General features: G+C 72.8%; 56 protein-coding genes (2 of these 56 running past the window's edge). 33 read left to right on the top strand and 23 right to left on the bottom strand.

Annotation, left to right across the window (positions count from 1 at the left end; genetic code table 11):
- The 3 genes from C4J65_RS33025 to C4J65_RS33035 all read right to left on the bottom strand — a co-directional run.
- Positions 1 to 323 carry the 5' portion of a roadblock/LC7 domain-containing protein gene (locus C4J65_RS33025; RefSeq protein WP_003971722.1) on the bottom strand. 85 nt of this gene lie to the left of the window's left edge, so only the first 323 of its 408 coding nucleotides appear in the window; its start codon is at positions 321 to 323; its stop codon lies off the left edge, out of view.
- A complete protein-coding gene (locus C4J65_RS33030) occupies positions 320 to 1,969 on the bottom strand; it encodes an ATP-binding protein (RefSeq protein WP_115745733.1) in 1,650 nt (549 codons plus the stop codon). The genes C4J65_RS33025 and C4J65_RS33030 overlap by 4 nt, the downstream gene beginning before the upstream one ends.
- Positions 1,970 to 2,124: 155 nt before the next feature.
- Positions 2,125 to 2,817, bottom strand: a complete 693-nt coding sequence (locus C4J65_RS33035; RefSeq protein ID WP_115745734.1) for a GAF and ANTAR domain-containing protein — start codon at positions 2,815 to 2,817, stop codon at positions 2,125 to 2,127.
- Between the two features lie 113 nt (positions 2,818 to 2,930).
- Between C4J65_RS33035 and C4J65_RS33040 the strand changes: the two genes are divergently transcribed.
- Complete coding sequence (locus C4J65_RS33040; RefSeq protein ID WP_240330575.1) at positions 2,931 to 3,383, top strand: MarR family transcriptional regulator; 453 nt, start codon at positions 2,931 to 2,933, stop codon at positions 3,381 to 3,383.
- Positions 3,380 to 5,101, top strand: coding sequence for an MFS transporter (locus tag C4J65_RS33045; protein WP_115745736.1), 1,722 nt, complete (start codon positions 3,380 to 3,382; stop codon positions 5,099 to 5,101). Before C4J65_RS33040 ends, C4J65_RS33045 begins: the two co-directional genes overlap by 4 nt.
- Positions 5,102 to 5,114: 13 nt before the next feature.
- On the opposite strand, the gene C4J65_RS33050 is transcribed toward C4J65_RS33045, so the two are convergent.
- A complete protein-coding gene (locus C4J65_RS33050; RefSeq protein WP_115745737.1) occupies positions 5,115 to 6,014 on the bottom strand; it encodes an oxidoreductase in 900 nt (299 codons plus the stop codon).
- 115 nt (positions 6,015 to 6,129) lie between these two features.
- Here C4J65_RS33050 and C4J65_RS33055 point away from each other — a divergent pair, with 115 nt between their 5' ends.
- Positions 6,130 to 6,990 (top strand): helix-turn-helix transcriptional regulator, encoded by an 861-nt coding sequence (locus C4J65_RS33055; RefSeq protein ID WP_115745738.1) that lies wholly within the window; start codon positions 6,130 to 6,132, stop codon positions 6,988 to 6,990.
- Here C4J65_RS33055 and C4J65_RS33060 read toward each other — a convergent pair whose 3' ends face one another.
- Entirely contained in the window at positions 6,991 to 7,431 is a 441-nt protein-coding gene (locus C4J65_RS33060) for a hypothetical protein (protein WP_115745739.1), read from the bottom strand. It abuts the gene before it with no gap.
- A 150-nt stretch (positions 7,432 to 7,581) separates the two neighbouring features.
- On the opposite strand from C4J65_RS33060, the gene nsrR reads away from it, so the two are divergent.
- Together nsrR and C4J65_RS33070 are read left to right on the top strand one after the other, a co-directional pair.
- Positions 7,582 to 8,028 carry a nitric oxide-sensing transcriptional repressor NsrR gene (gene nsrR / locus C4J65_RS33065; RefSeq protein ID WP_115745740.1) on the top strand — a complete coding sequence of 149 codons (447 nt, stop codon included), beginning with the start codon at positions 7,582 to 7,584 and terminating at the stop codon, positions 8,026 to 8,028.
- A gap of 73 nt (positions 8,029 to 8,101) precedes the next feature.
- Complete coding sequence (locus tag C4J65_RS33070; protein WP_115745741.1) at positions 8,102 to 9,298, top strand: globin domain-containing protein; 1,197 nt, start codon at positions 8,102 to 8,104, stop codon at positions 9,296 to 9,298.
- A 41-nt stretch (positions 9,299 to 9,339) separates the two neighbouring features.
- Here the strand turns inward: C4J65_RS33070 and C4J65_RS33075 are convergent, their stop codons facing one another.
- Positions 9,340 to 9,690 (bottom strand): hypothetical protein, encoded by a 351-nt coding sequence (locus C4J65_RS33075; protein ID WP_115745742.1) that lies wholly within the window; start codon positions 9,688 to 9,690, stop codon positions 9,340 to 9,342.
- Positions 9,691 to 9,866: 176 nt separating this feature from the next.
- Here C4J65_RS33075 and C4J65_RS33080 point away from each other — a divergent pair, with 176 nt between their 5' ends.
- Positions 9,867 to 10,559 carry an adenosylcobinamide amidohydrolase gene (locus C4J65_RS33080; RefSeq protein WP_115745743.1) on the top strand — a complete coding sequence of 231 codons (693 nt, stop codon included), beginning with the start codon at positions 9,867 to 9,869 and terminating at the stop codon, positions 10,557 to 10,559.
- Positions 10,560 to 10,628: 69 nt separating this feature from the next.
- Here the strand turns inward: C4J65_RS33080 and snpA are convergent, their stop codons facing one another.
- Positions 10,629 to 11,312: a snapalysin gene (gene snpA / locus C4J65_RS33085; protein WP_115745744.1), complete on the bottom strand. Its 684-nt coding sequence runs from the start codon at positions 11,310 to 11,312 to the stop codon at positions 10,629 to 10,631.
- Between the two features lie 215 nt (positions 11,313 to 11,527).
- Between snpA and C4J65_RS33090 the strand changes: the two genes are divergently transcribed.
- Positions 11,528 to 12,514, top strand: coding sequence for a LysR family transcriptional regulator (locus C4J65_RS33090; protein WP_115745745.1), 987 nt, complete (start codon positions 11,528 to 11,530; stop codon positions 12,512 to 12,514).
- 66 nt (positions 12,515 to 12,580) lie between these two features.
- Entirely contained in the window at positions 12,581 to 13,342 is a 762-nt protein-coding gene (locus C4J65_RS33095; protein ID WP_115745746.1) for a PepSY domain-containing protein, read from the top strand.
- 76 nt (positions 13,343 to 13,418) lie between these two features.
- Here C4J65_RS33095 and C4J65_RS33100 read toward each other — a convergent pair whose 3' ends face one another.
- The 3 genes from C4J65_RS33100 to mdlC form a co-directional block, all read right to left on the bottom strand.
- Positions 13,419 to 14,690: an aromatic acid/H+ symport family MFS transporter gene (locus tag C4J65_RS33100; protein ID WP_115745747.1), complete on the bottom strand. Its 1,272-nt coding sequence runs from the start codon at positions 14,688 to 14,690 to the stop codon at positions 13,419 to 13,421.
- A gap of 91 nt (positions 14,691 to 14,781) precedes the next feature.
- Complete coding sequence (locus C4J65_RS33105; protein ID WP_115745748.1) at positions 14,782 to 16,236, bottom strand: benzaldehyde dehydrogenase; 1,455 nt, start codon at positions 16,234 to 16,236, stop codon at positions 14,782 to 14,784.
- A 95-nt stretch (positions 16,237 to 16,331) separates the two neighbouring features.
- Complete coding sequence (gene mdlC / locus C4J65_RS33110; RefSeq protein WP_115745749.1) at positions 16,332 to 17,924, bottom strand: benzoylformate decarboxylase; 1,593 nt, start codon at positions 17,922 to 17,924, stop codon at positions 16,332 to 16,334.
- Positions 17,925 to 18,018: 94 nt separating this feature from the next.
- Here mdlC and C4J65_RS33115 point away from each other — a divergent pair, with 94 nt between their 5' ends.
- Both C4J65_RS33115 and C4J65_RS33120 read left to right on the top strand, forming a co-directional pair.
- On the top strand, positions 18,019 to 18,954 hold the full coding sequence (locus tag C4J65_RS33115) for a LysR family transcriptional regulator (protein ID WP_115745750.1): 936 nt from the start codon (positions 18,019 to 18,021) through the stop codon (positions 18,952 to 18,954).
- A gap of 9 nt (positions 18,955 to 18,963) precedes the next feature.
- On the top strand, positions 18,964 to 19,704 hold the full coding sequence (locus C4J65_RS33120; protein WP_115745751.1) for a peptidase E: 741 nt from the start codon (positions 18,964 to 18,966) through the stop codon (positions 19,702 to 19,704).
- A gap of 94 nt (positions 19,705 to 19,798) precedes the next feature.
- Here C4J65_RS33120 and C4J65_RS33125 read toward each other — a convergent pair whose 3' ends face one another.
- On the bottom strand, positions 19,799 to 20,743 hold the full coding sequence (locus C4J65_RS33125; protein ID WP_115745752.1) for an alpha/beta hydrolase: 945 nt from the start codon (positions 20,741 to 20,743) through the stop codon (positions 19,799 to 19,801).
- 89 nt (positions 20,744 to 20,832) lie between these two features.
- On the opposite strand from C4J65_RS33125, the gene C4J65_RS33130 reads away from it, so the two are divergent.
- The 3 genes from C4J65_RS33130 to pgm all read left to right on the top strand — a co-directional run bounded on the left by C4J65_RS33130 (position 20,833) and on the right by pgm (position 23,959).
- Positions 20,833 to 21,423 (top strand): TetR/AcrR family transcriptional regulator, encoded by a 591-nt coding sequence (locus C4J65_RS33130; protein ID WP_205351107.1) that lies wholly within the window; start codon positions 20,833 to 20,835, stop codon positions 21,421 to 21,423.
- A gap of 444 nt (positions 21,424 to 21,867) precedes the next feature.
- The gene (locus C4J65_RS33135) at positions 21,868 to 22,230 is read left to right on the top strand and encodes a hypothetical protein (protein WP_205351108.1); all 363 of its coding nucleotides are present in this window, start codon (positions 21,868 to 21,870) and stop codon (positions 22,228 to 22,230) included.
- 88 nt (positions 22,231 to 22,318) lie between these two features.
- Positions 22,319 to 23,959: a phosphoglucomutase (alpha-D-glucose-1,6-bisphosphate-dependent) gene (gene pgm, locus C4J65_RS33140; protein ID WP_115745755.1), complete on the top strand. Its 1,641-nt coding sequence runs from the start codon at positions 22,319 to 22,321 to the stop codon at positions 23,957 to 23,959.
- Between the two features lie 39 nt (positions 23,960 to 23,998).
- Here the strand turns inward: pgm and C4J65_RS33145 are convergent, their stop codons facing one another.
- Positions 23,999 to 25,195, bottom strand: a complete 1,197-nt coding sequence (locus C4J65_RS33145) for a cytochrome P450 (RefSeq protein ID WP_115745756.1) — start codon at positions 25,193 to 25,195, stop codon at positions 23,999 to 24,001.
- Between the two features lie 243 nt (positions 25,196 to 25,438).
- On the opposite strand from C4J65_RS33145, the gene C4J65_RS33150 reads away from it, so the two are divergent.
- Together C4J65_RS33150 and C4J65_RS33155 are read left to right on the top strand one after the other, a co-directional pair.
- A complete protein-coding gene (locus tag C4J65_RS33150) occupies positions 25,439 to 26,176 on the top strand; it encodes a class I SAM-dependent methyltransferase (protein ID WP_115746760.1) in 738 nt (245 codons plus the stop codon).
- Positions 26,177 to 26,277: 101 nt separating this feature from the next.
- Positions 26,278 to 26,751: an ATP-binding protein gene (locus C4J65_RS33155; RefSeq protein ID WP_115745757.1), complete on the top strand. Its 474-nt coding sequence runs from the start codon at positions 26,278 to 26,280 to the stop codon at positions 26,749 to 26,751.
- 436 nt (positions 26,752 to 27,187) lie between these two features.
- Here the strand turns inward: C4J65_RS33155 and C4J65_RS33160 are convergent, their stop codons facing one another.
- Entirely contained in the window at positions 27,188 to 27,739 is a 552-nt protein-coding gene (locus tag C4J65_RS33160) for a GNAT family N-acetyltransferase (RefSeq protein ID WP_115746761.1), read from the bottom strand.
- A 147-nt stretch (positions 27,740 to 27,886) separates the two neighbouring features.
- On the opposite strand from C4J65_RS33160, the gene C4J65_RS33165 reads away from it, so the two are divergent.
- The 4 genes from C4J65_RS33165 (at position 27,887) to C4J65_RS33180 (ending at position 32,790) form a co-directional block, all read left to right on the top strand.
- Entirely contained in the window at positions 27,887 to 29,821 is a 1,935-nt protein-coding gene (locus C4J65_RS33165; protein WP_240330576.1) for a SpoIIE family protein phosphatase, read from the top strand.
- Between the two features lie 264 nt (positions 29,822 to 30,085).
- Positions 30,086 to 30,646, top strand: a complete 561-nt coding sequence (locus tag C4J65_RS33170; RefSeq protein ID WP_115745759.1) for a hypothetical protein — start codon at positions 30,086 to 30,088, stop codon at positions 30,644 to 30,646.
- A 211-nt stretch (positions 30,647 to 30,857) separates the two neighbouring features.
- On the top strand, positions 30,858 to 31,472 hold the full coding sequence (locus C4J65_RS33175; RefSeq protein WP_115746762.1) for a class F sortase: 615 nt from the start codon (positions 30,858 to 30,860) through the stop codon (positions 31,470 to 31,472).
- 151 nt (positions 31,473 to 31,623) lie between these two features.
- The gene (locus tag C4J65_RS33180; protein WP_115745760.1) at positions 31,624 to 32,790 is read left to right on the top strand and encodes a SchA/CurD-like domain-containing protein; all 1,167 of its coding nucleotides are present in this window, start codon (positions 31,624 to 31,626) and stop codon (positions 32,788 to 32,790) included.
- Positions 32,791 to 32,870: 80 nt separating this feature from the next.
- Here the strand turns inward: C4J65_RS33180 and C4J65_RS33185 are convergent, their stop codons facing one another.
- On the bottom strand, positions 32,871 to 33,899 hold the full coding sequence (locus C4J65_RS33185) for a methyltransferase (RefSeq protein ID WP_115745761.1): 1,029 nt from the start codon (positions 33,897 to 33,899) through the stop codon (positions 32,871 to 32,873).
- A 64-nt stretch (positions 33,900 to 33,963) separates the two neighbouring features.
- On the bottom strand, positions 33,964 to 35,034 hold the full coding sequence (locus C4J65_RS33190; protein ID WP_115745762.1) for a right-handed parallel beta-helix repeat-containing protein: 1,071 nt from the start codon (positions 35,032 to 35,034) through the stop codon (positions 33,964 to 33,966).
- Positions 35,035 to 35,139: 105 nt separating this feature from the next.
- On the opposite strand from C4J65_RS33190, the gene C4J65_RS33195 reads away from it, so the two are divergent.
- Positions 35,140 to 35,676 (top strand): isochorismatase family cysteine hydrolase, encoded by a 537-nt coding sequence (locus tag C4J65_RS33195; RefSeq protein ID WP_115745763.1) that lies wholly within the window; start codon positions 35,140 to 35,142, stop codon positions 35,674 to 35,676.
- Positions 35,677 to 35,715: 39 nt separating this feature from the next.
- On the opposite strand, the gene C4J65_RS33200 is transcribed toward C4J65_RS33195, so the two are convergent.
- Entirely contained in the window at positions 35,716 to 36,207 is a 492-nt protein-coding gene (locus C4J65_RS33200; RefSeq protein WP_115745764.1) for a DUF5949 family protein, read from the bottom strand.
- Between the two features lie 120 nt (positions 36,208 to 36,327).
- Positions 36,328 to 37,017: a FadR/GntR family transcriptional regulator gene (locus tag C4J65_RS33205; protein WP_115745765.1), complete on the bottom strand. Its 690-nt coding sequence runs from the start codon at positions 37,015 to 37,017 to the stop codon at positions 36,328 to 36,330.
- Positions 37,018 to 37,169: 152 nt separating this feature from the next.
- Between C4J65_RS33205 and C4J65_RS33210 the strand changes: the two genes are divergently transcribed.
- The 3 genes from C4J65_RS33210 to rpfE all read left to right on the top strand — a co-directional run bounded on the left by C4J65_RS33210 (position 37,170) and on the right by rpfE (position 40,168).
- Positions 37,170 to 38,099: a dihydrodipicolinate synthase family protein gene (locus tag C4J65_RS33210; protein ID WP_115745766.1), complete on the top strand. Its 930-nt coding sequence runs from the start codon at positions 37,170 to 37,172 to the stop codon at positions 38,097 to 38,099.
- Between the two features lie 134 nt (positions 38,100 to 38,233).
- Complete coding sequence (locus C4J65_RS33215) at positions 38,234 to 39,706, top strand: sialate:H+ symport family MFS transporter (RefSeq protein ID WP_115745767.1); 1,473 nt, start codon at positions 38,234 to 38,236, stop codon at positions 39,704 to 39,706.
- A gap of 96 nt (positions 39,707 to 39,802) precedes the next feature.
- Positions 39,803 to 40,168 carry a resuscitation-promoting factor protein RpfE gene (gene rpfE / locus C4J65_RS33220; RefSeq protein ID WP_115745768.1) on the top strand — a complete coding sequence of 122 codons (366 nt, stop codon included), beginning with the start codon at positions 39,803 to 39,805 and terminating at the stop codon, positions 40,166 to 40,168.
- A gap of 190 nt (positions 40,169 to 40,358) precedes the next feature.
- On the opposite strand, the gene C4J65_RS33225 is transcribed toward rpfE, so the two are convergent.
- Positions 40,359 to 41,198, bottom strand: a complete 840-nt coding sequence (locus C4J65_RS33225) for an ATP-binding cassette domain-containing protein (protein WP_115745769.1) — start codon at positions 41,196 to 41,198, stop codon at positions 40,359 to 40,361.
- Positions 41,199 to 41,418: 220 nt separating this feature from the next.
- Between C4J65_RS33225 and C4J65_RS33230 the strand changes: the two genes are divergently transcribed.
- Positions 41,419 to 42,489, top strand: coding sequence for a hypothetical protein (locus C4J65_RS33230; protein WP_115745770.1), 1,071 nt, complete (start codon positions 41,419 to 41,421; stop codon positions 42,487 to 42,489).
- Between the two features lie 40 nt (positions 42,490 to 42,529).
- On the opposite strand, the gene C4J65_RS33235 is transcribed toward C4J65_RS33230, so the two are convergent.
- Positions 42,530 to 43,258, bottom strand: coding sequence for a trypsin-like serine protease (locus C4J65_RS33235; RefSeq protein ID WP_162833469.1), 729 nt, complete (start codon positions 43,256 to 43,258; stop codon positions 42,530 to 42,532).
- 173 nt (positions 43,259 to 43,431) lie between these two features.
- Positions 43,432 to 44,184, bottom strand: coding sequence for a sulfite exporter TauE/SafE family protein (locus C4J65_RS33240; protein ID WP_205351109.1), 753 nt, complete (start codon positions 44,182 to 44,184; stop codon positions 43,432 to 43,434).
- 332 nt (positions 44,185 to 44,516) lie between these two features.
- On the opposite strand from C4J65_RS33240, the gene C4J65_RS33245 reads away from it, so the two are divergent.
- The 6 genes from C4J65_RS33245 to C4J65_RS33270 all read left to right on the top strand — a co-directional run bounded on the left by C4J65_RS33245 (position 44,517) and on the right by C4J65_RS33270 (position 49,747).
- Positions 44,517 to 45,710: an ATP-binding protein gene (locus tag C4J65_RS33245; RefSeq protein WP_115745773.1), complete on the top strand. Its 1,194-nt coding sequence runs from the start codon at positions 44,517 to 44,519 to the stop codon at positions 45,708 to 45,710.
- Positions 45,707 to 46,108, top strand: a complete 402-nt coding sequence (locus C4J65_RS33250) for a roadblock/LC7 domain-containing protein (RefSeq protein WP_109032225.1) — start codon at positions 45,707 to 45,709, stop codon at positions 46,106 to 46,108. Before C4J65_RS33245 ends, C4J65_RS33250 begins: the two co-directional genes overlap by 4 nt.
- Positions 46,105 to 46,482 carry a DUF742 domain-containing protein gene (locus C4J65_RS33255; protein WP_115745774.1) on the top strand — a complete coding sequence of 126 codons (378 nt, stop codon included), beginning with the start codon at positions 46,105 to 46,107 and terminating at the stop codon, positions 46,480 to 46,482. The genes C4J65_RS33250 and C4J65_RS33255 overlap by 4 nt, the downstream gene beginning before the upstream one ends.
- Positions 46,457 to 47,050: an ATP/GTP-binding protein gene (locus C4J65_RS33260; protein WP_115745775.1), complete on the top strand. Its 594-nt coding sequence runs from the start codon at positions 46,457 to 46,459 to the stop codon at positions 47,048 to 47,050. The genes C4J65_RS33255 and C4J65_RS33260 overlap by 26 nt, the downstream gene beginning before the upstream one ends.
- A 15-nt stretch (positions 47,051 to 47,065) precedes the next feature.
- Entirely contained in the window at positions 47,066 to 48,412 is a 1,347-nt protein-coding gene (locus tag C4J65_RS33265) for a cytochrome P450 (RefSeq protein WP_115745776.1), read from the top strand.
- Positions 48,413 to 48,619: 207 nt separating this feature from the next.
- A complete protein-coding gene (locus C4J65_RS33270; protein ID WP_115745777.1) occupies positions 48,620 to 49,747 on the top strand; it encodes a tryptophan dimethylallyltransferase family protein in 1,128 nt (375 codons plus the stop codon).
- 107 nt (positions 49,748 to 49,854) lie between these two features.
- Here the strand turns inward: C4J65_RS33270 and C4J65_RS33275 are convergent, their stop codons facing one another.
- The 3 genes from C4J65_RS33275 to paaI form a co-directional block, all read right to left on the bottom strand.
- Entirely contained in the window at positions 49,855 to 51,153 is a 1,299-nt protein-coding gene (locus tag C4J65_RS33275) for an NAD(P)-binding domain-containing protein (RefSeq protein WP_115745778.1), read from the bottom strand.
- 111 nt (positions 51,154 to 51,264) lie between these two features.
- Positions 51,265 to 52,611 carry a phenylacetate--CoA ligase PaaK gene (gene paaK, locus C4J65_RS33280; RefSeq protein ID WP_115745779.1) on the bottom strand — a complete coding sequence of 449 codons (1,347 nt, stop codon included), beginning with the start codon at positions 52,609 to 52,611 and terminating at the stop codon, positions 51,265 to 51,267.
- Entirely contained in the window at positions 52,608 to 53,066 is a 459-nt protein-coding gene (gene paaI / locus C4J65_RS33285) for a hydroxyphenylacetyl-CoA thioesterase PaaI (protein ID WP_240330663.1), read from the bottom strand. Before paaI ends, paaK begins: the two co-directional genes overlap by 4 nt.
- Before the next feature lie 212 nt (positions 53,067 to 53,278).
- Between paaI and paaA the strand changes: the two genes are divergently transcribed.
- The 3 genes in view from paaA to paaC are tightly spaced (at most 9 nt apart) and all read left to right on the top strand, a layout consistent with a single transcriptional unit that may run on beyond the window.
- Complete coding sequence (gene paaA, locus C4J65_RS33290) at positions 53,279 to 54,265, top strand: 1,2-phenylacetyl-CoA epoxidase subunit PaaA (RefSeq protein WP_115746763.1); 987 nt, start codon at positions 53,279 to 53,281, stop codon at positions 54,263 to 54,265.
- Positions 54,262 to 54,573 (top strand): 1,2-phenylacetyl-CoA epoxidase subunit PaaB, encoded by a 312-nt coding sequence (gene paaB / locus C4J65_RS33295; RefSeq protein ID WP_115745781.1) that lies wholly within the window; start codon positions 54,262 to 54,264, stop codon positions 54,571 to 54,573. Before paaA ends, paaB begins: the two co-directional genes overlap by 4 nt.
- Positions 54,574 to 54,582: 9 nt before the next feature.
- On the top strand, positions 54,583 to 54,983 hold the beginning of the coding sequence (gene paaC / locus C4J65_RS33300) for a 1,2-phenylacetyl-CoA epoxidase subunit PaaC (protein ID WP_115745782.1). 427 nt of this gene lie beyond the right edge of the window; only the first 401 of its 828 coding nucleotides appear in the window; its start codon is at positions 54,583 to 54,585; the stop codon falls past the right edge of the window.

Below are 54,983 nucleotides of genomic sequence, written 5' to 3' on the forward strand. Positions count from 1 at the left end.
GCGTCCTCGGAGGTGACCACGGCGAGGTGCGCGCCCTCGCCGGCCTCCACGATGAACAGGATCCCGCCGTAGAACTCGGTCATCGCCGAACGCACCCCGCCACTGCCGTCGCCGAACTCCACGGAGGCACCGTGGGACAACGACTGGATGCCGGCGGCGATGGCGGCCAGTTGGTCGGCCTGGTCGACGGAGAGTTCCGGGGTGCGGCACAGCTTGAGTCCGTCGCGGGAGAGGACGAGCGCGTGCCGCGCGCCCGGCGTGCGCTCCAGGAGGCCCTCGATGAGCCAGGTGAGCTTCTCGTCGGCGGTGGTCGAGCCGGTCATGAAGTGGTGTCGCCTTCCGGGTGCGCGGATGAGTGGGACGGGAGGTCGGGAGCCGTCTCGGCCGGTTCGGAGGTGGTGCTGTCGGTGCCGGCGGTGGTCCGCACGGCCTGGCGGAAACTGCTGAAGCGGGCCGCGCGGGTCTTCGCGTCGTCGGCGGACGCCGTGGCGCGCGGCTCGGCGGCCCGGGTGGCGGCGCGGGCGCGTTCGGCGGCGGCGAGGGTACGGCCACGACGACGCTTGGGCAGTTCCTCGGCGGACCGGTCCAACTCCCGGTCCGGCTCCGGCTCCTGGTCCACTCCTTGCCGGTCCCGGTCCCGGTCCCGGTCCCGGCCCTGCCCCTGTCGGGCCCGCTCCTGTCGGGGCCGCTCCTGGTCCTGGTCCGCGAGATCGTGGACGGGCGGCGGCTCGGGGGCCACGTCGGCCGCGGCGAGTTCGGCCGCGGACGGCGCGGGGGTGTGTCGCCGGTCGTCCCGGACCGCCGGAGTCGTCGCCGGGGCCGCCCCCGGCGCGGCGGGCGCGGTGGGACCGCTCAGGATGTCCTGGGGGACGAGCATCAGTACGCCCGTACCTCCGCGCGCGGACGGCCGGAAGGACACCTTCAGCCCGTACTTGGCCGACAGCCGCCCCACCACGGCCAGGCCCAGCCGGGTGCCGGTCAGACCGCCGAGCCCCGCCGTCTCACCGGCCACCGCCTGCTGGGCCCGGCGCAGTTGCACCTCGCCCATCACCAGCCCGCTGTCCTCCACGGACACGATGACACCGGCCGGCACCGCCTCCACGTACACGTGGATCTCCGCCGTCGGAGGGGAGAAGTTGGCGGCGTTGTCCAGGAGTTCGGCCAGGGCGTGCATGACGCCCTCGGCGGCGTGCCCGGCGACCGCGGCGTCACTGGTGGAGTGCACGCGCACGCGCTGGTAGCCGGCGATCCGGCCCATGGCGCCGCGCAGGATGGACTCCATGCCGATGGGACGCGCCCAACGGCGGCCGGAGCGGGCGCCCGTGAGGACGGCGACGGAGTCGGCGATCCGGCCCGCCTGTGCGGTGCGGTGGTCGAGGTGGAGCAGGTCGGCGAGGACGGCCTCGTCGCTGTGCCGCTCCTCCATGGCCCGCAGGTCCGCGAGCATGCCGGTGGCCAGCGCCTGCATCCGGCCGGCCGCGTTGGCGGTCGCGGAGACGGCGGCGGCCCGCTCGCCGGTGGCCTGCTCGAGGCGCGCGCCCAGCCGCGCCGTCTCCTCGGTGAGCCGTGCCACCTCCCGGTCCCGCTGCTCGGCGAGCCGTGCCACTTCCCGGTCCCGCTGCTCGGCGAGCCGCTCCCGTTCGCGCGTGAACTCGGCGACGAGGGTGTCCCGTTCACGCTCGGCCGTGGCCGCGGCCCGGGTCCGTTCGGCATCCGCCCCGGCCCGGGCGGCCGTCAGCAGGCGGCGGGTGGCCCGTGCCGCGCGGACCGCGTGCACGGCCGCCGTCAGTGCCGCGCAGAGCAGGATCGCCGCAGCACCGGCGCCGAGTCCGAGCGGAAGGCGTACCGAGGAGGGCGCGGCGGCGACGGCCCCGGCGACGGCCAGCGCCGACACGACGGCGCACGGCAGGGCCACTGCCACGAGGGCGCGGAAAGTGGGGCGGTCGCCGGGGCGGGCGGGCGCGGTCATCAATCGGGTCCTCGCCTGGCCGCCGGAGCGGCCCTCGTGTCGTCCAACGGGGCGCGTGCGAGCCGAGGGCTGTCACACGGCACTCAACTGACGATCACTATACGAGGGTTCGTGATCTGAAAGAGCGGAAACTCGTTCATCTTCTGTCTGTTGTTTCAGGGCAGGCCGCCTCGTTCGCAGACCCGTGCCGCCACCTCCCGGAGTTTGACGTTGTGGTTCTGGGAGTACCGGCGCAGCGTGGTGAAGGCCTGGTCCTCGGAGAGGTGGTGTCTGCCCATGAGGATGCCCATGGCCTCCCCGATGGTGTGCCGGGTGCCGATCGCCTCCTGCAGCTGGGCGTGCGTACGGGCGCTGGAGAAGGCGACCGCCGCGTGGGAGGCAAGGAGCCAGCCGGCCGTCTCGTCGGCCTCGGTGAACGCGCCGGGCCGGTAGGAGTACATGTTCAGCGCGCCGAGGTCCTCGTCCTCGGTGAACAGCAGGAAACCCATCATGCTGCCGAGCTTCAGCTTGCGCGCCTCCGGGACGTACCTGGGCCAGCGTCCTGCCTCGTCGGTGAAGTCGGCGATCCGGAACTGGCGTTCCCCCGTGGAGCTGCGAGCGGCGTCGAAGCACGGCCCCTCTCCGACGCGCCCCTGCAACTCGTCGCTGTCGATCACCACCTGCTCGGTGGGTGCCAGTGACTGCACCTTGGCGCCCCGCAGGATGAGGATGCCGGCGGCGTCGCAGTCCGCCACCAGTTCCGTGGCCGAGGCGGTGATCCGTTCGAGCGTGTCGTTCAGCGATTCCTGGGCCAGCAGATCGCGGGCCAGCGAGGCCATCTGCTGAGCGAAGCCGCGCCAGTCGTCCATGCCGTTTCCTCCCTCGTTCCTCTGACGAGTGCCCGGCGGTGGCCGGAGGCAAAAGGGAGGAGGCCGCCACGGCCCATCTTGTTTCGCACTACATCTAAATGCATAATGCGCTTATGGACACCTCGTCGGAGGGCCCGGACGACCTGATCATCGCCGTGGAGCAGATGATCCGCTACGTGCGGCAGAGTGCCCGGACCGGCGGTCTGAGCACCGCCGCCTCCTCGACGCTGGCCAGGCTGAGCCGCGAGGGCCCGCAGCGGCTGACCGAGCTGGCCAGGGCCGAGGGCGTCTCGCAGCCGAACATGACCCAGCTCGTCACGCGCCTGGAGCGGGCGGGCCTGGCCCGGCGCACCGCCGACGCGAGCGACGGCCGCGGTGTGCTCGTGGCCGTGACGTCCACCGGCCTCGAGGTCCTGGACCGGCGGCGCGCCGAGCGTGCCCGGGCCCTCCAGCAGCTCATGGAGGACATGACCGGGCCGGAGCGGCAGGCCACCACCACCGCGCTCCTGGCGCTGGCCCGGGTCATCCACCACCGTCAGCACACCTCGGAGGAAGACCCCGCATGAGCGCACCCCGTGGAAAGGCCGCCAGTCCCTTCCGGCAGCCGAAGGCCGTCTGGGCGGTCGCCTTCGCCTGCGTCATCTCGTTCATGGGCATCGGCCTGGTCGACCCGATCCTGCCGGCGCTGGCCGAGAGCCTCGACGCCACTCCCAGCCAGGTCTCCCTGCTGTTCAGCAGCTACCTGATCGTCACCGCCGTCGCCATGCTCTTCGTCGGCTGGGTCTCCAGCCGCATCGGCGCCAAGCGCACCCTGGTCACCGGCCTCGCCGTCATCGTCGTCTTCGCCGCCCTGGCGGGCGCCACCGGCTCCATCAACGGCATCGTCGGCTTCCGGGCCGGCTGGGGACTGGGCAACGCCCTGTTCATCGCCACCTCCCTCGCCGTCATCGTCGCCTCGGCCAGCGGCGGCTTCAGCGGCGCGATCATCCTCTACGAGACCGCCCTGGGGCTCGGCATCGCCGTCGGCCCGCTGCTCGGCGGCGAACTGGGCGGCATCAGCTGGCGCGGTCCCTTCTTCGGCGTCGCCGCCCTGATGGCCGTCGCCCTGATCGCCACCCTCGCCTTCGTCCCCGACCTGCCCAGGCCCAAGAAGGTCACCTCACCGCTCGCTCCGCTGAAGGCCCTGCGCCACCGCGGCCTGCTCACCATGGGCATCATGGCCCTGCTGTACAACTGGGGCTTCTTCACCATGCTCGGCTACGCCCCGTACCCGATGGAGCTGAACGCCCACGAACTCGGCCTGGTCTTCACCGGCTGGGGACTGCTGGTCGCCGCCTTCAGCGTCTTCTTCGCCCCCCGACTGCAGGCCCGCTACGGCACCGCGCCCGTCCTCTACGCCAACCTGCTCGGCCTCGCCGTCGTCATGGCCGTCATAGCCGCCGGCGTCACCGACCCCACCACCGTGATCGTCGCGGTCGTCGTCAGCGGCGCCTTCATCGGCATCAACAACACCCTCACCACGCAGGCCGTCATGCTCGTCTCGCCGGTCGAGCGCCCCGTGGCCTCCTCCGCGTACGGCTTCCTGCGCTTCATCGGCGGCGGGCTGGCCCCCTACGTCGCCGGAAAGCTCGCCGACGCCACTGACCTGAGCGTCCCCTTCTACCTGGGCGCCGCCACCTTCCTCCTCGCCGTCCCCGTCCTGGCCAGCGGCCACCGACTGCTCCGGCGGGCCGAGACGGACGCCGGCGAGGGAGAGCCCGTGGCCCCGGCGCTCACCCCCGTCGGAGCCCCGGCCGCGTCCGACGCGCCCCCCGTGGTCGTCGCCGTCGGCGCCCACCGCGAGGCCGCCGCCGTCGTGGACGCCGCGGCCCGCCTCGCCCGCGACACCGCGAGCCCGCTCGAGGTCGTCCACGTACGGCGGACCGCCGTCGTCGAGGAACAGGCCGCGGACACCGAGACCGACGACCGGGCGAGGGCCGCCGTCACCGCGCACCTCGACCGGCTCGGTGCCCTCGGGGTGGCCGCCACCGGCCAGATCCTCACCGGCGTCGGCGACCAGGCCGCCGCGGGCCGAGCCCTGGCCCGGCACGCCGCCGAGGTGGGGGCCCGCACGGTCGCCGTCGGCCGCTCCCCGCGCGGCCCGCTGGCCCAGTTCGCCGACGGCAGCTTCACCAGCGCCCTCACCCATGCGGCCGCCTGCACCGTCGTACTCGTCGACCCGGACGCGGAGCCGCGCCCCCTGACGGCGCGGTCCCTCACGGAGTTGCGTGCCGAGGCACGGTGAGCGGGGCCTCGGTTCAGGACGTCCGCTCCAGGTCGGTGCTGCGGGTGAGGGCCTCGTTGGCGTCGATCTCGTGCCGCAGCCGCTCCAGGCGGGCGCGGGCGCCGGCGAGCGCGTCCGAACCGAGCAGGAGCCGCAGCGGCGGCGTCGCGGCGTCCACGGCGGTGGCGATCGCGGCGGCGGCGCGTACGGGGTCGCCGGGCTGGCGGCCGGAGACCGCCAGGGTGGCGGCCCGGCGTCTGCCCGCGGTCCGCTCGTAGTCCGGGAGCCGCGTCGGCGACTGCCGCATCGACGTTCCGGCCCACTGCGTGCGCAGGCCCCCTGGCTCGACGATGGTGACCGCGATGCCGAGCGGGGCGACTTCCGCGGCCAGCGACTCGGACAGTCCCTCGAGGGCGAACTTGGTCGCGTGGTAGTGGCCCGTCGCCGCGAAGGCCGCGAGACCGCCGAAGGAGGAGACGTTCACGATCCGCCCCGAGCGGCGCGCCCGCATGCCGGGCAGGACGGCCTTCAGGACGGTGACCACGCCGTGCACGTTGGTGTCGTACAGGGTGCGCACCGCGGCGTCCTCGCCTTCCTCGACGGCGGCGAGGTAGCCGTATCCGGCGTTGTTGACCAGGACGTCGATGCGTCCGAACTCCTGCTCGGCCCTCTCGACGGCGGCGGCGACCGAGGCCGGGTCGGTGACGTCCAGGCGGAGGGCGAGCGCGCGGTCCCCGTAGGCGTCGACGAGGGCGGCGACACCCGCCGTGTCACGGGCGGTGACGGCGACCCGGTCGCCGCGCTCCAGGGCGTGCCGGGCAAGGGCACGCCCCAGGCCGCCCGAGCATCCGGTGATCAGCCAGACCGGCGTTCCCCCGGACGCGCCGGAGCTGCGGGCCGGTTCGTCGTCCAGTGCGGTGGTTCGATTCTTCATGCCTCCATTGCAGCCGGACGCCGGGTGGCGGTGCCACACCTCCTCGAGGGTGGCCCCCGGAGGGTCTGCCGGCGGCGTCGTCGCAGGTGGTCCGAGACCCGGTACAGTCGGCCCGATGTCCCGTGACGACCACACCGACGGCAATCCGGTCGGTTCCTTCCTGCGCAGCCGCCGGGAGCGGATCGACCCCGCCTCCGCGGGCGTCGTCGACAACACGCGGCGGCGGGTCAAGGGCCTGCGCCGCGAGGAGTTGGCGCTGCTCGCCGGGGTGAGCCCCTCCTACTACAGCCGTATCGAGCAGGGCCGGGACCGGCATCCCTCCCGCGAAATCCTCCAGGCCCTGGCGGACGTGCTGCGCCTGGACGACACCGAGCGGACCTACCTCTGGTCCCTGGTCGCGCCGTCCCTGGCACCCGCGAACGACAGGGCGACGGCCCCGGCCGACACCGTCCGTGCGGGGGTGCGGGTCCTGCTGGAGCGCTGGTCCGACCTGCCCGCCTTCGTCGTCGGTCCCCGCCGTGACGTCCTGGCCGCCACCGCTCTCGCACACCGCGTCAACCCGGCGTGGAGCCCGGGACACAACCTCGTCGAGTTCACCTTCCTCGACCCGCGGGCCCGGCAGGTGTACCCGGACTGGGAGGAGATCGGCCGCCAGGCGGTCGCGGGGCTGCGCACCACCGCGGCCGCCAGGCCCGCGGAGCTCGCCGGGTTCGTGGCGGCCCTGCGCGAGCGCAGCGAGACGTTCCGGGCCCGGTGGGACTCCCACGACGTGTACGACCGCGTGACGGGCCGCAAGCGCCTCGCGGTCGACGGCGTCGGGATCCTCTCCCTCGACTTCGAGACGTTCGCCCTCGCCGGCCCCGAAGGGCACGTGCTGTACGTGTACTTCCCGCGGCCGGGCAGTGCGGACGACACGGCGCTGCGGGCCCTCGCGCGCGCGGAGACCGCCGGTCCTCCGGCGTCGCCCACGGCCTGATCAGGCGTCGCCGTCGCCGAGGGACCGCCGCAGCCGGTCGGCGGCCTCCGGCGGCTGGATGCGCATGCCGGGCCGCCGACGGTGCACGGTCAGGTACGTCACCCCGTCCGGCCCGGCGAGGACGGCCCGGGTCGAGCCGTGCGGCAGCCAGGTCAGGACGCCCGCGCGCAGGGGATGCTCGCCGTCGGTGGAGTCGAGGCGGGCCGCACCCCCGAGGACGAGGAGCATGACGTCGAGGTCGGGCTCGGTGTGGGTGTCCACCCGGCCGCCGGCGGGGAGGCGCACGACGTTGGCGTCGAGCTGCCGTCCGGGTTCCGCCAGCCTCCACAGGGCGCCGGCCGCCGCGTCGCCGTCCAGGGACAGGAGTTCCGCCGTGTCGCACAGCACCCGGGGGAGGGGAGGGCCCGCAGTGCCCGGGGAGCCGCCGTCTTCCGCTGCCATCAGGTGCCACCGTTCCGTGTGCTCAACCGTGCCCGTACGCCGCCCCGTTGAGCGGTCCGTGCCGGGGCTGGCCGGTCCAGTGACGCACCGCACAGGCTCAGTACCCCGGGTAAAGGCGAATCTAGCATGCGCATTTGATAGCTTCCTGGTGTGCGGCTGACGAAGTTCACCGACCTGGCGCTGCGTTCGGTCATGCGCCTGGCGGTCGTGAGAGACGGTGACGAACCACTGGCCACCCGGGAGGTGGCCGAGGTCGTCGGTGTGCCCTACACGCACGCGGCGAAGGCCATCACCCGCCTGCAGCACTTGGGTGTGGTGGAGGCGCGACGCGGTCGCGGCGGCGGGCTGACCCTGACCGAACTGGGTCGGCACGCATCCGTGGGCTGGCTGGTGCGCGAACTCGAAGGCGATGCCGAGGTGGTCGACTGCGAGGGCGACAGTCCGTGTCCGCTCCGCGGAGCCTGCCGGCTGCGCCATGCGCTGCGCGACGCCCGGGAGGCGTTCTACGCCGCGCTCGACCCGCTGACCGTGACCGACCTGGTGGCCTCGCCGACCGGCCCGGTCCTGATCGGCCTGACGGGCCGCCCCTCGGGATGACGGGCGGCGGTCCCGGAAGGCCGTCGAGCTGTGACCCAAAACACGAATATCATCTACCAATTAAGGAGTCGCTGTGCTCTCCGAACAGTCCGTTCCCGTGGTTCGAGCCACTCTTCCCGCCGTCGGATCGGCCATCGGCGACATCGCCGACCTGTTCTACCGCAAGCTCTTCGACGCCCACCCGGAGCTGCTGCGGGACCTGTTCAACCGGGGGAACCAGGCCAACGGCGAGCAGCAGCGGGCCCTGGCGGGCTCGGTCGCCGCGTTCGCCGGCCTGCTGCTGGAGAACCCGGACGAGCGTGCCGACGTGATGCTCTCGCGCATATCGCACAAGCACGCCTCGCTCGGCATCACCCCCGACCAGTACACGATCGTCCACCGGCACCTCATGGACGCCGTCGCCGACGTGCTCGGTGACGCCGTCACCCCCGAGGTCGCCCGGGCCTGGGACGAGGTCTACTGGCTGATGGCCAACGCGCTCATCGCCCTGGAGGCCCGCCTCTACGCCGAGAAGGGCGTCGCGCAGGGAGACGTCTGGCGCCCCATGGAGATCCTCGACCGGGTCGAGGAGAGCGCCGATGCGGTCTCGCTCGTACTGGGGTCGGCCGACGACCGTCCCGTCGTGCCGTTCCGGCCGGGTCAGTACGTCAGCGTCCAGGTCGAACTGCCCGACGGCGCCCGGCAGATCCGCCAGTACAGCCTCTCCGCAGCGCCCGGCCGGTCCGACTGGCGCATCACCGTCAAGCGCGTCCGGGGCGACGGACAGCCGGACGGCGAGGTCTCCTCCTGGCTGTACGCGAACGCCCGCAAGGGCGAGCTGCTCAACGTGTCGCTGCCGGCCGGGGACCTGGCCCTGGCGGAGCACGACGGTCCGCTGCTGCTGGCCTCCGCCGGTATCGGCGTCACACCGATGCTCTCGATGCTCGACCACCTGGCCGCCGCCGGCGCCACCCGCCCGGTCACCGTCGTGCACGCCGACCGCACCCCCGACCACCACGCCCACCGGCAGGAGCAGCTCGACCTGATACGCACGCTGCCCGACGCCCGGCTCCACCTGTGGTACGAGGAGCCCGGCGACCGGGCGCCGGAGGCGTCCACCGGCCGCGCCGACCTGACCGGCCTCGACCTGCCCGCGGACCTCACGGTCTACCTGTGCGGTCCGGTGCCCTTCATGCGCGCGGTCCGCGGCGACCTGCTGCGCCGCGGGGTGCCCGCCGAGGCCATCCACTACGAGGTCTTCGGCCCCGACCTCTGGCTCGGACAGCAGTAGCGGCGGCCGCCGTCGCCCGCGGCGGAACTCCGCCACGGGCGTTAGGCCGCGGCGGTGAACGCGGTGCTGATCGCGGTGTCGACGCGGGCGTGCACCACCAGGCGCGGTCCCGAGGAGTCGGCGTTGTCCTCCAGCAGCCGCCGGACGGGCGCGCTGTGCGTCACGACGGACATCAGGACACCGAGCCGGCCGCACCACTGATGGGCCCGGAGCACCGCGCTGACCGCGGCGTGGCCACCCGCCCGCTCGGTCAGGACGATGACGACGGGGGTCGGCTGATGGGCGTCGACCAGGTTGGTGATGTGCGTGGTCAGCGTGGCCCGCCCGGCGATACCCGGGTCCTGGTCCACCGTGATGACCAGGACCCCATGCTCCAGGGTGTGGGACAGCATCGCGGCCTCCGATCCGTCGCCTGGTGGCGAAGTTGTGTTCAGTGAAGGTGCCCGGACCCGGGTCCGCAATGCGCCCCGCGACGGACCGGCCGGCCGGCCGCCGGAACACCGGCCCCGAGTACGATCGTCCGGCCCGCCTCAGACCTGCGCCGATCACCGCTGGGAGCCCAAGACCCGTGCCCGCCCTCCTGCCGCCGCCCCGCACCGGAGCCGACCGCATGCCGGCCCCGGAACACCTGGCCCGGGTGGAGGACGGCGAACGGCTGCACGCCCTGCTGTGGCGCCCCGGTCCGGGCTGGCGGATGGTCAGCAGCGCCGTGCTGGGCGGCGGGACCGGGGAGCGCGCGTGGGTGCTCAACGCCCAGGTCGCCCACGGCTACCGACGCACCGACCCCGCACGGCACCTGGCCGACCTGGCCCGTGCCGCCGGGGCCCGCGGGCCGGGAGTGGGCCTGATGACGGCCGCCGACGTGTCCGCCCACGGCCGGGCGCGGGACGGCGGGGCCGAGGCCGTGGCGACCGCCGGCATCTCGGTGCGGGGCTGGGCGGCCGCGCCGGACGAGGGCGCCGCCGGGACCGTGCCGCCGGGGACGATCAACATCGTCGCCGCGCTGCCCGTCGCACTGAGCGACGCCGCGCTGGTCAACGCGGTGATGACGGCGACCGAGGCCAAGGTCCAGGCGCTGCTCGACGCCGGTCTCGACTGCTCCGGCACCCCCACCGACGCGGTGTGCGTCGCCGCCCGGACCCCGGGCGGGGGCGCCGAGGTGCACGCCTTCGCGGGACCCCGTTCCGAGTGGGGCGCCCGGCTCGCCCGGGCCGTCCACCGGGCCGTGCGCGCCGCGCTGCCCGCCGTCGGGCACCCCTGAGCTCGGCGTCCCCGGAGACACACGTGTGGGCGGCCCGCCCGGGCCGCCCACACGGTGTCCGCCAGAACGTCAGCGCTGGGAGGCCTTCTCCAGCGCCTTGTCGAGGGCGGCCTGGAAGCCGTTGGCCCACAGCTGGTTCACCCGGCTGCGCTCGGTGGAGTTCGGGTAGGGGTTGGTGCAGGACGGGCCGGGGCCGCCGCCCGACATCAGCTCGCTGCACGGCCCGGAGTAGTGGTCCGGAAGGCCGAGCACGTGCCCGGTCTCGTGGGCGGTCACGCGGGTCGAGTCGTACTGCTGGTTCTGCCGGTAGTCGAGGAAGATGTAGCCGCTGCCGTGCCCGTCGGTGGAGGCGTACGAGCCGCGCGAGTCGTTGCCCTCGTAGTACGCGAAGTCCGCGCCGGAACTCGACTCCGCGAGCCGCACGTTGGACACCGAGCCGTTCCAGATCTGGGCCGAGCGGGATATCTGCGAACGGAAGCTCGGCGCGTTGGTGGCGCTGTAGTAGACGGTGACGGCCGCGGCGGCGGACGGGTTGGCGGCGCGCTTCTCGGCGACGGACTTGACGACCGCCTCGAAGAACGCGCGGTTGGCGGCCGCGTCCTCGCCCGAGCCGGCCGAGGGCTGGTAGCCGAGCTGGGCGGCTCTGACCGGCTCCTGGGGCGCCGCGGCCGTCGCGGCGGGGCCGGTGCCGAGCACGGCCGCCGTCAGGCCGAGACCGACCGCGGTGGACAGCAGGGGCAGGGTGATAGGCATCGATGACTCCTTGAGTGGGGGAGTGGGGAGAAGTCGTCATCGGTGAGTGTGGGGCGCCCATGAGCCCCCTGTGATGATGGCAACAGGTGATAGGGCCGGGCTATCACCCGCCGTCCGGCCACTCGTCGCGGCTTTGACCAGAGTGCAGAACTCGCCCTGATCCGCCGCGTTTTGTTCACCTGGCGCAACCAACTGTTCCGCCTTACGCTCCCTGCATGGAGCTCGAGGTGAGGCACCTACGCGCACTGTGCGCCATCGCCGACGCCGGCAGCCTGCACCGGGCGGCACGCCAACTGGGTGTCGCACAGCCCACGTTGAGCACCCAGTTGACCCGCATCGAACAGGCCCTGGGCGGACCGCTGTTCACCCGGGCGCGCACCGGCTGCCGCCCCACCCCGCTCGGCCGGACGGTGCTCGGCCGGGCCCGTCCGCTGCTGGCCGACATGAGCACCCTGGTCCTCGAGGCCCGCGCCGCCGCGGCCGGCGGGGACAGCAGGCTGCGGGTCGGCTCCACCGCCAGCCGGGCCCTGGCCGGCTGGCTGCGCCGGCTCAGACGGCCGGGACTGGAACCGACCCTGCAGATGGACGTCTCCGCCAACGCGCTGCTGCGCCGGGTGGCCGACGGGCAGCTCGACGTCGCCTTCGTGCACGAGGTCGAGGGCTGTGCGCTGCACATCCCCGAGGGCCTGCGGCTGCGCGTGCTGGTCGAGCGAGAACCGCAGTTCGTCATGCTGCCCGCCGACCACCCCGCGGCCGTCCGGCCCGTCGTCCGGCTCGCCGACCTCGCCGACGACCGGTGGATGGTCGACCCCACCGTCGACGGTGAATGGGACGGCGTGCACCGCATGCTGCGCGCCGTCGGCCTCAACCCCCGGGTGCTGCACGGCGACTACCACACCGCCGCCTCCCTGGTCGCCACCGGCGAGGTCGTCACGGTCTGCCAGCCCAGCTCCCAGTCCCGCCCCGACATGGCGGTGCGGCGCCTGTACGGCGACCCGCTCGGCGTGCGCCTGCTGCTGGCCGCCCGCACCCGGGCCGAGCTGGACGCCGTCTTCCCTGCCCTGGAGGACGCGTACTGGGAGGTCGCCCGGCAGTCCACCGCGTACCGGGAGTGGCTGGAAAGGGGCGGGATCCGGACGCTGCCCCGATGCCCGGTGACCGCCGCGGGAGGCGGCCGGGTGGAGTTCGTACGGGCCCACTGAAGCCAATAGGGTGATTCTCATACCGGTCCGGTGTGTCTGCGTGACGGAGCGGTTACGGACAGCATCATGAGCTCTGCACGACGACTTCCCACCTTGCGTTCGCTGGCCGTGACCGGCGCCCTTGGCGCCTCCGTCCTGCTGCTGACGGCCTGCACGAACGCCGATACGACCCGTTCCAGCGTCGCGGAGGCGGCCCAGACCGAATCACCCTCCGCCACCGACACCGCGTCCGCGTCCCCCTCCGGCTCCCCGTCGGCCTCGATGAACGAGGACCAGACCCAGCGCAAGGAGCTCGTCTCGGCGACGAAGGTCACCTGGGACAAGGCCGCCGACACCGCCGTCAAGGAGGTCCCCGAGGGCAAACTCGTGGACCTCGAACTCAAGCGCACGGAGGCCGACGCCACCGCGTCGCCGTCCGGCTCGCCGACCGGATCGGCGAGCCCCAGCATGCCGAACCCGGCGCCCAGTGAGGGCGCTCCGGAGTGGGAGGCCAAGGTCGCCCAGTCCGACGGCACCCTGCACCGCATCGACATCGACGCCGTGAGCGGCAAGGTCTTCCGCACCATGGTCGACCCGGACCAGGACCCCGACGACAAGACCCAGATCACCGAGTGGCTGGACAAGGCCAAGCAGACGCCGGAGCAGGCGGTCAAGGCGGCCACCGCCAAGGCCAAGGGCACCGTCACCCACGTCGAACTCGGCGACAACGACGACCAGCAGGTCGTCTGGGGCGTCGACGTGGTCGACAAGAGCAACTGGAACAAGACCACCGTCGACGTCGACGCGGCGAACGGCAAGGTGCTGAGCCAGAAGGTCGACAAGGACTGATACACAGGCCCCCGGACACCGACGGGAGCAGCGGGCCGCGCGGCCCGCTGCTCCCGTTCCTCATGTCCTCAGGACATCACCCGGCCGGCGCGGCGGGCGGCGCGGCCGCCGCGGTCCCGGCCGGCTCGCCCCCGCCGCCGCGCGGCAGCGTCAGCACGGCCAGGAAGCCGAGGACCGCCACCGCGGCGAAGAAGTAGAAGCCCCACGGGTGACCGACCCCCGACGCGACCAGCGCGCCGGTGATCGACGGGCCGACGATCGAGCCGATCCGGCCGATCCCGGACGCGGAGCCGAGCGCGGTGCTGCGCACGGACGCCGGGTAGTAGTGCGTCACATAGGCGTAGACCAGCACCATGGCCGAGAAGACGAACACTCCGGTGAAGAAGACGACCACGTTGAGCAGCAGGTCGCTCTCCATCCTGATGCTCAGACACCCCAGCATGAGCACCGAGACGGCGAACCAGACCATGGTGGTGCCCTTGATGCCCCGCCGGTCGGCGACGTACCCGCCGACGACCAGGCCGACGACGCCGCCGATGTTGAGCACCAGGAGCTGGGTCACGGCCGTCGGCACCGGGTAGCCCGCGTCGTTCATCAGCTTGGGCAGCCAGGTGTTGAGGCCGTAGACCAGCAGCAGGCCCATGAACGAGGCGACCCAGATGCCGATGCCCGCGCGCAGGTACGCCGGCTTGAGCAGCTCGGTGAACGGCACCCGCTGCGCCCCGTCCTGCCTGGCTCGCTCGAATGCCGCCGACTCCGGCAGCTTGAACCACTGGATCGCGGCGATCACCAGGCCGACGACGCCGAGCAGGTAGAAGAGGATCTCCCAGTTGTCGGTCACCTGCAGCGCCAGCAGCGAGGTGATCACCGCACCGGTGTGGTAGCCGGTCATCGTCAGGGTGCTGGCCCGCGCCCGGCGGCTGGCCGGCATGTGCTCGGCCATCATCGTGAGCGAGACCGGCATGCAGGCACCCAGGCCCAGACCGGCGAGGAGGCGCAGCGCGGCGAACATCGCGACGGAGTTCGCCAGCGGCACCACGATCGTGAGGACCGAGAAGAGCACGACCGAGCCGATGAGCAGGCGGCGCCGGCCCAGCCGGTCGGCCAGCGGACCGACGCAGACCGCGCCGATCGCGACGCCCACCAGCGAGAGCGTCGCGATGGTGGTCGCGTCGCCCGCGGTCATGCCGAGATGGTGGGTCTTGAGCAGGGTGGGGATGATGGCGCCGAGGACGACCAGGTCGTAGCCCTCCAGCAGGACGGTGATCCAGCACAGGATCACCGTCCAGGTGCCGCTGCCGGCGCGGCCGGCCTGCGCGGGCGCGCCGGACGTGGTGGTGGAAGCCATGATGACTCTCCCCCCGGGGGACGGGTGTGAGTGAGCGGAGCCGGACCGGCCGGGGCGGCCGGGGAAATGCCGGTACGGGCGAGCGGAGGGATCAGAAGGGGTAGTCGGCGATGTCCGGGCGGACCGTGAGCCACTGGGTCTCGGTGAACGCCTCGACGTTGGCCGCGGCACCGCCGAACCGGGAGCCGGTGCCGGACGCCTTGACGCCGCCGAACGGCGCGTTGGGCTCGTCACTGACCGTCTGCTCGTTGATGTGCACCTTGCCGGAGTCGATCCGGTCGGCGAGCTTCATCGCCGTACCGACGTCGCCGAGGATGCCGACCGACAGCCCGTACTCGCAGTCGTTCACGATCCGCGCGGCCTCCTCCGTCGTGGAGAAGGAGATGACGGGCGCGACCGGGCCGAAGATCTCCTCGCGCCAGGCCGGCATGTCCGTCGTCAGTCCGGTCAGGACGGTGGCGCGGTAGCCGGCGCCGTCGATCTCGCCGCCCGCGGCGACCTTGGCCCCCGCCGCCACGCTGTCGGTGACGATGCCGTGCACCCGCTCCAGCTGCCGGCGGTCGATGATCGGGCCCAGCGCCACGTCCTCGCGGGCCGGGTCGCCCACCGGCAGGGCCTCGGCCTTCGCGGCGAGCGCGGCGGTGTACTCCTCCACCAGCGACTCGTGCACGATGTGCCGGCCGGTAGTCATGCAGATCTGCCCCTGGTGCAGGTACGAGCCGAACGCCCCCGCGGAGGCCGCCTTCGCCACGTCGGCGCCGGGCAGCACGACCAGCGCGTTGTTGCCGCCCAGCTCCAGGTGCGCCCGCTTCAGCAGCCGCCCGGCCTGCTCGCCGATCGCCCGCCCGACCGGCGTGGAGCCGGTGAACGAGATCACCCGGACCTCGGGCGCCTCCACGACCGCCCGGCCGACCTCGCCGTCGCCCGGCAGCAGGTGCAGGACACCGGCCGGGAGCCCGGCCTCCTCGAAGATCCGGGCGATGACGACACCGCCGCTCACCGCGGTGCGCGGGTCCGGCTTCAGCAGCACGGCGTTGCCGAGCGCCAGCGCGGGGGCCACCGAACGCAGGCCGAGGATGAGCGGGAAGTTGAAGGGCGCGATCACGCTGACGACGCCGGCGGGTCGGCGCCGGGCGAGCGACCAGCGGGCGTCCTCCGAGGTGAGCACCTCGCCCTGGGGATGGGTCGGCAGCCCGGCGCACTCGAAGCACTCGCCGATCGCCAGCCCCGCCTCGAAGCCCGCCTTGGACCGCACCGAGCCGGCCTCGCGCACCAGCCAGTCCTCGATCCCGGCGGCGTGCTCGGTGAACAGCTCACCCGCGCGCCGCAGTACGGCCGCCCGCTGCTGCGGCGAGGTCGCCGCCCACACCCGCTGCGCCTCGGCGGCCCGCGCGGCGGCGCGGTTCACGTCCTCGGCCGAGGCCAGGCCCACCGTGCCGAGCCGGTCGCCGGTGGCGGGCTCGGTCACCGGCTGTTCGGTGGGGGAGTCCTGCCAGCCTTCGCTGTAGAACTTCCCGCCCCAGACGGCGCTGTCCAGGAGTGTCATCGTCTTCCCTCTCGTCGGGGTCTTCGGTCGGGGTCTTCGGTCGGAGTCTTCGGTCGGAGTCTTCGGTCGGGGTCTTCGGTCGGTTTCGAGTCGGTTCAGGCCGGCGTGGTGAGCGCCGTGTCCACCTGGATCAGGCGGGGGTGGTCCGGTGTCTCGGCGAGCGCGGCGCGCAGCTCAGCCGCCCCGCCGACGTGCTGGGCGCGGACGCCGTAGCCCTCCGCGATACGGGTGAAGTCGAGGCCCGGGATGTCGAGCCCCGGCGCGTCCGGCACGCCGAGCAGGCCGCCGAACCAGCGCAGCGCCCCGTACGTGCCGTTGCGCAGCAGGACGACGGTCAGCGGGACCCGGTGCTGCGCGGCCGTCCACAGGGCGGTGATGCCGTAGTTGGCCGAGCCGTCCCCGATCACGCCGACGACCGGCCGTCCGGGCTGGGCCATCGCCACGCCGACCGCGCCGGGCAGGCCGAAACCGAGCCCGCCCGCCGCCGGGAAGTAGTAGGAGCCCTGGCGGCGCAGGTCCATCTGGCGCCACCACGCCGCGTTGGTCGACGTCGACTCGACGACGTACGCGGTCTCCTGCGGCATCTCGTCGCGCAGCGCGGCGAAGACCTGCTCGGGATGGAGCCCCGGCCCCTCGGCGGCGAGCGGCTCGGGCACGGGCCGGAAGGCAGCCGCTCCCGCACTCGCAGGCGCGCCGGACGCGTCCAGTGACTCCAGGAGTACGTCGATGACGGCACCCGGGTCGGCCACCAGCGCCTCGCCCATCGGCGCCCGTGCCGCGGCGGAGGCGTCCTCGGTCACCTGGATCAGCCGGGTGCCCTCGGGCAGGTACCGGCCGGGGAGGTGCTCGTGGTAGCGGAAGACCGGCGCGCCCAGCACGAGCACGAGGTCGTGGCCCTCGAAGGCCTCGGAGACCGGCGCGATCCCGGCGGGCAGCACGCCCCGGAACAGCGGATGCCGGTTCGGGAACGGCAGCCGGAACTGCGAGGGCGCCGCCCACACCGGACCGCCCAGCCGCTCGGCCAGCCGCACCGCGTCGTCGAACCGGCCGGCCGAGTCGATGTCGCCGCCCAGCACGAGCGCGGGGCGCCGGGCCGAGGCGACCCGCTCCACGAGCCACCGGCGCTGCTCGCCACCGGGCACCGCGGCCCGGAGCACCCGCCGGTCGAGCACGGCCAGGGCGTTGTCGTCGACGTCGGCCGACCAGTCGTCGTACGGCACGGACAGGTAGGTCGGCCGGCGCTGGAGCCGCGCCTCGAAGACGGCCTGGGCGAGCGCACGCGGCACGTCCCCCGCGCACGCCGGCTCCGCCGCCCAGCCGACCAGCGGCTTCATCAGGGCGGGGGCGTCGACGCTGGCCAGGTTGGCCTCCGGGCCGATGGCGGGGCGCACCTGCTGCCCGGCCACCACCACGAGCGGCGTACGGGAGGCCACGGCGTTCGTCAGGGCGCCCATCGCGTTGCCGGAACCGGAGGCGGCGTGCAGGTTGACCAGCACCGGGCGGCCGGTCGCCTGGGCGTACCCGTCCGCCATCCCGACGACGGCGCCCTCGTGCAGACCGAGGACGTAGCGGAAGCCGTCGGGCAGCCCGGCGAGGAAGGGCAGCTCGTTGGAGCCCGGATTGCCGAAGACGGTGGTGAGCCCCTGGCGCTCCAGGAGTTCGTGGGAGACACGACGCACGGATGGCACGGACGTTCCTTTCGAAGTGACGCGGCACACGCTAGGCACCCCGCGACATGGGCACCAATAGATGTTTCGCCACTCCGATATAGAGTTCGTCGATATGGGCACCTTCGATCTCAACCTGGCCCGCGTGTTCGTCCTGCTCTACGAGACGGGCAGCGTCACGGCCACCGCCGAGACGCTCCACGTCACGCAGCCCACCGTCAGCTACAGCCTGGGCAAGCTGCGACGGCACTTCGACGACGAGCTGTTCCGCCGCAACGGACGGGGGCTGACCCCCACCGCCGGCGCACGGCGGCTGTACCTGCCGCTCCAGCGCGCGCTGGCCGAGATCGACGGGACGGTCCGCCAGGGCGACGTCTTCGACGCCGGGAGCATGTCGGGCCGGTTCACCATCGCCCTGTCCGACCTCGGTGAGGCGACGCTGCTGCCGAGGCTCGTGGCCACCGCGCGCGAGCGGGCGCCGGGCGTGTCGTTCACCGTCCGCCCCTTCGACGTGGAGGACGCCGAGGGGCAGCTGCGCCGCGGCGACCTCGACGCGTTCGTGGCCACCCCGGTGATCACCTCGCACCTCACCGTGCGCATCCCGCTCTTCCGCGAGCGCTACGTCCTGATGGTCGCGGCCGACCATCCGCGCGTCCGCGGCGACGCGGTCACGCCGGGGGACCTCGCGGCGGAGCACCACGCGACCGTGTTCGGACCGAGCGGCCATGTCACGCCCAGGGCCCTGCTGGGCGCGCACGGGCTCCTGGAGCGGGTGGCGGTGGACGCCACCCGCTTCTCGATGCTGCCCTACCTGCTGGAACAGACCGACCTGGTGGCCATCGTCCCCGAGTACGTCGGCGAGGTCTTCACCGCGTCCCACCGGGTGCGCCTGGTGCGGCTGCCGTTCGAGACCGAACCCATCGAGATCGCCCTGTACGCGCGGCACGAGTCCTCGCGCAGCCCGGCCCAGCGCTGGCTCGTGCAGTTCATGGCCGAGGTACTGGGCGAGCAGGTGAGCCCGGCCCAGCTGCCGCCGTCCAGCCGTCGTTAGGATCCCCGCATGACGGCACCGGAACCCACCATCCTCGCCACCTCGGGCGGCCATCGCGCGGGCGGTCGCACCATGGTGGCGTTCGACGCCCTGGTCCATCACGCGGTGGACCTCTCGGGCGCGCACGGCCGGCGCCCCCGCGTCCTGTACGTGGGCACCGCCATAGGCGACGCCGAGCACTTCACCGCCCGCATGACGGAGGCCGCCCGCGTCGCCGGGTTCGACCTGACACCGCTGCACCTGTTCCCCATGCCCAACGTCGAGGACGTCGAGGAGACCGTGCTCGGCCAGGACGTCGTCTGGGTCATGGGCGGCTCGGTGGCCAACCTGCTCGCCGTGTGGCGCGTGCACGGCCTCGACCGGGTGATGCGCAAGGCCTGGGAGGCGGGCGTCGTGCTCAGCGGCGTGAGCGCGGGCTCCCTGTGCTGGTTCCGGGGCGGCGCCACCGACTCCTTCGGTCCCGAACTGCGCCCGATCACCGACGCGTTGGACTTCCTGCCCTACGGCAACGGCGTCCACTACGACGTCGACCCGGGCCGTCGCCCCCTGATCCACCGCCTCGTCGCGGACGGCACCCTCCCGACGGCCCACTGCACGGACGACGGCGTGGGCCTCGTCTACCGCGGCACCGAACTGGTGGAGGCGGTCACCGAAGTCCCGGGCAAGGGCGCCTACGTGGTGGTGCGCGAGGGCGATACCGCGGTGGAGGAGAGGGTCGAGCCACGGGAGTTGCCCGGCCAGGGTCGCTGACGGGCCGTCCTCGTCACTCTCTCAGCAGGTACGGGCGCACCTTCGAGTACACGCCGCCGACTACGAGAACACTGCCTCGGTCCATTTCCGCGCACTACTCGGCACGCTCGTGATCGATGAACGCGGTCAGCACGTTCACGATTGCCTCGGGCTGCTCGTCGGGAATGAAGTGTCCGGCCTGTGGGATGAAGGCGCCGGTCGCGTTCTCCGCCCACGGGCCGATGGAGGCGGCCATGTCGGGGATCGAGCCGTGGGAGCTGGAGATTCCCAGGACCGGGACGGTCAGGTGCCCTCGTTCGAGAGCGTCATGATTCTTGCGTGCTGATTCCGCGGCGTCGCGGTAGTAGGCGAGAGACGCTGAAAGACCTCCCTCGGCCGCGATGGCAGCGGCGTAATGGTCGATCTCGGCGCCGTCGAAGGTGTCCGGGGACAGAGTCTTGACCCTCAAGAACCAGTCGACGTAGTCACGCTCGCGGCCGGTGAGCAGGGTCTCGGGCAGTTCGGGCACCAGGTGGAAGGCGAAGTGCCAGGTCTTCCAGGCCCGGTCGGGATCCGTCGGGATGGAGTCCGGCAGGGTGATTCCGGGGATGCCGGCGTCGAGCAGAGCGACACCGTGCAGGCGCTCTTCGTACTTCAGGGCCAGCGAGAACGCAACCCAGGCCCCGATGTCGTGGGCGACCAGCCAGCACTTCGGCACGTCGAGCGCGGTCAGCGCGGCCTGGACACGCGAAGCGACGGTGTGCGTGTCGTAGCTCTCCCGCGGGCGGTCGGAGTGGCCCTGCCCCGGCAGGTCGACCGCGATCACACGGAATCGTTCGGCAAGCCCTGGCATCACCCTTCGCCAAGCCCACCAGGTCTGCGGGAATCCGGCGAGCAGGACGACGGTGGGACCGGCCGGCCGGCCGCCTTCCACGGCGTGCAGCCGGATTCCTTCCGCGTCCACCCAGCGGTGAGTGAAACCCGCAAGGTCGTACAGCGGCAGCCCGGGGACCGGATTCTGGTCGCAGGAGCTGTTCGGGGCCATGGCGTCGTCGGTCATGTCCTGAGCCTACCTCATCTTGAACTGGTTGGTTCAAGATAGGATGGGCAAAGCCACAACGACTGGTCCGAGAACGAGGTGCGTGCGTGATGGCCGGGAAGAAGCAGTTCGACGTGGACATCGCGCTCGACGCGGCGATGGTCCAATTCTGGCGGGCCGGATACGCCGACACGTCGCTCGACGACCTCTCCAGGACGACCGGATTGAACCGGAGTTCCATCTACTCCTCGTTCGGCGACAAGGACTCGCTCTACCTGCGCTGCCTGGACCGCTATGCCGCGCGGTACGGAAGCAGGTACGACCAGGCGCTGGCACGGGCGTCCGAGGAACCGCTCCGGGCGGTACGGTCGTTCTTCGAGGTCACCCTGCGGCGTATCGCCGACCCCGACGTACCTGATGGATGCCTGATCGCCCAGACCGCGATGGCGGCCCCGGTGCTGAGCCCCGCCATCGCCGCACGCGCGAGCGAAGCTCTGGGCCTTCAGCATGCGCGGCTGCGGACCGCCTTGACCGCCACACGGTTGGCCGAAGACGATGCCGACGACTTCGCGGTTCACATGACGGCGGTCAACCAGTCGCTGGCCGTGATGAGCAGGACCGGGGCGAGCGAGAAGCAGCTCCGCACAGTCGTCGACATCAGCATGAGCGCGCTCTCACGCGCCTTGCACGCCGGGAGCTAGCCCGCCGTTTCGCATGGCTGCGGCAGCTGTTGGTGCGGGAACCGCGCCACCGGGGTCACCGCCGCGTACTCCACCGCGCTCGGTGAGTCCATCGCCGCCCTGGCCGTACTGGAACGGGAATTGGCCACCGTCGAGCCGAGCAGGCTCCGCTCCGAACGGGCTGCGCGACCAGGCAACGGTGGTCTTCGGCCCCGGCGCCCCGAAACCGACGGCCCGGCGGCTGCTCGCCGACGTCGACGAGACCGCGCCTGCCTCCCTGTCCTCTGCCCGGCGCCCGGGGCTGGCCCCGGACCTCCACGCCACGCTGGTCACCCGCCACTCCGCGAAGGATCGGCCCGCACCTGCCCCCAACCCGTCGGCGCGTCAAGACCCTGACGCCCGAATTCCGTTGGGCCGCAAGGGGCGTTCGTGTTTGCCACCGCGGTGAGGGGCAAGGCGGTGTTCATGAGCGATCCGAACAAGGACACGAACAAGAAGCCCACCAGCACGCGGACCGCCGCGGGCAGGGCGAGTGACACCGCGACGACGGCCAAGGCCGGTGCCCAGCGTTCCGTCGACGCCGCGAACGGTGCCGTGCAGACGGCGGCCAAGAGCGTCGCGGCCGGCCGGCAGGCCGTCGTCACCACCTCGGAACAGGTCGCGGCCACGGCGAAGACGGCGTGGACGGTGGTCGCCCAGCGCAAGCTCGTCGCCGCCGGGGTGGGCGCCGGCCTCACCGCCGTGACCGCCGCGTCGTACGCGGTGGGCCGCCGCGCCGGACGCCACACGCACGGTCCCCTCACCCGTCTCACCGGCGGCCGGATCTGACACCGGCCGCGACGCACGCCACCACTCCCCGGACAGGGGAAAATGGGACACGCGAGCGAAGTCCCGACCTACGCGGAGGAGTGGGCGCATGCAGAACGACCGAGCCGGGAAGCCGGCCGGCCCCGAGGACCTGATCGACGTCGCCCGGCTGGTGACGGCGTACTACGCCCTGCACCCGGACCCCGGCGAGCCCGCCCAGCGCGTGGCCTTCGGCACGTCCGGGCACCGGGGCTCGTCGTTGGCGGCGGCGTTCAACGACGACCACATCGCCGCCACCAGCCAGGCCATCTGCGAGTACCGCTCGGCACAGGGCACCGACGGCCCGCTCTTCCTGGGCGCCGACACGCACGCCCTGTCCGAGCCCGCGAGGGTCACCGCCCTGGAGGTGTTCGCCGCCAACGACGTGACCGTCCTCGTCGACGGCGCGGACGGCTACACCCCCACTCCGGCGGTCTCCCACGCCATCCTCACCCACAACCGGGGCCGCACCTCGGGCCTCGCCGACGGCGTGGTCGTCACCCCCTCGCACAACCCGCCCGCCGACGGCGGATTCAAGTACAACCCGCCGAACGGCGGCCCGGCCGGCTCGGACGCCACCTCCTGGATCCAGGACCGGGCCAACGAGATCATCGCGGCGGGCCTGAAGGACGTACGGCGTATCCCGTACGCGCGGGCGCTCGCCGCCCCGGGCACCGGACGGTACGACTTCCTCGGCGCCTACGTCCGCGACCTGCCGAGCGTGCTGGACCTCGAGGCGATCCGCTCGGCGGGCGTGCGGATCGGTGCGGACCCGCTGGGCGGCGCCTCCGTCGCCTACTGGGGCCGGATCGCCGAGGAGCACCGGCTCGACCTGACGGTGGTCAATCCGCTCACCGACCCCACCTGGCGGTTCATGACGCTGGACTGGGACGGCAAGATCCGCATGGACTGCTCGTCGCCGCACGCGATGGCCTCCCTCATCGAACGGCGCGAGAGCTTCACCATCGCCACGGGCAACGACGCCGACGCCGACCGCCACGGCATCGTCACCCCCGACGGCGGTCTGATGAACCCCAACCACTACCTCGCCACCGCCATCGCCTACCTCTACGCCCACCGCACCGACTGGCCCGCCGCCGCGGGCGTCGGCAAGACGCTGGTGTCCTCCGGCATGATCGACCGGGTCGCCGCCGACCTCGGCCGCCGCCTGGTCGAAGTACCCGTGGGCTTCAAGTGGTTCGTGGAGGGTCTGGCCGACGGCTCCCTCGGCTTCGGCGGCGAGGAGTCCGCGGGGGCGTCGTTCCTGCGCCGGGACGGCTCCGTGTGGACCACCGACAAGGACGGCATCATCCTCGCCCTGCTCGCCTCCGAGATCACCGCCGTCACCGGCAAGACCCCGTCCGAGCAGTACGCCGCGCTCACCACCCGGTTCGGCGAGCCCGCCTACGCCCGCATCGACGCCCCCGCCACCCGCGAGGAGAAGGCCCGCCTCGCCAAGCTGTCCCCGGCCCAGGTCACCGCCGACACCCTCGCCGGGGAGCCGGTCACCGCCGTGCTCACCGAGGCACCGGGCAACGGCGCCCCCGTCGGCGGCATCAAGGTGACCACCGAGAACGCCTGGTTCGCGGCCCGCCCCTCCGGCACCGAGGACGTCTACAAGATCTACGGAGAGTCCTTCCTCGGGGCGGACCACCTCCGGCAGGTGCAGGACGAGGCCAAGCTCGTCGTCCTCGGCGCCCTGGGCGGCTGACGCCGCGGCACCGACGCCGTACGCCCGTCCCCGGGCCGGTCAGCCGCGGCCGGCCCGGGGGAGCGCCACGGTCAGGTCGCGGATCTCGTAGCCGTCGATGGCCTCCTGGAAGGCGACGCGCGGCGCACCGCTCATCCGGACGCCGTCCAGGGCGAACAGGCGGCTGAGAAACACGTCGGTCTCCATCAGGGCGATGTGCGCCCCGGGGCACCGGTGCGGCCCGTCGCCGAAGGAGAGCCCCGCGCCGACCGCCCCGGCACGCTCCGGGCGGACGAGCAGCGGCTCCTCGCCCACGGCCTTCGGGTCCGCGTTGGCGTCGTCCAGGTGGACCTCGACGTATTCGCCCGGGCCCACCGTCACCGGCCCGTCGGGGCAGGGCAGCTCCACCGGCTCGGTCGCCCGCCTGCGCAGCCTCCCGATGACGGGCTCCAGCCGCAGCAGCTCCTGGAGCACGGCCAGGCGCCCGGTCTCGTCCGCCGACCGGTAGTGGCCGAGCAGTTCGGCGTCCGAGAACAGATGCCAGGCGGCCAGGCACACGAACTCGCGCGTGGGGACCATGCCCGCCGCCGCGAAGGTCAGGCACTCACCGAAAATCTCGACCTCCGAGCAGCCCTCCGCGATCAGGTGGGAGATCAGGTCGTCGTGCTCACGGCGGCGGTGCGCGCGGACGGCGGGGCGCACGTCCGCCAGGTGGATGCGCAGCCAGTTGGTGTTCTGCCGCACCAGCCAGTACAGGCCCCGGACACTGGTCAGTCCCGGCTCGCCGAACTCCTCCGGGAAGAACCGCTCCAACCTGCGGCGGATGCCCGGCCTGCCGTACCGCAGGCCGACCACCTCGCTCACCACGCCGACGGCCAGACCGAAGGCGAGATCGGAGAGCGGGGCCTCGCCCGCCGAGCGCAGCACGGCCAGCTGCTCCTCGGCGATCCGGACCATCAGCTCGCGGTAGTGCTCGTCCACCCGGCGGGGAGTGAAGTGGCGGGCGGTCTGCCTGCGGTGCTCGCGGTGCTCGGGGCCGTCCCGGTAGAGCACCGGCCGGCGCACGCGCGGCGGGAGCTTCTCCACCGTCTCGATGCCGAGACCGGCCTGCACGGTGCCGGGAGCGCGCAGCAGCGCCCGCGCCACGGCGAAATCGTGTACCTGCCAGGTCCCGTCCGCCGCCCGGTCGACCGGGCAGCCCGCCCCGGCCCGGCCCCGGTCTGCCTTCCGCGCGGAGACCCGTCCGTCCTGCACCACGTGACCACCCCCAAGTCCGGCCGTGCGGCCCCGGCGGCCACCTGGCTCGACGACGTGGTCAACAGGATCGGCCACCCGCCCGACGCCGACCAGCCCCGGAATCCGCCGAGTCGGGCGTGCCGGAACCCGCCGGGCCGGGCGGTGCCGGAACCCGCCGGGCCGGGCGGCCGCCCGTGTGCCGGGGCGCGGGCCCGGCCCCGGAAACCGGATGCGCCGTCCGGGGCGCCGTGCGAGGCTCCGCCGGTGGACCGTCAACAGATCTCCCGACTCGCCCATGCCGACCACCCGATCGCCGCACCGCTCGACGACGACTCGGTACGCCGGCTGCTGGACCGCGCGGTCCCCGGCGACGGCGCGCGCGTTCTCGACCTGGGCTGCGGCGGCGCCGAGTGGCTCCTGCGCGCCCTCGCCGAGCATCCGCGCCTCACGGCCGAGGGCGTCGACCTCTCCGGGAGCGCGCTCGACCACGCCCGCGGGGCGGCGGCCCGGCTCGGGGTGGCGGACCGGCTCACCCTGCACCGTGCGGACGCCGCGCGGTTCACTGCCCCGCACCGTTTCGACCTCGTCCTCTGCGTCGGTTCCACACACGCCTTCGGCGGCCTGCCCGCCGCCCTCGCCGCCGCACGCGGGCACCTGGCGCCCGGCGGACGCGTCCTGGTCGGCGACGGATTCTGGGAACGCGAGCCGTCCGCGGAGGCCGTCGAGACGCTCGGTGACCTCGACGATCTGCCGACCACCCTGGACCGGGTCGTCGCGGACGGCTGGACACCGGTGGGCGGGCACATCAGCACCCGCCGGGAACTCGACGACTACGAGTGGGCCTGGACCGGAACACTGGCCGCGTGGGCCCTGGACCACCCCGCCGAACCCGGCTGTGCGCAGGCACTGGAGACGGCCGCCTCCCACCGTGACGGGTGGCTGCGGGGTTATCGGGACTGCCTGGGCTTCCTCTGCCTGGTCCTGCGCCCGACGGACGCCTGACCCCGGAGCGCCGCACGCCTGGGTGGGGCGGGTGATGTTTGCCGGATTCGGGGGTAGACGGGTCGGCGTAACGGTCAAGGCTCAGGAAGAGGGCGGATCGGATGGACGGGGCTGCCCATACGGGGGACCGGCTGAGAGACGGGTCGGTCAAGGTTTCGGCGGAGTACCAGGGCATGCCCGGCGACATCGCCAGGGGCCGGGAACTGGCCCGGCGGTTTCTGGCACGGGTGCGCGCGGCGCAGGGCGCCCCGGTGTCCGACCGCGCGGTCGAAGTGGTGCAACTGGTGGTCAGCGAGTTGCTGACGAACGCCTGCAAATACGCGCCCGGCCCCTCGCTGGTCGATCTCGAACTGGCCGAGGACCGGGTGGAGGTCACGGTGTGGGACAGCGAACCGGTGCTCCCCGTGCCCGGGACCGCGGACCCCGGCCGGGTCGGCCGGCATGGGCTGGAGATCGTCATGGCCGTCTGCGAGAGCTTCGAGGTGCACCGGGAGCCGGTCGGCAAGCGCATGAGGGCCGCGGTGGGACTCGCCGACGACCTGAACGGCACGGCCACCCTGGGCCACCCGGCCTGACCCACCCGAGAGGGCACGCCCCGCGCCCGGCGACGGGACCGCCCGGGGCGGCGGTTGCCTGTGCCGGCGGCGGGCCTTGCTCTGGGTGGTGGCGGAGCACCGGCGCGGTGGTGGGCTTTGCTCTGGGTGGTGGAGAAGCACCGGCGTGGTGGCGGGCCCTGCTCTGGGTGGTGGCGCGGCAGCGGCGTGCGGGGTGGCACGGCTGGCCCTCGGCGGTCGCGCGGCACCCGCGTGCGCGCGGGCCGGTCCCGTGCCGGGCGGTGTAGCAGAAGGTGCGTGTGGGGCGGCGGGCCCGTTGCCGCGGGTGGTGGCCCAGTACCTGCCCGCGCGGCGGCGCGTTCCGCTCCGGGCTGTGACGCTCCACCGGCGTGCGCGCCTGGCGGCCCCGCGTCCCGCGCGGTGCCGGTACAACCCTGTTCACCGCCGCCGTCCCCCGCTACAGCGCGCCGGCCCGGTGGTCCCCGGATCGGAGGCGGTACAGGACGGAGCGGCGCAGCGGGCCCTCGGGGATCTCCGGGTCGTCGAAGTCGTCGGCCGGGTCGTAGGTCATGCCCAGGCGGCCCATCACCGCCCGTGAACGGAGGTTGCCGACCGCGGTCACCGCGAGGACCTCCGGCAGCCCGAGGTCCTCGAAGGCATGGGCCAGCGCGGCCCGCGCGGCCTCGGTGGCGTAGCCGTGCCCCCAGGCCGGGCGGGCCAGTCGCCAGCCCGTCTCCACCCCGGTGAACGGCATGCCGTCCTCCACGGGATCGAGCCCCGCGAAGCCGATGAACTCGCCGGTGGCGGCGATCTCCACCGCCCACCAGCCCCAGCCCCGCCGGTCGAGGTCCGCCTGGAAGCGGATCACGGACGCCTCGCTCTGCGCGCGGGTCAGGATCTCGGGGAAGTACTCGCGGACCACCGGGTCGGCGTTCATCGCCGCCCACGGGCCCAGGTCGGACGCCCGCCAGTCGCGGAGCACGAGACGATCGGTTCGAAGTTCGGACATCACGTGAACGTACGGGACCCGCACCGGGCCGGGCGACCGGATTACGCAGCCGCGTTCCTCCTCCCTCCGCCCCCGAGGGCGGAGCGGTTCAGCACCGCCCCCGGGGGAACCTGGCGGGATGGACGGCATCGGAAGGCTGTGAGGGTCGTGACGTCACGCTGGGCGGACCACCGGGACGGCGAGGAACCAGGGCACGACGCGGCGGACGAGGCGCTCGGCGCCCCGCACGAGGCGCTCGGCGTGCCGGAGTCCGTGGAGCCGGACTTCTCCCGCGCGGTCCTGCGCGCTCTCGGCGCCGGCGTCCTCACCCTCGGCCCCACCGCCCGGATCACCTCGGTGAACCCCTGGGCCGAGCAGCTGCTGGGACGGTCGGAGCAGGAGATGCTCGGGCACGACGCACACGATCTCCTGCACCGGCACGCCGACGGCAGCCCCGTGCCGCGCGAGCGGTGCGCGCTGCGCCGCCCGCTGCACGGGGTGCCCGCCGAGGAGGGCAGCGACGAGTACTTCCAGCGGGCGGACGGCACCACGGTCCCCATCATCTGGGCCACCACTCCCCTCGTCCGCGGCGGACGGCAGGAGGGGCTGGTGCTGGTCTTCCACGACTTCAGCCTGCACCGCAGCGCCGCCGAGGAGACCGCGGCGCGGGCCACGGCCCTGGAGACCCTCACCGCGCAGCTGCACCTGGTCGCCGAGATCTCCACCGTGCTGGTCCCCACCGAGCGCACCTCCACCACCCTCCGCCGGCTCGTGCGGCTGCTGGTGCCGGAACTGGGCCAGTGGGCGGCGGTCGACGTCTACCCGGGCCAGTCGGACCTGCTGGAACGGGTGGCGGTACGCAGCAGCACCCAGCCGGACCGGGCCAGACCACTGCGCGGGCCGATGACCTCGCTGCCGGACCAGGCCCGCGCCGCGCTCACCCTCCTCGTCAACGGCGACCGGCCCGTCCCGCTGAAGGCCGACGACCTGTTCCGGGACCCGGAGCACCCGCTCGCCGCCACCCACCGGGTGCTGTTCGAACGGCTCGGCGGCCACGCGGCCGTCGCCATCCCCCTGCGCACCCGCCAGCGGTCCTACGGCATCCTCACCGTGGCCCGCGCCGGGGAGCGCCCCGCCCACACCGAGGCCGAGGTCGCCCTGCTGGCGGACATCGGCCGCCGCGTCGGGCTGGTGCTGGACAACGCCCGGCTCTACCACGAGCAGCAGAACGTCGCCGAGACGATGCAGCGCCAGCTCCTGACCCCGCTGCCGCAGGTCGACCACCTCCGGATGGCCGCCCGCTACTGGCCCGCCGAGAGCGCCATGGAGGTCGGCGGCGACTGGTACGACGCCTTCCTCCTCGGCGACGGTGTCATGGCCCTGGTCATCGGGGACGTCGTCGGACACGACCTGCAGGCCGCCGCCCACATGGCCGAGGTCCGCAACATGCTGCGCGCCCTCGCCTGGGACCACCAGGAGCCGCCCAGCGTGATCATGCGCCGCCTGGACGAGGCCGTGACCAACACCAGCGACGCGCCGATGGCCACTCTCGTCTTCGCCCGCGTCGAGGGAGCCGAGGGCGGCCCCTGGCGGCTGCACTGGGTGAACGCCGGCCACCCGCCACCCCTGCTGGTCACCCGGGACGGCGCGACGCGCTTCCTGGAGGGCGGCCACGGCCCCCTCATCGGCATGAGCGCCACCCTGCGCCTCGGCCTGGACTGGCCCGACACGCGCGAGGAACTCCCGCCGGAGAGCATCCTCCTGCTCTACACCGACGGCCTGGTGGAGAGCCGCGACCGTCCCATCGACGTGGGCATGGACCAGCTCCGCCACCATGCCGGTGTACTGGCCCGGCGGGTGGACAGGTGGAGCGTCGACGACTTCTGCGACGAACTGCTCGCGCGCATCGCACCCCGCGGGGACGACGTCGCCCTGCTCGCCCTGCGCCTGCCCGCCGCCGGCGTGGGCGCGCCCGGCGACACCGAGCCGCCCCCGCCGCCCCAGTCCGGGCAGAGCGAGGCCACCCCAGACCGGGCCGCTCCCGGCTCCCTGCGCCAGGAGGCCGAGGTGCGCGACCCGACCCGGGTGGATCCGCCGGAGTAGCGGACCGAGGGGACCGCCCGGCCGCGGGTGACAGGACGACAAAGGGGTGACGCCCCGTCCGGACGGTTCCAACTCCACCCTGGTACGGCCCAGTTCGTTGCCGCGCGGAAAGCGGGCCCGGCACCCGGACGGGCGGCGTGTTCACCCGGCTGAGCGCCTTGAGTGGTGCGAGACGGACGGCGGGCTGACGGTGATTCACGTCGGGGCCGGGTCACCTCAGCTGACGAAGCACCAGCTGCCCGGCCGTGACGGAAGGAACCACAGATGCGTTCTGCTCGGATGCTCCTGACCACGGCGGCGGCCTCGGCCGTCTTCGTCCTCGGCGCTCCCGGCGCCTACGCGGCGGCCGGTGGCGACTGGGACCACGACGACTCTTCCTACAGCAAGGAGCACGACAACGGAAGCAAGCACGACGAGCCGCGCGGCGGCATGCACACCGGCGGTGGTGCGCTGGCAGCGGTGAGCGAAGGCGACTGGGACCACGACGACGCGTCCTCCGGCAAGGAGCACGACAACGGAAGCAAGCACGACGAGCCGCGCGGCGGCATGCACACCGGCGGCGGTGCGCTGGCCGCGGTGAACGAGGGCGACTGGGACGGCGGCGGGCGCGAGTCCAAGGAAGGCGGCTCGCAGACCTACCAGCAGGACGAGGGCGAGAGCTCCCGGGGCGGCGGCGAGCACGAGAAGCCGCGCGGCGGGATGCACACCGGCGGTGGCGGACTGGCCACGCCGACCACGACCGCGGGCGGTCTCGCCGTCCTGGCCGTCGCCGCGACCGGCCTGTACGCCGTCCGACGCAAGAAGTCGGCTCACGGAGTGGCGTAAGCCGTGCCGGGCGCGATAGCAGCCGGGCCGCCACCAAGGAATCACGGGGCGGCCCGGCTCGCCCTCGAGCCCGCCCTCCGCCACCCTCCGACCAGCGTGTCCGCCCTGCCGCCGTGCCCCAGTGAGGTCGTCACCGATGCCAGTCCCCCCTTCCGCCCCCGCCCCGGCCGACGACGAGACGACGACCGGTCAGGGCTCCCGCTCCGGCCTGATGGTGCTGTGCGCCGTGGCGCTGCTGATCCTGGCGGTGAGCCTGGTCGGCGGCAACGACACGTCCGCCGACTCCTCGCGCCCGCCGTTGCCCGCGCACCCCGGCACCACCGCCTCGTCCGCCCCGCCCGCCCCGCCCGCGACCGGCGCGGCGGACTCCGCCCTGCCCCGGTCGAAACCGGTGCGCCTGCTGATTCCGGAGATCTCCGTCGACGCCCCCTTCACCGACCTCGCCATCGGCGACAAGGGGCAGCTCCAGCCACCGCCGGCCGGTGACACCAACCTCGTCGGCTGGTACGCCAAGGGCGCCTCCCCCGGAGAGAAGGGCACCTCGATCATCGCCGGGCACGTGGACACCAAGACGTCGGCCGCCGTCTTCGCCCGCCTCGACCAGCTCGACAAGGGCGACAAGTTCCGGGTCCGGCGCGCGGACGGGAGCAGCGCGACCTTCGTGGTCGACAGCCTGGAGACCTACGCCAAGGACGAGTTCCCCAGCGACCGCGTCTACGGCGACGCCGCCCGGCCCGAGGTGCGACTGATCACCTGCGCGGGCGACTACGACCACAAGGTCAAGGACTACACGGACAACCTGGTCGTCTTCGCGCACCTCGCCTGAGGCCGCGCGGCAGGCCGGCCGCGGTGCCGGTCACCCGCGCACCGCACACGGGTCGCGCGCCGTCGGGGCCCGGCACAGGATCGAGGCAAGCCGGCGTCGCGTCACCGCGGCCGACGTTCAGTTCCGCCCCCGCGAAGGAGACGTGCGCCAGATGACCACCACGTCCACCCCTGCCACCGAAACGCTTGCCTCCGAACCGCTGACGCGACAGCTGTCGCACCAGGTCTCCCAGTCCGTGTTCGACGGCTCCCGGCTGCGGGTCGTCCTCCTGGTTGAGGTCTACGACGGAGCCCAGCAGCAGTTCCTCGAGACGTACGAGAACCTGCGCAGCCACGTCGAGTCCGTCCCCGGGCACATCGGCGAGCAGCTGTGCCAGTCCATCGAGAACCCCTCCCAGTGGCTGATCACCAGCGAGTGGGAGAGCGCCCCGCCGTTCCTGAACTGGGTGAGCAGCGAGGAGCACGTGCGGATGGTCAAGCCGCTGCACAGCTGCGTGCGGGACACCCGGTCGCTCCGCTTCCACGTGGTCCGCGAGACCGGCCGTCCCTCGACCGGCGCCGATCCCGCCCGGGGCGGACTGCAGGCCGAGCCCCGCGTCGGCGACGGCGTCATCCGGCACGCGCTCACCTTCACGGTGAAGCCGGGCAGCGAGGAGGCGGTCGGCAAGGTCCTCGCCGACTACGCGTCTCCCGAGCCGCGGGTCGACGACACCACGCGCCTGTGCCGTACGTCCCTGTTCCTGCACGGCAACCGGGTGGTGCGGGCCATCGAGGTCCGCGGCGACCTGCTCGCGGCGCTGCGGCACGTCGCCGAGCAGCCCGAGGTGCGGGCCGTCGAGGAGGCCATCAACCCGTACCTGGAGCAGGACCGGGACCTCGGCGACCCGGAGTCCGCCCGGGTGTTCTACACGCGGGCGGCGCTGCCCGCCGTCCACCACGTCACCGCGGGGGAGGAGCAGGACCGGGCGCAGCGGCACGCGCTGTCGTACCCGGCCCGCCCGGGCTGCGGCATGCGGCTGGCCCAGCTGCTCGCCGAGCGCGACGAGGCGGCGGCCAGGGATCCGCGCAGCCCGGTCCTGTGCAGCACGATCTTCCAGCGCGACGACGTCGTGGTGCGGCTGGTCGACGTACGCGGGGACCTCCACGACGGCGATCCCGCGGTGACCCTCGGCCTTCCGGAGCCCGGCCAGGTGTCCGAGCTGACGACCCTGCTGGACGGCTTCACGGACGCCGGGTCCCCGACCGGCGGCGGACTCGTCCGCGCTCTCGAGGGCGCCCGGATGGAGCTGGTCACCGACCGGCGCGCGCCGGACGCCTGACCGGACCGCACCCACGCGTCGGCCGCCGGACCGCCACAGTGCGGTCCGGCGGCCGACGCGCGTGCGGGCCCCGGGTCAGCTCACTTCGGCACGGTGCAGTCGAAGGCGTGCAGGTACGGGTTGACCGGGCGGATGTCGTCGATGACGAGGCCGGCGTCGGTCAGCCGGCCGACCATGCTGTCGGTGGTGTGCTTGGCACCGCCGACGTTGAGGAGCAGCAGCAGGTCCATGGCGGTGCTGAACCGCATCGACGGCGTGTCGTCGACGAGGTTCTCGATGACGACGACCCGGGCCCCGGGACCGCCGGCCGCCATGACGTTGCGCAGGGCGCGGGCGGTGCTGTCGTCGTCCCACTCCAGGATGTTCTTGATGACGTAGACGTCGGCCCGCACCGGGATGGCCTCGCGGCAGTCGCCCGGCACGATGCGGACGCGGTCCGTGAGCGCACCGCCCTCGCGCAGCCGGGGGTCGGCGTTCTCCACCACCCGCGGCAGGTCGAGCAGGGTGCCCTGCATGGCCGGGTACTTCTCCAGCAGGCTCGCCACCACGTGGCCCTGGCCGCCGCCGATGTCGGCGACCGAGGTGCTCGCCGACAGGTCGAGGAGCGCGGCGACATCCTGGGCCGACTGCCGGCTGGACGTCGTCATGGCACGGTTGAAGACCTCGGCGGACTGCGGCGCGTCCTCGTTGAGGTAGGTGAAGAACTCCTTGCCGTACAGGCCCTCGACGACGTTGGAGCCGGTGCGTACCGCCTCGTCGAGCAGGGGCCAGGCGTCCCAGGTCCACGGTTCGGTGCACCACAGGGTGATGTTGCGCAGGCTGTGCGGGTCGTCCTCGCGCAGCAGGCGGGACATGTCGGTGTGTGCGAACGTCCCGTTCCGGTGCTCGGTGAAGACGCCGTAGCAGGTGAGGGCGCGCAGCAGCCGGCGCAGCGGCTTGGGCTCGGTCTTCACCGCGGCCGCGAGGTCCTCCACGGCCATGGGGGTGTCGCCGAGGGCGTCGGCGACACCGAGCCGTGCGGCCGCGCGGAGGGCGGCGGCACATGCCGCCCCGAACACGAGCTCCCTCAGCCGCATGGGCGGGGGTGGGGCAGTCTGTGCGGTCGTCATGTGCCGCTTTCCTTCCTTCTTCGGCCCATGGGCCGTCTTCGGTCCACGGGTGGTTACGGCCGGCTCAGCACAGGCCCGCGGGCTTGGAGGCGCCGCAGGTGTTGCCGGTGAAGGTGTTGCTCCTGCCGGTGTCGCCGGTCCCGGCGTTGACCAGGTCGGCGGGGGAGTTCTGGCTCAGCCGGTTGCCGTTGACCTGGTTCTTGGAGTTGGCGGTGCCCACCATGCTCGAGGCCAGGACGATGCCGCCCGACATCGACGACTTGCCCGAGTTGCCCTCGACCGTGTTGTCGGCGACCAGGACCTTCTCGACGCCGGTCAGGACGATGCCGGAGCCCTGGAGGGCCTCCAGCCGGTCGGTCTTCGGGCAGGACTTGTTGTTGCGCAGGACGCGGTTGTCCCGCACGACCAGGTCACCGGCCCTGGGCGTGTTCTCGTCGCCGACGACGAAGACACCCGCGCAGTTGCCGGTGATGTGGTTGCCCGCGACGGCGAGGTTGCGCAGGCGGCGGACGGTGACGCCGATCCGGTTGCCCTCGAGCCGGTTGTGCGCCACCAGGGTGCCCTCGGCGTCGGCGGCGCCCTCCTCGGTCTTGACGGTGTTGGCGAGGAAGATCCCCGCGTCGCCGTTGGCGCGGGCGGTGTTGCCGCGGATGATGCCGTGCACGGACCGCTCCTGGGCGATGCCCCAGACGCCGTTCTTCACCGCGTTCACGTTCCGGACCGTCAGCCCGTCGGTGGCCATGGAGAACACACCGGTACGGGTGAACCCGGTCACCGTCAGGTCGGAGACGGTGATGCCCTTGACGTTCTCGTCCTTCGTGCCGATCACGCAGATGCCGTTGCCGCCCTCGGCGCAGGTGTTGTCGGCGGCCTTCTGGGTGCTGGGCCTGATGACCGTGGAGCGGCCCATGCCCCGCAGGGTGAGCCCGGGGGTGCTCACCTTGACGCTCTCGTGGTAGGTGCCGGTGGTGACGAGGACGGTGTCGCCCGACTTGGCGGCGTCCACCGCCTTCTGGATCGACTCCCCGGGGTGGACCAGATGGGTCACGGGGACGGAGGACGCCGGGGCCGCGCCGAGCCCCGTCCCGATCATGGCTGCGGTGCACACCAGGTACACGACATGGCATTTCTTCATATTGCGCACGTTATGCCGGAATTATTGGACCGCGGGCGGGATGAGCCATCCGACGGCGTGTCATGAACGGCCGCTGAACCGCCCCTCGGTGGCAACCTGGGCGGCATGGGCAAGACCGCGCTGATCGTCATCGACATGATCAACACCTACGATCACCAGGACGCCGAGTCCCTGATCCCCGCCGTGGAGTCCGTGCTGCCGCACGTGACCGGCCTGCTGGACCGGGCGAGGCGGCAGGGCGTCCCCGTGATCTACGTCAACGACAACTTCGGGGAGTGGCGCTCGCACCACGGCGAGATCCTCGACAAGGCCCTCTCCGGGCCGCACTCCCGGCTCGTGGAGCCGTTGAAGCCCGACGAGTCCTCCCTCTTCGTGGTCAAGGCACGCCACTCGGTGTTCTTCGAGACCCCGCTGACCTATCTGCTCCACCAGCAGGGGATCGACCGGCTCGTGCTGTGCGGGCAGGTGACCGAGCAGTGCGTGCTCTACTCGGCGCTGGACGCCCACATCCGCCATCTGGAGGTCATCGTTCCGCGTGACGCGGTCGCCCACATCCACGCCGACCTGGCGGACGCGGCGCTGCGCATGATGGAGCGGAACATGGGCGCCCGGGTGTGCGACAGCGGCGAGTTGTGGACGTGAGGCGACCCGCCGCCACGCCGGCGGCGGGTCGCGTGCACCTCAGCCGCGCAGGCTCCGTACGGGCAGGACGACCTGCGCCGCCGAGGAGAGGGTGTCCGCGTGGTTGGCGAAGGCGGCGACCGCCTCGCCGTCGCCGGGCTCGCCCCCGGACCAGGGGCGGGTGGCGAAGATGAGACAGGCGTACCCCCGCCGGTCGACCGCCGCCCGCCACTCGGGAGTGGGTACGAACTGGGCGTTGACCCCCGGCATGGTGAGGGCCGCCGCTCCCGGTACGACGAGCAGGCCGATCGGCAGGCCGGACAGGACGGTGCCGTCCAGGACGGTGTCGCCGCCCACCGCCAGTCCGGAGCGGCTCAGCAGCCCCTCGACGGCGGCCGGGGTCGCCTCCGGGCCGCCCTCCCCGTCGCCGAGCGAACAGGCGAGGAGGAAGGGGACGTCGCCGTCCGGCGTCTCACGGCTCCAGGACATGATGACGAGGGTGCCGAGGTCGGCGGTTCGCAAGGGGCGCGGGTCAGTGGAGATCGAGGTCACCGCGAAACCGTAAGCGCGCGCGGCGGCGCGCCCGCCCGGCCGTCACCCGACTGGGCGACACCCTGGCCCTTCTTCATACGAATCTTCACACGAACGAGGGGCCCCGGGTGCCTCGCCCCGTCAGTGCTGCGACAGCCGTCCGCGGATGTCGTCGAAGTGCCGGTGCACGGCCGTCTCCGCCGCCTTCGCGTCGCCGGCGCGCACGGCCTCGACGATCCTGGCGTGCATCCGGGCCAGTTCCTCGCCGTCGGCCGCCGCGCCGATCCCCCGCGCCTGGGCGCGCACCCGGTGGAAGGCGCTCCAGAAGGCGTCGAGCAACTCGCTGAGCAGGTCGTTGTCCAGCGAGCGGTGCAGCGCCCGGTGAAAGGCGCGGTCGGTGCGGGCGGCGATCTCGCCGGCCTCGCGCACCTCCGTGTGCATGGTCTCCACCAGCGCGTCCAGCTCGGCCAGGTCCTCGGCGGGCAGCCGGCCGGCCAGCTGGTGCATCAGCCCCGCCTCCAGCGCCTCGCGCAGTTGCAGGAGTTCGAGCAGGCTGCCCTGCCCCCGGCGGTGCCCGACCACCGTGCGGAACGCCATGGCCTCGGTCATCGGCTCCAGCGACATGGTCCCGACGTAGGTCCCGAAGCCCCGCCGGATCTCGACGATGTGCATGGCCTGGAGGGACTTGAGGGCCTCGCGCAGCGAGTTGCGGCTGACACCGAAACGCGCCATCAGCTCCGTCTCGGTGGGCAGCGGGTCGCCGGGGCCGAGGCCCTGTTCGACGATCAGCTCCTTGACCTTCTCCTCGGCGTCGGCGGCGACCGAGCGCATGTGACGTCCCCTCTCGACCCTTGACATCCCCTGCTCTGCCATGTGTCACTCTAACAGGACATGGGACATCCTACGTCCCCCGTCACCAGGGCCTCGGTGCGCTGCTGCCCGCCGCCGTCCCGGGACGAGAACAGTACGACCTGGAGTACCGCATGCCCATCCCCACGCCGCTGAGCGGCGTCGTCCCCCCGGTCATCACCCCCCTCACCCCGACGGGGGAGGTGGACACCGCCTCGGTGCGCCGGCTCACCGAGCACCTGATCACGGCCGGTGTGCACGGCCTGTTCCTGCTGGGGTCCAGCGGCGAGACCGCCTACCTCACCGACGCCCAGCGGCTGACCGCCCTGGAGGCCGCCGTCGACGCCGCCGCGGGCCGGGTCCCCGTCCTCGCCGGGGTCATCGACACCACCACGGCCCGCGTACTGGACCGGGCGGCCGACGCGGTCCGGGCGGGCGCCGACGCGCTCGTGGCCACGGCGCCCTTCTACACCCGCACCCACCCCGTGGAGATCGCCGACCACTTCCGGCGTGTGCGCGAGGGCGCCGGACTGCCACTGTTCGCCTACGACATCCCGGCCGCCGTGCACACCAAGCTGCCCCGCGAGGTGGTCCTCGACCTGGCCGGGGACGGCACCCTCGCCGGGCTCAAGGACTCCAGCGGCGACGAGGGCTCCCTGCGCCGCCTGCTGACCGCACTGCGCCACCGTGCCCCCGGCTGCACCGTGCTCACCGGCTCCGAGCTCACCGTCGACGGCGCACTGCTCGCCGGCGTCGACGGCGTCGTTCCCGGGCTGGGCAACGTCGACGCCCACGGCTACGTACGCCTCTACGAGGCCGCCCGGGCCGGGGACTGGGCGGCGGCCAGGGCCGAACAGGACCGGCTCGCCGCCCTGTTCGCCCTCACCGACGCGGGCGATCCCGCCCGCATGGGCGGCAGCTCCAGCGCCCTCGGCGCCTTCAAGGCCGCCGCGCACCTGCTGGGCCTCATCGACTGCCCGGCCACCGCCGCACCGCAGGTACCGCTCGACGCTCCGGCCGTCGCCCGGGTCCGTGCCCGGCTCGCCGAGGCCGGACTCCTGTGACCCAGGGACCGGGCCGGTGACCGCCGAACCCGGTCCCGCCCGCCCCGTCCCCCGCCCCGTCCCCCGCCCCGTCCCCCGCCCTCGTCCCAGCCCCCGTCCCCCGACGCGCGTCTCCCCACCCGCATAGGATCGCCATGTCATCTGCGCGCACCACCCCGACCTCCCAGCCCTGGTACCGCGAGATCACCCGGGAGAAGTGGAAGTCCTTCTTCGCCGCCTGGATCGGCTACCTCCTCGACGGCTTCGACTTCGTCCTCATCACCCTCGTCCTCACCGAGATCGCCGACGACTTCGGGCTGTCCACCGTCGAGTCCGCCAGCCTCGTCTCCGGAGCCTTCATCACCCGCTGGCTCGGCGGTGCCGTGCTCGGCGCGCTCGGCGACCGCTTCGGCCGCAAGAGCGCCATGGTGGCCAGCATCCTGCTGTACTCGGTCGGCACCTTCGCCTGCGGCTTCGCCTGGGACTACACCAGCCTGTTCACGGCCCGCCTGCTGATCGGCATGGGCATGGCGGGCGAGTACAGCGCCAGCGCCACCTACGTCCTGGAGAGCTGGCCCGCCCGGCTGCGCAACCGTGCCTCCGGCTTCCTCATCTCCGGCTTCTCGCTGGGCGGCGTCCTGGCCGCCGAGGTCTACGAGCACGTGGTGCCCGGCCACGGGTGGCGCTGGCTGTTCTACATCGGCCTGTTTCCCGTCGTCGTCGCGCTGTGGGTACGCCGGGCGCTGCCCGAGGCCGACGACTGGGAGGCGCGGGTCGGGGCCGCCGGTGAACGGCCCAACCCCTTCCGGCCGCTGTTCGCGGACCGCCGCCGCGCGACGGTCAACACGGTGCTCGTCGTCGTCGCCACGGGCTCGCTCTTCGCGGTGTTCACCCCGCTCGGCGCCGGCGCGGTGCCCGTCCTGTCCGTCCTGGCGACGGCCTGTCTGGTCGCCTTCGCGGTACAACTGGGCGGCCGCAAGCGGTGGGTGCTGTTCCTCGCGCTCTGCGTCACCGTGTTCTGCGCCTTTCTCTACAGCTGGCCGGTCCAGGCCCTGCTGCCCACCTACCTCAAGACCGAGCTGGGCTTCAGCCCGGCCCAGGTGAGCGACGCGCTCTACTACGCCGGGTTCGGCACGATGGCCGGCTGCATCGTCACCGGCTTCGTCGGCGACCGGTTCGGCACCCGCAGGGCGTACGCCTGCACCCTGGTGGTGGGCATCGCCTTCGTCTTCCCCGTCTTCGCCATCCGGGACAGCCAACTCCAGCTGGGCATCCTGCTGTTCCTGATGCTCGCCTGCATGCAGGGCATCTCCGGGCTGCTGCCCAAGTTCATCGCCGGGCACTTCCCGACCGAGACCCGGGCCGCGTCCCTCGGCTTCACCTACAACGTCGGCGCGCTGGGCGGGGCCGTCGCCCCGGTGCTCGGCGCCAAGCTGGCGTCGGCCATGTCGCTGGGTCAGTCGCTCGCCGTGCTGACCTTCTCGCTGACCCTCGTGGTGATCGTGCTCATCGGCTTCGACGTCCCGAGCCGGCTCAACCGGCTCGTCGACAAGGAGGCGGTCCCCGACTACCTCGCCGCCGACGCGGCGGTGCCGGACGGGGCCGGGCGCATACGGTCGGCGCCGTGAGGTGGTGCCGGGCGGGGGAGGGCGCGTGCTCCGACTGGCCCAAGGCGCGGTGGCCAGGTGCGGCGACCGACGGTCACCTGATGTAACAGTCTTCTTATGATCTGTAGACGAAGTGATCGTCAGAGCGACGTGCGCGGTTCGCGTGGCCGCAGGATCCGCACCGCCGCGGTGACCCTGGTCGCCGCGGCCGCGCTCGGCGCGACCGGCGAAGCGGTGGCCGCGCCCTCGACTTCCCCGCGCACCGACTGGGACGCCATCGCCGCGTGCGAGTCCAGCGGCAACTGGCAGGCGAACACCGGCAACGGCTACTACGGCGGCCTGCAGTTCGCACGGTCCAGCTGGATCGCCGCCGGCGGCCTCGAGTACGCCCCGCGCGCGGACCTCGCCACCCGCGCCGAGCAGATCGCTGTGGCGGAGCGCCTCGCCCGTCTGCAGGGGATGTCCGCCTGGGGCTGCGCCTGAGGGCGGCCGTTCGGGCCCGGTCCGCGTCGGGTCGACCGGGGTGACCCGTGGGCTGCACGTGCCGCCGGTCACCGCCGCGTTCCGTTTCCCCCGAGCGGTGCACGGGCAGTCCCCGGCGGGGGAGCCGAGCGGCGGCCCCGGACGTCGTGTACGCCGATGCGTCCGGGGCCGTCCCGGCCCGTCGCGCGTGTCAGCTTCCGGAGACGCGGCGGCCCGAGTAGGCCGACCAGCGGCCTTCGCGTCGGGCCACCGTGATGTCCCGGCCGAAGCAGGACGTCAGCAGGGAACCGGTCAGGACCTCGTCCACCGCACCCCGGGACAGGACCCGGCCCTCGCGCAGCAGCAGGGCGTGGCTGACGGCGGGGGACAGCTCCTCGAGATGGTGCGTGACCGTGACGGTGGCCAGCCGCGGCCTCCCCTCGGCCAGTTGGTGCATCGCCTCGACGAGGTCCTCGCGGGAGGGCAGGTCCAGTGCGTTGAACGGCTCGTCCAGGAGCAGCAGGGCCGGATCGGCCATCAGTGCCCGGGCGATCAGGATCCGCGCCCGCTGTCCGCCCGAGCAGACCCCGTACGGACGGTCGGCCAGCTCCTTGACGCCGAGTTCGCACAGCAGCTCGCGGGCCCGGACGCGGACCTCCTCGTCGTACGTCCGCCACAGGGGCTGCACGGTGCCGCTGTGGCCGGTGAGCACGACCGCGTGGGCGGTGAGGTCCTGCGGCACCCGCTGGGCGGAGTTGACGTGGCCGATGCGCGTCCGCAGCTCACGGACGTCCACCCGGCCGAGCCGGCTGCCGAGGACCTCGACCGCGCCCGTGGTGGGGTGCATGAGCGCGCCGAGCAGCCGCAGCAGGGTGGTCTTCCCGGCGCCGTTGGCGCCCAGCAGCGCCCAGTGCTCGCCCGGCCGGACCGTCCAGTCCACGCCATCGAGGATCAGCTGGTCGGTGGTGAAGCGGCGCACGCCCACGCTCTGGAGCCGGAGCACGGCCGCCCCGTTCTCGTCGGCCTGGGAGCGGGCTGTCGGGGCGGTCATGCCGTGACTCCTTCACGCGCGGGGCACCTCTCGGTCACCGCGAACACTAGATGTACTCACCACGCTCCTGTCCGGGCCGTCCGCTTCCTGGACGGTGGGCCACGGCACTCGCGGCGGCACCCGCGGCGTTACTCAGGGCGGGGATGAGTCCCCGTACTCATCCGCGGCACCGGGTCCGGCTCCTATCGTGGCGCCGTCGGTGGGACACGGAGGGGGAGTCATGGGGCGGCGGGGCACTGCGCGGGCGAGCGGGCGGCGGCGGACGGGGCGTGTCGGTGGTGGTCTCCTGGCCCTGCTGGTGGGGCTGCTCGGCACCGGCTGTGCGGCCTTCGACACCGAGGACGACGTGCGGCGGGCCGAGGAGCTCGCCGAGGAGTCGTACCCCGGGGAGCTCGAGGTCGTCGACGCCCGGATCCTGTTCCCGGAGACCACCGGCTCGGAGGTCACGCTGTCGGTCGGGGACGACCCGGACGCGGCCGTCAGGTTCCGGGTGGACGCGGACAGGGACCGCTGCGACGGCGGCCCGGACTGCGAAGTCGCCCTCCGCAAGGCGGTGGACCGGGCCCGGCGGGAGGCCGGACACCTGCGTGCGATGCGCGCCGCCTTCGACGGCTGCGGGCAGCCGCTCCTGGCCACGGACGTGAAGCTGACGGCCCCCTGGATCGAGGCACGGTTGACCGATCGGACGGTGGACGACGTCCTGGCCCGCGTGGGTGCCTGCGTGCAGCGCTGGGTCACCGCTCGCGCGGAGCGGGATCCCGGTGCGGTGCCGAAGTGGGTCACCGTCAACCTCGTGGCCCCGGGAGCGGCGGAGGACCTCCCGGCGGCGAAGAGCACGTTGCCCGCCGTCGTGCGGTTCACCCATGGTCCCCGGCTCGCCGCCCTGGCGCGCGATCCGTACTACGTGGCCGCCTACCCGGTCGGCCGGGACGCGGACCGCACCGTCGACGCCGCCTCGGCCGGCCTGCGGATCGTCTCGCCCCTCGAGGAGCGGCAGGCCTTCTCCCGGCGGATCGACGCGTCGGTCCTGCCCGCCCTGCGCGCGACGTACCCGGACGCCGTGACGACCGGTGGGGCGGGGATGGGGGTGTGGCGACTTGAGCAGGGGACCCTCCGTCGCATGCGGGGGTACGTGCTGTTCTGCGAGCGGCCGCCCGCCGACGGCAAGCAGTGCTTCGGTGACCTGGCGGCCCTGGTGACCTCGGATCCGGAGGGCCGCGACGCCGAGGTCGTCGAAGTTCTCACGGACATCCGGGACGAGCGCGGGGTCCTGCGCCTGCCTCCGCAGTGACGGGGACGGGCGCAGGACCGGGGTCGCGGGGCGGGTGGAGTCAGACGCCCGCCACCGACTGGATCCAGGAGCGGTAGGCGGTCACGTTGGTGTACGCGGTGGTGGTCTGCCGGTCGCTGGTCGAGGCGACGCCGACCTGGACGCCGCCGGCCATCATCGGACCGCCGGAGTCGCCGCCCGCGGTGATGCCGTCGACGGGGCGCGCGCATATCGCCTGACCGTAGTAGGCGTCGTAGCAGCCCTGGGTGACGCTCACGTTGGCGACCTTGAGGTACTGGGACTGGCAGTTGATCTCCGAGCCGCACCGGGAGGTCGCTCCCCAGCCGTAGACCTGCACGGTCTGGCCGACCCGCACCGTGCCGGGCTGACCGAGGCGGGCGTAGGTGGCGGAGACGGAGCGGTCGAGGCGGACCAGCGCGAGGTCCGCCGAGGGGCTGGTGACGGTCTGGACGCCGTTGGCCACCGTGCCGCCGGAGCCCTGGTCGAGGCTGCCGACGCGGAAGGCGAGGTTGCCGCCGCTGACGCAGTGCTTGGCGGTGAGGATCCAGGTGGGGGAGATGATGGTCGAGGTGCAGGTCTGCTGGCCGTTGGAGAACAGCCGTGCCGCCCAGGGCGCGTTCTGCGCGTAGCCGCCGCCGATGATCGGCTGGGGGCCGCCGTCACCGGGCCGGGGCTCCACCGCCGAGGCACTCGGGGCGAGGGTGAGGGCGGACAGCAGCGCGGCCACAAGGGCGGCCAGCAGGGCGGGGACGAGTCTCGTTGTTCGCAAGGCTCCTCGATTCCGACGACACGCGCCTGGGCGCGTGCTGATGTGTGGGGGCGCCCACAGCATGTCGGGCCAGGCTCCCGGCCGGGCAGTCCCGGCTTTGCATAACGTGGCGTTATGCCCGGGGGACGGAACGGCGGGGGAGTGGCGGCGGCGTTCGAGGAGCCGGACGGGCCCTAGCGGAGCAGCAGTTGCACGAGGGCCACCGTGCCGACCGTCACGACCAGTATCCGCAGGACCGTGGGGCTGAAGTGGCGGCCCACCTTGGCGCCCGCGTAACCGCCGAGGCCCGAGCCGACCGCGAGGAGCCCGACGGCGGTCCACTCGAAGTCGGCCGCGAAGAGGAAGAAGAGCGCGGCCACGGTGTTGACGACGGCGGACAGGACGTTCTTGACGCCGTTGAGACGTTGCAGGGGTTCGTCCAGCAGCATGCCCATCAGGGAGAGGTAGATGATCCCCTGGGCCGCGGTGAAGTAGCCGCCGTAGACGCTGGCCAGCGTCAGGCCGGTGAGGAGCAGCGGACCGCCGTCCCGGCGGGGGGAGGCGCCGCTGCGGGCCCGGCGGCGCTGGACCAGTCTGCCGATCTGCGGCTGGAACGCCACCAGCAGCAGCGCGAGGCCGACCAGGACCGGCACGATCGTCTCGAAGGCGTCGGCGGGCAGCGTCAGCAGGAGGGTGGCGCCCGCGAGGCCGCCCAGCAGCGCTCCGGAGCCGAACTTCAGGACGCGCCCGCGCTGGCCGCGCAGCTCCTTGCGGTAGCCGATGGCCCCGCTGATGGAGCCGGGGATCAGGCCGAGCGCGTTGGAGACGGTGGCGGTGACCGGCGGCAGCCCCGTTGCCAGCAGCACGGGAAAGGTGATGAGCGTGCCGGAGCCGACCACGCTGTTGATGGCGCCGGCCCCGACGCCGGCCGCGAAGACCGCGGCCATGGCCTCCGGTGTCACCCCGTGCCGCCTCGCCCCGGACCCGTACTCGGCCGGAAGGTGTCTTGTGCATCTTTCACGGGGCCGACTGTACTCATCGCTCCGATCGGTGTGGTTGCCGGTCTCAACCGGTCCTGACTGGACCCTTCTTGACGTCAATTCACCTGATCATGCGGTGATACGATCACCGCGTTTGCGGAGCGGGTGGATGGGTGAAAGACGGCATCCCCGACATGAGGGGCAGCCCGGGCAGCCACCCCCGGTGCGGGCACTCCACCGGGCCGCCCGCATGGACGGGAATTCAGCAAGCCGGCTGTCAGTCGCCTGAAGAGAGTCTTATGACGGAATACACAGGGAACCCCTTGCTCTGGGTCGCCCTCGTCGCCCTCGTCGCCGCCGCCGTGCTCATCAACCGCCAGCGCAAGGCGGCACGGGCGTTGCGGCAGCAGGTCCAGGGGCTCAGGGATCACTACACCGAGCTGGAGAACGATTACGGGAAGTCCGTACAGGCCGCCCAGGAGCGGGCCGAGGACGAGACGAAGACCGTGCTGAAGTCCGCGATGCGGACCCTTCAGGGCCTCGCGGCCGAACAGCAGCTGGTGCTCTCGCGGCTGCAGAACAAGTACGGCGACTCGGCCCTCCTCCAGGACCTGCTGGAGATCGACCACACCAACTCGCAGTTCGGCCGGCGGGCGCAGTCCATCGCCGTACTGTGCGACGGCTGGCTCGGCGGGCGGCGCGACACCGCCTCGGTCTACGACGTGGTGCGCAGCGCCCAGGGACGCATCCGCCACTTCCGCCGGGTGGACATCCTCTCCCAGGTCGACTTCGGCATCACGAGCCGGGCCGTCGAACCCGTCGCCCTCGCCCTGGCCGAGCTGTTCGACAACGCCACCAGCTACTCCAGCCCGGACACCGTCGTCGAGATCAACATCCGGACCGTGCCCAAGGGCATCTGCGTCGTGGTGGACGACGCCGGTGTCGGCATGAGTGACGAGGAGCGGGCCCGCGCCGACAAGCTGCTCGCCACCGAGCGAGCCTCGGGCGTGGCGGGGCTCGGCAACCCGCCGCAGTTCGGCTTCGCCGTCATCGGTCTGCTGTGCGAACGATTCGGTTTCGAGGTGTCGGTGGACTCCTCGTCTCCCTACGGAGGTGTACGGGCAGTGGTCCTGCTGCCGCACGAACTGCTCACCGCCATGCCGGAGAAGAAGGCACCCGCCCCCGCTCCCGCTCCCGCGGCCCGCGGCGCGGCGCGGCCGGTCCAGGACGGCGGACCGGAGGCCGCGCTCACCTCCTCCCAGACCGGCGACGGCCTGCCCCGGCGCCGCCGCAAGCGGCCGATGGCCATCGTGCCCGGCAGCGCGTCCACCCCCCGCGCCGCGAGCCGCTCCGACTCCGAGCAGGCACAGGTCATGGGCGCGTTCCAGCGCGGAACGCAGTCCGGCCGGGTCACCGGACCGGACAGCCCGGACGACGCCGGCCGGACGAGCGACACACCTGGTGCAAGCAGCGAAGGACATGAGGTCTCGTGAACGACGATCTGTCATGGATGCTCGACAGCGCCCTGGAGATTCCGGGCGCCCTGCACGCGGTCCTGATATCCGCCGACGGCCTCTTGATGGCCCGGACGCAGGACTTCGACAAGGACGACGCCGACCGGGTCGCGGCCGCCATGAGCGGTGTGCAGTCGCTCAGCCGCACCCTGGCCTTCTTCTGTGAGGACCCCAGCCAGTCCTGGCGGCAGACCCTGGTCGAGTTCGACGGCGGCTGGGTCTTCCTGATCTCCGCCGGCGAGGGCGCCTACCTCGGCGTGTCCGCCTCCCCGGAGGTCGACATGGCGGACATCACCTTCCGGATGCAGCAGCTCGTCGCCCAGCTCGGCAAGCGGCTGACGACACCGCCGCGCGAGAACCTGGGCGCCCGCTCATGACCGGCCACGACGGCTGGCAGCCCGAGGCGCCGGAGTTAGTACGGCCGTACGTCATCACCAAGGGGCGCGGACTGCCCGACGACGACGACCTCTCCCTCATCACCCTGGTCACCGCCTCCGCCGGTCAGCCGCAGCGGCCGGCCCGGCTGTCCCCCGAGGAGCAGAGCCTGCTCGACCTCTGCTCCGCCGGCTACCTCTCGGTCGCCGAGATCGCCGGACACACCCATTTCCCGCTGGGCGTCGTGCGGATCCTGCTGGCCTCCCTGATGGAGGGCGGACATCTCATGACCCGCCCGCCGGTGGCCCGGGCCCGCCTCGCGGACAAGGAGATACTGGAGGAGGTGCTCAATGGGCTCCGCGCCAAGTTTGGATGAGCGGGACTACGTACGCGAGGGAGCGACCCAGACGGCGGTCAAGATCCTCGTCGTCGGGCACTTCGCGGTGGGCAAGACCACCCTCATCGGCTCCATCTCCGAGATCGAGCCGCTGTCCACCGAGGAGACGATGACGCAGGCCGCCGAGTCGGTCGACGACCTCAAGGGGGTCCAGGGCAAGACCACCACCACGGTCGCCATGGACTTCGGGCGCCTGACCATCAGCGACCGCGTCGTGCTCTACCTCTTCGGCACCCCCGGCCAGCAGCGCTTCGTGCAGATGTGGGAGGACATGGCCCGCGGCGCGCTCGGCGCCCTGGTGCTGGTCGACCCGGAGCGGCTGGCGGACTCCTTCCCCGTGATCGACCTCATCGAGCACTACGGACTCGACTACGCCATCGCCGTCAACCACTTCGACGGCGCGCCGCTGCGCGACGAACGGGCGCTGCGCGAGGCGCTCGACCTGCTCGACGACACCCCCGTCGTCACCTGCGACGCCCGCGACGAGAAGTCCTCGGCCGCCGCACTGACCACCCTCGTCCGCTACTTGCTGGACCGCACCCGCTAGGAGCTGGGAGCAGACATGAACGCCCACGACACCGCCCCGGTGCCGCCGCCCGGCTGCCCGGCCCACGGCTCCGGCGCCCGGGTGCCGCTGCACGGGCCGGAGTTCGCCGCCGACCCGCAGGCGTACTACGAGTACCTGCGCCACTACGGGGCCGCCGCCCCCGTCGAACTGGCCCCGGGCGTCGAGGCGACCCTGGTCACGGACTACGCGGCGGCGCTCCAACTGCTGCAGGACTCCGGCACCTTCCGCAAGGACGCGCGCCGCTGGCGGGCCTTCAACGAGGGCAAGGTGAGCCCGGACAGCCCGGTCGCACCGCTGCTGGCCTACCGGCCCAACTGCATGTTCGCCGACGGGGCCGACCACCTCAGGCTGCGCCAGGCGGTCACCGACAGCATGGCGCGGGTGGACACCCGGCGCCTCAGCCGCAGCACCGAGCAGATCTCCGGCTACCTCGTCTCCCAGTTCGGCGCCCGCGGCTCGGCCGACCTGCTCGGGGACTATGCCAAGCAGCTGCCGCTGTTCGTGTTCAACGAACTCTTCGGCTGCCCCGCCGACATCGGCGACCGGGTGCTGTTCGGCATCACCGGCATGTTCGACGGGGTCAACGCCGAGAAGGCCACCGAGGTGCTCTTCCAGGCGGTGGGCGAACTCGTCGCGCTCAAGCGGCGCAAGCCCGGTGACGACGTCACCTCCTGGCTGATGCAGCACGAGGCCCGGCTCGACGACGAGGAGATGGTCCACCAGCTCGCCCTGCTCCTGGGCGCGGGCGCCGAACCCCTGCGCAACCTCCTCGGCAACACCCTGCACCGGCTCCTCACCCACGAGCGGTACGCCCGTGAGGGCGGTCTGATCGACGAGGCGCTCGACGACACGCTGTGGGAGAACCCGCCCATGGCCAACTACGCGCCGCACTACCCGGCCACCGACACCGAACTGGCCGGTCAGCGGCTTCAGGCGGGCGACCTCGTGCTGGTCGGCTTCGCCGCGGCCAACACCGGTCCGGCCCTCAAGGCCTCCCGCCAGGCGGGCAGCAACCGCGCGCACCTCGCCTGGAGCGCGGGCCCGCACGCCTGCCCGTCCAAGGAGCCGGCCCGGCACATCACGGTCACGGCCATCGAGCACCTGCTCAACGAACTGCCCGACGTCGAACTCGCCGTTCCCGAGGACAGCCTGACGTGGCGTCCGGGCCCCTTCAACCGGGCCCTGGCCACGCTTCCGGCGCGCTTCACCCCGGTGCGCCCCGCACGGCGGGCCGAGCCGGGACCGGCCGCCGCGGGCGAGCGGGAACCGGCGGCGAGCCAGGCCCGTCCGGCCGAACGCGGCGGCATGTGGAGCCAGTTCCTCAACTGGCTCACACGGTGATCTGCGCAACACCTCCCCAACCCGTCCCATTTGCATGAAGATCGAACGGCACGGGTAGTGAGCAACGCGGTACTCAAGTTGCTTACGAGTCAAAGGAGGTGTCGTGGACCAGATATCCACGAACGCCGCTTTCCCGACGCCGAACCCCCTGATACCCGCCCCCCGAGGCGGGTATCACTTTGTGCGGCTCCGGCCGGGGACGGGCCGGTGACCCCCGCACCGACGGGCCCGGACCCGCGGGGCACACCCACCCTCGGCTCCCTCACCGGCGGCCAGCTGCGAAGACTGGGCGCGGTGGCGGGCCTGTCCCGGGCCGACGTCGAGACCTACGCAGGGGTCCTGACCGACGCACTGGGCACGATGGCCGAGCGGCCGCTGAGTCTGGCACCGCCCACCCGGACCTTCCTGTCCGACGATCACACCCCGGTGGAGTTCTCACTCTCCTTCCGGCCGGACGCGGAACCCTCGATGCGTCTCCTCGTGGAACCGGGCTGCGGCGCAGACAGCCTGGTTCGCAACGGCCGGACGGGGCTCGAGGCGATCCGGGCCATGGCGCGGCGCTGGGACTTCACCACCGACGTCCTCGACGAGCTCCAGGACCTGTTCCTGCCGCCCGTCCCGCGGGGCCCCCTCGCCCTGTGGTGCGCCCTGGAGCTGAGGCCCGGCGGGGTACCCAGGGTCAAGGTCTATCTGAACCCGGCGGCGGGCGGGGAGGAACGTTCCGCCGCGACGGTGCGCGAGGCTCTGCACCGGCTCGGCCACCGGCGGGCCTTCGACGGCCTGCCGCAGGGCGGCGGGTACCCGTTCCTCGCCCTGGACCTCGGGGACTGGGCGGAGCCCCGGGTGAAGGTCTACGTGCGGCACGACAACCTCACGGCCGGGCAGGCCGGGCGCCTGTCCCGGATGGACTCGGGCCCCGGGCCCGCGGCGGTCGAGGGATTCTTCCGCACGGCCGCGGGCCTCGGCCCCGACGCGACGGGGCTCGGCAGGCGGCCCGGCCTGTCCTGCCACTCCTTCACCGACACGGGCACCGTGCGGCCGAGTGGATTCACCCTGCACATCCCGGTCAGGGACTACGTCCGGCACGACGGGGAGGCCCTGGCCCGGGCGTCGAGAGTGCTGCGCCACCACGGCATGGACGCCTCCGTTCTCGACCGCGCCCTGGCCGCCCTCACCGAGCGGCGACCCGAGGACGGGGTGGGTCTGATCGCCTACCTGGCGCTGGCCCACCAGCAGGACCAGCCGCCCCGGGTGACGGCGTACCTCTCCTCGGAGGCGTACGCGGTGCGGCCGCCGGCCGTGGGGACCGTCCGCCGGCCGTTGCCGGTGTCCTGACCGGACCGCCCGCACGCGACGGGGCTCCCGGTGCGATCCACCGGGAGCCGTTGTCATGCATGGGCCGGGCGCCGTCGCGGACCGTGCGGCGGCGCCCGGCGGGGCGCTCACACGGGCAGCGACTCCCGGAACTCGGCCAGGTACGGGCCCACGTCGACCTGGATCGAAGCGCCTTCGGTCCGGCCGTAGCGCTGGACGATGCCGGTGAGGTACCCGCCGATCTCCTCGCGCATCTCCTCGGCCGAGGGCAGTGCGGCGGTGCCGTCGATCAGGCGGGCCACCCACTGTGCCTGGGCCTCCACCAGACGGGTGATGGCGCCCACGGGCCGCACCAGTCCGACGAAGTACATCCCGGGCCGGTCCGCCGGAGCGACCCGCCGGTACAGCTCGACCGAGCCGTCGGCGGCCACCGGACAGCCGGCGGGCAGGAAGGGGAAGGTCATGCGGAAACCGGTGCAGTAGACGACCGCGTCGGCGGTCTCGGAGCTGCCGTCCGCGAACACGACCCGGTCGCCCTCGAAGGAGGCGATCGCGGGCTTGGGGGTCACCGCCCCGTGCCGGATCCGGCTGAGGATCTCGTCCGAGAGGGTCGTCGCGGAGGAGAAGACCGGGTGGTCGGGCTCGGGCAGGCCGTAGTCCGACAGGCGGCCGCGCGCCACCAGCAGGGCCTGCTCCACCCACTGGCGCCGCTGGGCGAAGGACATCTCGTTCCACCACGGCGCCTCGGCGATCTCGTCGACCGACATCCCGAAGAGCTGCTTGGGCACGATGTGCAGCCCCCGGCGCACCGACAGCAGGGTCCGCTCCGCGTGCCGCGAGAGGTCGGCGGCGATGTCCACCGCGGAGGCGCCGAGGCCCACCACGACGACGCGGCGGCCGGCGAAGTCGGCGCCGTCGCGGTAGTCGAGGGAGTGAAGAATCGTTCCGGCGAAGGACTCCGCGCCGACCGGAAGGGGGTCGGGCAGGGCCGGGTCGGTGTGGTGCCCGGAGGCGACGACCACCTGCTCGAACCGGCGTGAGCTCGGTGCGCCGTCCGCGTCCCTGCTGACGACGGTCCACATGCCGTCCGCGTCCCGGCGGACGGACACCACCTCGGTCCGCAGCTCGACGTGGCCGAGCAGATCCGCCCACTCGGCGAAGGAGCGCAGATAGGCGGCGACCTGCCCGTGCCGGGGGTAGAGCGGGTACGAGGACGGCATCGGGAAGTCCGCGTAACCGGTCAGCTGCTTGGCGGTGTTCAGGTGCAGGGACTGATAGCCCGGACCCCGCTCACCGGCCCCCGGCTGACGCCAGATCCCGCCGACGTCGGGTGCCTTCTCCAGACAGACGAAGGAGATGCCGCGCTCCTTCAGGGCATGGCCCACCGCCAGCCCCGACAGGCCTGCACCGATCACACACACACGCACGGGATGTCCCCCCAGGATGTACTCAACCTCCCCCGATCATGCCTTTACTGCCCATCCGTCTCTTCCCGCACACCAGCACGACCGACGAACGGACGTGTCCGTGCTCACGTTTCACGCGCCCCGCTGGTCCCACACCCGGCGGATCTTGCCGAGCGAGCGCTCCAGGGTCTCCGGCTCGACGACCTCCACCTCCACGGTCACGCCGACACCGTCCTTGACGCCCTGGGCGATCGCCCTCGCGGCGGCCTCGCGCTGCTCGGGACCCGCGTCGGGCCGGGCCTCCACGCGCACGGTCATGTGATCCATGCGGCCGCGTTCGGTGAGCCGGATCTGGAAGTGCGGGGCGACGCCGGGCGTGCGCAGCACGATCTCCTCGACCTGGGTGGGGAAGACGTTCACCCCGCGCAGGATGATCATGTCGTCGCAGCGGCCGGTGACCTTCCGCATCCGGCGGAAGGCGGGACGTGCGGTGCCGGGCAGCAGGCGGGTCAGGTCGCGGGTGCGGTAGCGGATCACCGGGAGCGCCTCCTTGGTGAGGGAGGTGAAGACGATCTCGCCCTCCTCGCCCTCGGGCAGCACGGCGTCCGTGAGCGGGTCCACCACCTCGGGGTAGAAGTGGTCCTCCCAGATGTGCAGGCCGTCCTTGGTCTCGACGCACTCCTGCGCCACGCCGGGGCCGATCACCTCGGACAGGCCGTAGATGTCGACGGCGTGGATGTCCATGCGCTCCTCGATCTCGCGCCGCATTTCCTCGGTCCACGGCTCCGCGCCGAAGATGCCGACCTCGAGGGAGCTGGTGCGCGGATCGACGCCCTGGCGCTCGAACTCGTCGAGCAGGGTGAGCATGTAGGACGGGGTGACCATGATGATCTCGGGCCGGAAGTCCTGGATGATCTGCACCTGACGTGCCGTCATGCCGCCGGAGGCGGGGATCACCGTGCAGCCGGCACGTTCGGCGCCGTAGTGCGCGCCGAGGCCGCCCGTGAACAGGCCGTAGCCGTAGGAGATGTGGACCTTGTGGCCGGGGCGGCCGCCCGCGGCGCGGATCGAACGGGCTATGACGTCCGCCCACATGGACAGGTCGTTCTCGGTGTACCCGACGACGGTGGCGCGGCCGGTGGTGCCGCTGGAGGCGTGCACGCGCCGCACGTCGGCCATCGGGACGGCGAACATGCCGAAGGGGTAGGTGTCCCGCAGGTCGGCCTTGGTGGTGAAGGGGAACCTGGACAGGTCGGCCAGGCTGCGGCAGTCGTCGGGGGTCACCCCGGCGGCGTCGAACTTCTTGCGGTACAGCTCGACGTTGTCGTAGGCGTGCCGCAGGGTCGCGCGCAGACGGCCGAGCTGGAGCTCCCGGAGCTGCTCGCGGGACAGGCGCTCGGCGTCGTCCAGCAGGTCGTGGGGGAGGGGCTCGCCCGGTCGGGGCGCCGGGGCCGCCCCGGTCGTCGGCTCGCTGCTCATCGCGACTCCTTCGTCGTCGTGCCGGGCGTCTCGCGCGCCGTGTCCTGCCGCGCCCCGTTGCCGTTGCCGTCGGCGGTGCCTCGCCCGTCGTCCCGCACGCTGCGGCTGCGCCCCCGGAACTCCGCGACCACCTCGTCGCCGCGCCGCACGCTCACGTCGTAGATCCCGCTGCGTCCGTACCGGACCCGCTCCTCGGCGCGGGCCACGAGCACGTCGCCCTCGCGGGCCGGGGCGACGAAGACGATGTCGGCGCCGGCCGCCACGGTCACCGGGCCGTGGCTGTTGCAGGCGCAGGCGAAGGCGGTGTCGGCCAGCAGGAACAGGAATCCGCCGTGGGCGATCCGGTGTCCGTTCACCATCGCCGGGGTCACGGTCATCCGGACCAGGGCGGTCCCCTCCCCGTGCTCCACCAGCTCGATCCCGAGCCCCCGGGAGGCCTCGTCCGCGGAGAACATCGCCTCCGTGGGCGTCTGCTCAGTGGCCTGCGACACCGTATCCACCACCTTGTCTCCCGACCGACCATTCGGTTAGCTCGCGGCAAGGCCAAGTAATCCAGCCACGCGGCGGCGCTGTCAAGAGTGTGACCGGCGGGGTCCGGCCCTTGCCCGGCGCACGGAAACACGTCACACTGATACCGAACGAATGGTCGGTTGGGAAGCTGGTGACGATGACCACGACACACGCCGCCGAGGCGCCGCCCCCGGACGCGCCGGACGGGCTCCAGGAGCACTTCGACGCGACGATCGCGCGCGACCAGCGCATCGAGCCGCGGGACTGGATGCCCGACGGCTACCGAAAGACGCTGGTACGGCAGATCGCCCAGCACGCGCACTCGGAGATCATCGGCATGCAGCCCGAGGGTGAGTGGATCACCCGGGCCCCGTCGCTGCGCCGCAAGGCGATCCTGTTCGCCAAGGTCCAGGACGAGGCCGGGCACGGGCTGTACCTGTACTCGGCGGCCGAGACGCTCGGCGCGGATCGCGACGACCTCACCCAGCGGCTGATCGAGGGGCGCCAGAAGTACTCGTCGATCTTCAACTACCCGACCCTGAGCTTCGCCGACGTCGGAGTGATCGGCTGGTTCGTGGACGGCGCCGCGATCTGCAACCAGGTGCCGCTGTGCCGCAGCTCGTACGGGCCCTACGCGCGCGCGATGGTGCGCATCTGCAAGGAGGAGTCCTTCCACCAGCGGCAGGGCTACGAGCTGCTGATGACGATGATGCGCGGCACCGACGCCCAGCGGGAGATGGTCCAGGACGCGGTGAACCGCTGGTGGTGGCCGTCCCTGATGATGTTCGGCCCGCCCGACGACGCCTCGCCCAACTCGGCGCGCTCCATGGCCTGGAAGATCAAGCGGCACAGCAACGACGAGCTGCGCCGCCGCTTCGTCGACATGACCGTCCCGCAGGCACAGAAGCTCGGCGTCACCCTGCCCGACCCGGAGCTGCGCTGGAACGAGGAGAGCGGTCACCACGACTTCGGCACCCCCGACTGGGACGAGCTGATGCGGGTCATCAAGGGCGACGGGCCCTGCAACGACCGGCGGATGGAGCGGCGGCGCACCGCCCACGAGGAGGGCGCCTGGGTGCGCGAGGCGGCCACCGCCCACGCCGCCAAGCAGGCCGCCCGCGCGGAGAAGGGAGCGGCGGCATGACCCCCGAGAAGGCCCGGCAGACCGACAGGAGGGGCTGGCCGCTGTACGAGGTGTTCGTGCGCGGCAAGCGCGGCCTTAACCACGTCCACGTCGGCTCGCTGCACGCCGCCGACGACGCCATGGCCCTCACCCACGCCCGCGACCTCTACACCCGGCGCAACGAGGGCGTGAGCATCTGGGTGGTGCGCTCCGAGCACATCGCCGCCTCCACCCGCGACGAGAAGGACCCCTTCTTCGCCCCCAGCGCCGACAAGGTCTACCGCCACCCGACCTTCTACGACATCCCCGACGACGTCCCGCACATCTAGGAGCAGGGCATGAGTGACGACCACGTCTACCTCACCCTGGCCGAGGGGCACGAGGACGACACCCGCTGGGCCTACGGCACCGGCTTCGAGGACCCGCTGCACGGCGTCGACACCACCGTCCCCGAGGGCGTCGACGCCGCGGCGCTGGCCGCCGAGTGCCTCGCGCTCGCCGACGACGCCCTGGTCGGCGCCCAGCGGCTCGCCGAGTGGGTCACCCGCGCGCCCGAGCTGGAGGAGGAGGTGGCGCTGGCCAACATCGGCCTCGACCTCCTCGGACAGGCCCGCCTGCTCTACTCGCGCGCAGGCCAGGCCGACGGCACCGGCCGCGGCGAGGACGCCTACGCCTACTTCCGCGACGCCGGCGACTTCCGCAACGTCCGCCTGGCCGAACTCCCGGGCGGCGACTTCGC

Origin of the sequence: Streptomyces sp. CB09001 (assembly GCF_003369795.1) — a bacterium.
GTDB lineage: Bacteria > Actinomycetota > Actinomycetes > Streptomycetales > Streptomycetaceae > Streptomyces.

Bases quoted from the DNA above. Each gene is read 5' to 3' on its own strand.
- C4J65_RS33075 (WP_115745742.1), bottom strand. From the start codon at position 9,690: ATGCTGTCCCACACCCTGGAGCATGGGGTCCTGGTCATCACGGTGGAC.
- C4J65_RS33175 (WP_115746762.1), top strand. From the start codon at position 30,858: ATGGTGCTGTGCGCCGTGGCGCTGCTGATCCTGGCGGTGAGCCTGGTC.
- C4J65_RS33060 (WP_115745739.1), bottom strand. From the start codon at position 7,431: ATGGCAGCGGAAGACGGCGGCTCCCCGGGCACTGCGGGCCCTCCCCTC.
- C4J65_RS33105 (WP_115745748.1), bottom strand. From the start codon at position 16,236: ATGACACTCCTGGACAGCGCCGTCTGGGGCGGGAAGTTCTACAGCGAA.
- C4J65_RS33225 (WP_115745769.1), bottom strand. From the start codon at position 41,198: ATGACCGCCCCGACAGCCCGCTCCCAGGCCGACGAGAACGGGGCGGCC.
- paaA (WP_115746763.1), top strand. From the start codon at position 53,279: ATGACCACGACACACGCCGCCGAGGCGCCGCCCCCGGACGCGCCGGAC.
- C4J65_RS33130 (WP_205351107.1), top strand. From the start codon at position 20,833: ATGGCCGGGAAGAAGCAGTTCGACGTGGACATCGCGCTCGACGCGGCG.
- C4J65_RS33255 (WP_115745774.1), top strand. From the start codon at position 46,105: ATGACCGGCCACGACGGCTGGCAGCCCGAGGCGCCGGAGTTAGTACGG.
- C4J65_RS33030 (WP_115745733.1), bottom strand. From the start codon at position 1,969: ATGACCGCGCCCGCCCGCCCCGGCGACCGCCCCACTTTCCGCGCCCTC.
- paaB (WP_115745781.1), top strand. From the start codon at position 54,262: ATGACCCCCGAGAAGGCCCGGCAGACCGACAGGAGGGGCTGGCCGCTG.
- C4J65_RS33055 (WP_115745738.1), top strand. From the start codon at position 6,130: ATGTCCCGTGACGACCACACCGACGGCAATCCGGTCGGTTCCTTCCTG.
- C4J65_RS33035 (WP_115745734.1), bottom strand. From the start codon at position 2,817: ATGGACGACTGGCGCGGCTTCGCTCAGCAGATGGCCTCGCTGGCCCGC.
- C4J65_RS33090 (WP_115745745.1), top strand. From the start codon at position 11,528: ATGGAGCTCGAGGTGAGGCACCTACGCGCACTGTGCGCCATCGCCGAC.
- C4J65_RS33180 (WP_115745760.1), top strand. From the start codon at position 31,624: ATGACCACCACGTCCACCCCTGCCACCGAAACGCTTGCCTCCGAACCG.
- C4J65_RS33265 (WP_115745776.1), top strand. From the start codon at position 47,066: ATGAACGCCCACGACACCGCCCCGGTGCCGCCGCCCGGCTGCCCGGCC.
- C4J65_RS33125 (WP_115745752.1), bottom strand. From the start codon at position 20,743: ATGACCGACGACGCCATGGCCCCGAACAGCTCCTGCGACCAGAATCCG.
- C4J65_RS33205 (WP_115745765.1), bottom strand. From the start codon at position 37,017: ATGCGCTCGGTCGCCGCCGACGCCGAGGAGAAGGTCAAGGAGCTGATC.
- C4J65_RS33195 (WP_115745763.1), top strand. From the start codon at position 35,140: ATGGGCAAGACCGCGCTGATCGTCATCGACATGATCAACACCTACGAT.
- C4J65_RS33095 (WP_115745746.1), top strand. From the start codon at position 12,581: ATGAGCTCTGCACGACGACTTCCCACCTTGCGTTCGCTGGCCGTGACC.
- C4J65_RS33155 (WP_115745757.1), top strand. From the start codon at position 26,278: ATGGACGGGGCTGCCCATACGGGGGACCGGCTGAGAGACGGGTCGGTC.
- paaK (WP_115745779.1), bottom strand. From the start codon at position 52,611: ATGAGCAGCGAGCCGACGACCGGGGCGGCCCCGGCGCCCCGACCGGGC.
- C4J65_RS33240 (WP_205351109.1), bottom strand. From the start codon at position 44,184: ATGGCCGCGGTCTTCGCGGCCGGCGTCGGGGCCGGCGCCATCAACAGC.
- C4J65_RS33215 (WP_115745767.1), top strand. From the start codon at position 38,234: ATGTCATCTGCGCGCACCACCCCGACCTCCCAGCCCTGGTACCGCGAG.
- C4J65_RS33245 (WP_115745773.1), top strand. From the start codon at position 44,517: ATGACGGAATACACAGGGAACCCCTTGCTCTGGGTCGCCCTCGTCGCC.
- rpfE (WP_115745768.1), top strand. From the start codon at position 39,803: ATGATCTGTAGACGAAGTGATCGTCAGAGCGACGTGCGCGGTTCGCGT.
- C4J65_RS33210 (WP_115745766.1), top strand. From the start codon at position 37,170: ATGCCCATCCCCACGCCGCTGAGCGGCGTCGTCCCCCCGGTCATCACC.
- C4J65_RS33100 (WP_115745747.1), bottom strand. From the start codon at position 14,690: ATGGCTTCCACCACCACGTCCGGCGCGCCCGCGCAGGCCGGCCGCGCC.
- C4J65_RS33160 (WP_115746761.1), bottom strand. From the start codon at position 27,739: ATGTCCGAACTTCGAACCGATCGTCTCGTGCTCCGCGACTGGCGGGCG.
- C4J65_RS33045 (WP_115745736.1), top strand. From the start codon at position 3,380: ATGAGCGCACCCCGTGGAAAGGCCGCCAGTCCCTTCCGGCAGCCGAAG.
- C4J65_RS33115 (WP_115745750.1), top strand. From the start codon at position 18,019: ATGGGCACCTTCGATCTCAACCTGGCCCGCGTGTTCGTCCTGCTCTAC.
- C4J65_RS33230 (WP_115745770.1), top strand. From the start codon at position 41,419: ATGGGGCGGCGGGGCACTGCGCGGGCGAGCGGGCGGCGGCGGACGGGG.
- pgm (WP_115745755.1), top strand. From the start codon at position 22,319: ATGCAGAACGACCGAGCCGGGAAGCCGGCCGGCCCCGAGGACCTGATC.
- C4J65_RS33190 (WP_115745762.1), bottom strand. From the start codon at position 35,034: ATGAAGAAATGCCATGTCGTGTACCTGGTGTGCACCGCAGCCATGATC.
- C4J65_RS33260 (WP_115745775.1), top strand. From the start codon at position 46,457: ATGGGCTCCGCGCCAAGTTTGGATGAGCGGGACTACGTACGCGAGGGA.
- C4J65_RS33120 (WP_115745751.1), top strand. From the start codon at position 18,964: ATGACGGCACCGGAACCCACCATCCTCGCCACCTCGGGCGGCCATCGC.
- C4J65_RS33050 (WP_115745737.1), bottom strand. From the start codon at position 6,014: ATGAAGAATCGAACCACCGCACTGGACGACGAACCGGCCCGCAGCTCC.
- C4J65_RS33185 (WP_115745761.1), bottom strand. From the start codon at position 33,899: ATGACGACCGCACAGACTGCCCCACCCCCGCCCATGCGGCTGAGGGAG.
- C4J65_RS33040 (WP_240330575.1), top strand. From the start codon at position 2,931: ATGGACACCTCGTCGGAGGGCCCGGACGACCTGATCATCGCCGTGGAG.
- C4J65_RS33135 (WP_205351108.1), top strand. From the start codon at position 21,868: ATGAGCGATCCGAACAAGGACACGAACAAGAAGCCCACCAGCACGCGG.
- C4J65_RS33170 (WP_115745759.1), top strand. From the start codon at position 30,086: ATGCGTTCTGCTCGGATGCTCCTGACCACGGCGGCGGCCTCGGCCGTC.
- snpA (WP_115745744.1), bottom strand. From the start codon at position 11,312: ATGCCTATCACCCTGCCCCTGCTGTCCACCGCGGTCGGTCTCGGCCTG.
- paaI (WP_240330663.1), bottom strand. From the start codon at position 53,066: ATGTTCTCCGCGGACGAGGCCTCCCGGGGGCTCGGGATCGAGCTGGTG.